This is a genomic window from Aureimonas sp. Leaf427, assembly GCF_001425485.1.
Classification (GTDB): Bacteria; Pseudomonadota; Alphaproteobacteria; order Rhizobiales; family Rhizobiaceae; genus Plantimonas.
The window spans coordinates 219,421-265,000 of sequence record NZ_LMQW01000048.1; the positions used below are offsets into that span (position 1 = coordinate 219,421).

At 68.3% G+C, this 45,580-nt stretch carries 48 protein-coding genes (2 of these 48 running past the window's edge); 22 read left to right on the plus strand and 26 right to left on the minus strand.

Features of this window, described 5'->3' with window-relative positions:
- The 4 genes from cobT to ASG62_RS20565 form a co-directional block, all read right to left on the minus strand.
- A protein-coding gene (gene cobT / locus ASG62_RS20550; RefSeq protein ID WP_056696393.1) for a cobaltochelatase subunit CobT crosses the window boundary here: on the minus strand, positions 1-836 show its 5' portion. It extends 1,078 nt beyond the left edge of the window; 836 of the gene's 1,914 nt are visible here — the first part of the coding sequence; the start codon lies at positions 834-836; the stop codon falls past the left edge of the window.
- Positions 837-839: 3 nt separating this feature from the next.
- Positions 840-1,319, minus strand: coding sequence for a hypothetical protein (locus ASG62_RS20555; protein ID WP_156382275.1), 480 nt, complete (start codon positions 1,317-1,319; stop codon positions 840-842).
- A gap of 23 nt (positions 1,320-1,342) precedes the next feature.
- Positions 1,343-2,329 carry a cobaltochelatase subunit CobS gene (cobS, locus tag ASG62_RS20560; RefSeq protein ID WP_056696388.1) on the minus strand — a complete coding sequence of 329 codons (987 nt, stop codon included), beginning with the start codon at positions 2,327-2,329 and terminating at the stop codon, positions 1,343-1,345.
- A 112-nt stretch (positions 2,330-2,441) separates the two neighbouring features.
- A complete protein-coding gene (locus ASG62_RS20565; protein WP_056696386.1) occupies positions 2,442-3,056 on the minus strand; it encodes a J domain-containing protein in 615 nt (204 codons plus the stop codon).
- Positions 3,057-3,184: 128 nt separating this feature from the next.
- On the opposite strand from ASG62_RS20565, the gene ASG62_RS20570 reads away from it, so the two are divergent.
- Positions 3,185-3,493: a BolA family protein gene (locus ASG62_RS20570; protein WP_056696384.1), complete on the plus strand. Its 309-nt coding sequence runs from the start codon at positions 3,185-3,187 to the stop codon at positions 3,491-3,493.
- Positions 3,490-4,212, plus strand: coding sequence for a YoaK family protein (locus ASG62_RS20575; RefSeq protein ID WP_082537333.1), 723 nt, complete (start codon positions 3,490-3,492; stop codon positions 4,210-4,212). Before ASG62_RS20570 ends, ASG62_RS20575 begins: the two co-directional genes overlap by 4 nt.
- A gap of 37 nt (positions 4,213-4,249) precedes the next feature.
- Here ASG62_RS20575 and aroB read toward each other — a convergent pair whose 3' ends face one another.
- Both aroB and ASG62_RS20585 read right to left on the minus strand, forming a co-directional pair.
- Complete coding sequence (aroB, locus tag ASG62_RS20580) at positions 4,250-5,368, minus strand: 3-dehydroquinate synthase (RefSeq protein WP_056696382.1); 1,119 nt, start codon at positions 5,366-5,368, stop codon at positions 4,250-4,252.
- 11 nt (positions 5,369-5,379) lie between these two features.
- A complete protein-coding gene (locus ASG62_RS20585; protein WP_056696379.1) occupies positions 5,380-5,955 on the minus strand; it encodes a shikimate kinase in 576 nt (191 codons plus the stop codon).
- Between the two features lie 205 nt (positions 5,956-6,160).
- On the opposite strand from ASG62_RS20585, the gene ASG62_RS27715 reads away from it, so the two are divergent.
- From ASG62_RS27715 to ASG62_RS20605, 4 genes are all read left to right on the plus strand, one after another.
- Positions 6,161-6,424, plus strand: coding sequence for a hypothetical protein (locus tag ASG62_RS27715; protein ID WP_056696376.1), 264 nt, complete (start codon positions 6,161-6,163; stop codon positions 6,422-6,424).
- Positions 6,421-7,413, plus strand: coding sequence for a site-specific tyrosine recombinase XerD (locus tag ASG62_RS20595; RefSeq protein ID WP_056696374.1), 993 nt, complete (start codon positions 6,421-6,423; stop codon positions 7,411-7,413). The genes ASG62_RS27715 and ASG62_RS20595 overlap by 4 nt, the downstream gene beginning before the upstream one ends.
- 230 nt (positions 7,414-7,643) lie before the next feature.
- Entirely contained in the window at positions 7,644-8,597 is a 954-nt protein-coding gene (locus ASG62_RS20600) for an acetyl-CoA carboxylase carboxyltransferase subunit alpha (protein ID WP_056696373.1), read from the plus strand.
- 341 nt (positions 8,598-8,938) lie between these two features.
- A complete protein-coding gene (locus ASG62_RS20605; protein WP_057180576.1) occupies positions 8,939-9,943 on the plus strand; it encodes a L,D-transpeptidase family protein in 1,005 nt (334 codons plus the stop codon).
- Positions 9,944-10,025: 82 nt separating this feature from the next.
- On the opposite strand, the gene ASG62_RS20610 is transcribed toward ASG62_RS20605, so the two are convergent.
- The 7 genes from ASG62_RS20610 to ASG62_RS20640 are packed head-to-tail and all read right to left on the minus strand — an operon-like array spanning position 10,026 to position 13,600.
- A complete protein-coding gene (locus tag ASG62_RS20610) occupies positions 10,026-10,586 on the minus strand; it encodes an AAA family ATPase (RefSeq protein ID WP_056696369.1) in 561 nt (186 codons plus the stop codon).
- Positions 10,576-10,875 (minus strand): DUF1289 domain-containing protein, encoded by a 300-nt coding sequence (locus ASG62_RS20615; protein ID WP_056696366.1) that lies wholly within the window; start codon positions 10,873-10,875, stop codon positions 10,576-10,578. The genes ASG62_RS20610 and ASG62_RS20615 overlap by 11 nt, the downstream gene beginning before the upstream one ends.
- 18 nt (positions 10,876-10,893) lie before the next feature.
- Entirely contained in the window at positions 10,894-11,181 is a 288-nt protein-coding gene (locus tag ASG62_RS20620; protein ID WP_082537332.1) for a DUF1289 domain-containing protein, read from the minus strand.
- A 59-nt stretch (positions 11,182-11,240) separates the two neighbouring features.
- On the minus strand, positions 11,241-11,654 hold the full coding sequence (locus ASG62_RS20625; RefSeq protein ID WP_056696364.1) for a DUF1178 family protein: 414 nt from the start codon (positions 11,652-11,654) through the stop codon (positions 11,241-11,243).
- Complete coding sequence (locus ASG62_RS20630; protein ID WP_056696362.1) at positions 11,651-12,526, minus strand: carbon-nitrogen hydrolase family protein; 876 nt, start codon at positions 12,524-12,526, stop codon at positions 11,651-11,653. Before ASG62_RS20630 ends, ASG62_RS20625 begins: the two co-directional genes overlap by 4 nt.
- 25 nt (positions 12,527-12,551) lie before the next feature.
- Positions 12,552-12,809 (minus strand): glutaredoxin 3, encoded by a 258-nt coding sequence (gene grxC / locus ASG62_RS20635; RefSeq protein WP_056696790.1) that lies wholly within the window; start codon positions 12,807-12,809, stop codon positions 12,552-12,554.
- Positions 12,810-12,853: 44 nt separating this feature from the next.
- A complete protein-coding gene (locus ASG62_RS20640; RefSeq protein ID WP_056696360.1) occupies positions 12,854-13,600 on the minus strand; it encodes a ComF family protein in 747 nt (248 codons plus the stop codon).
- A 262-nt stretch (positions 13,601-13,862) separates the two neighbouring features.
- Between ASG62_RS20640 and ASG62_RS20645 the strand changes: the two genes are divergently transcribed.
- Positions 13,863-14,765: a methyltransferase domain-containing protein gene (locus ASG62_RS20645; protein WP_156382276.1), complete on the plus strand. Its 903-nt coding sequence runs from the start codon at positions 13,863-13,865 to the stop codon at positions 14,763-14,765.
- 16 nt (positions 14,766-14,781) lie between these two features.
- On the opposite strand, the gene ASG62_RS20650 is transcribed toward ASG62_RS20645, so the two are convergent.
- The 6 genes from ASG62_RS20650 to ASG62_RS20675 form a co-directional block, all read right to left on the minus strand.
- The gene (locus ASG62_RS20650) at positions 14,782-15,003 is read right to left on the minus strand and encodes a Flp family type IVb pilin (RefSeq protein WP_056696356.1); all 222 of its coding nucleotides are present in this window, start codon (positions 15,001-15,003) and stop codon (positions 14,782-14,784) included.
- Positions 14,997-15,317, minus strand: coding sequence for a hypothetical protein (locus ASG62_RS20655; protein ID WP_156382277.1), 321 nt, complete (start codon positions 15,315-15,317; stop codon positions 14,997-14,999). The genes ASG62_RS20650 and ASG62_RS20655 overlap by 7 nt, the downstream gene beginning before the upstream one ends.
- A gap of 137 nt (positions 15,318-15,454) precedes the next feature.
- On the minus strand, positions 15,455-15,883 hold the full coding sequence (locus ASG62_RS20660; protein ID WP_413814225.1) for a (deoxy)nucleoside triphosphate pyrophosphohydrolase: 429 nt from the start codon (positions 15,881-15,883) through the stop codon (positions 15,455-15,457).
- Positions 15,884-16,005: 122 nt separating this feature from the next.
- Positions 16,006-16,791, minus strand: a complete 786-nt coding sequence (locus tag ASG62_RS20665; RefSeq protein ID WP_320409391.1) for a GNAT family N-acetyltransferase — start codon at positions 16,789-16,791, stop codon at positions 16,006-16,008.
- A 7-nt stretch (positions 16,792-16,798) separates the two neighbouring features.
- Positions 16,799-18,040: a bifunctional glutamate N-acetyltransferase/amino-acid acetyltransferase ArgJ gene (argJ, locus tag ASG62_RS20670; RefSeq protein ID WP_056696350.1), complete on the minus strand. Its 1,242-nt coding sequence runs from the start codon at positions 18,038-18,040 to the stop codon at positions 16,799-16,801.
- A 131-nt stretch (positions 18,041-18,171) separates the two neighbouring features.
- Positions 18,172-19,077, minus strand: a complete 906-nt coding sequence (locus ASG62_RS20675; protein WP_056696346.1) for a peptidylprolyl isomerase — start codon at positions 19,075-19,077, stop codon at positions 18,172-18,174.
- Positions 19,078-19,276: 199 nt separating this feature from the next.
- On the opposite strand from ASG62_RS20675, the gene ASG62_RS26750 reads away from it, so the two are divergent.
- The 4 genes from ASG62_RS26750 (at position 19,277) to ASG62_RS20690 (ending at position 23,831) form a co-directional block, all read left to right on the plus strand.
- Positions 19,277-19,465: a hypothetical protein gene (locus tag ASG62_RS26750; RefSeq protein ID WP_156382278.1), complete on the plus strand. Its 189-nt coding sequence runs from the start codon at positions 19,277-19,279 to the stop codon at positions 19,463-19,465.
- A gap of 12 nt (positions 19,466-19,477) precedes the next feature.
- On the plus strand, positions 19,478-22,183 hold the full coding sequence (gene secA / locus ASG62_RS20680) for a preprotein translocase subunit SecA (RefSeq protein WP_056696344.1): 2,706 nt from the start codon (positions 19,478-19,480) through the stop codon (positions 22,181-22,183).
- A gap of 144 nt (positions 22,184-22,327) precedes the next feature.
- Positions 22,328-22,732, plus strand: coding sequence for a hypothetical protein (locus ASG62_RS20685; RefSeq protein WP_056696341.1), 405 nt, complete (start codon positions 22,328-22,330; stop codon positions 22,730-22,732).
- Positions 22,733-22,799: 67 nt separating this feature from the next.
- Positions 22,800-23,831 carry a DUF1775 domain-containing protein gene (locus ASG62_RS20690; RefSeq protein WP_056696339.1) on the plus strand — a complete coding sequence of 344 codons (1,032 nt, stop codon included), beginning with the start codon at positions 22,800-22,802 and terminating at the stop codon, positions 23,829-23,831.
- Positions 23,832-24,050: 219 nt separating this feature from the next.
- Here the strand turns inward: ASG62_RS20690 and ASG62_RS20695 are convergent, their stop codons facing one another.
- The 5 genes from ASG62_RS20695 to ASG62_RS27950 all read right to left on the minus strand — a co-directional run bounded on the left by ASG62_RS20695 (position 24,051) and on the right by ASG62_RS27950 (position 26,955).
- Positions 24,051-24,533 carry a Dps family protein gene (locus ASG62_RS20695; RefSeq protein WP_056696337.1) on the minus strand — a complete coding sequence of 161 codons (483 nt, stop codon included), beginning with the start codon at positions 24,531-24,533 and terminating at the stop codon, positions 24,051-24,053.
- Positions 24,534-24,648: 115 nt separating this feature from the next.
- Positions 24,649-25,140, minus strand: a complete 492-nt coding sequence (locus tag ASG62_RS20700) for a hypothetical protein (RefSeq protein ID WP_156382279.1) — start codon at positions 25,138-25,140, stop codon at positions 24,649-24,651.
- A 173-nt stretch (positions 25,141-25,313) separates the two neighbouring features.
- The gene (ubiG, locus tag ASG62_RS20705) at positions 25,314-26,057 is read right to left on the minus strand and encodes a bifunctional 2-polyprenyl-6-hydroxyphenol methylase/3-demethylubiquinol 3-O-methyltransferase UbiG (RefSeq protein ID WP_056696333.1); all 744 of its coding nucleotides are present in this window, start codon (positions 26,055-26,057) and stop codon (positions 25,314-25,316) included.
- Between the two features lie 30 nt (positions 26,058-26,087).
- Complete coding sequence (locus tag ASG62_RS20710) at positions 26,088-26,384, minus strand: CopG family antitoxin (RefSeq protein WP_056696332.1); 297 nt, start codon at positions 26,382-26,384, stop codon at positions 26,088-26,090.
- Positions 26,371-26,955, minus strand: a complete 585-nt coding sequence (locus ASG62_RS27950; RefSeq protein ID WP_320409392.1) for a BrnT family toxin — start codon at positions 26,953-26,955, stop codon at positions 26,371-26,373. Before ASG62_RS27950 ends, ASG62_RS20710 begins: the two co-directional genes overlap by 14 nt.
- On the opposite strand from ASG62_RS27950, the gene ASG62_RS20720 reads away from it, so the two are divergent.
- From ASG62_RS20720 to clpB, 6 genes are all read left to right on the plus strand, one after another.
- A complete protein-coding gene (locus tag ASG62_RS20720; RefSeq protein ID WP_056696329.1) occupies positions 26,854-28,107 on the plus strand; it encodes an aspartate kinase in 1,254 nt (417 codons plus the stop codon). The genes ASG62_RS27950 and ASG62_RS20720 overlap by 102 nt on opposite strands.
- A 152-nt stretch (positions 28,108-28,259) precedes the next feature.
- On the plus strand, positions 28,260-30,527 hold the full coding sequence (ptsP, locus tag ASG62_RS20725) for a phosphoenolpyruvate--protein phosphotransferase (RefSeq protein WP_056696785.1): 2,268 nt from the start codon (positions 28,260-28,262) through the stop codon (positions 30,525-30,527).
- Between the two features lie 97 nt (positions 30,528-30,624).
- The gene (gene prfA, locus ASG62_RS20730) at positions 30,625-31,704 is read left to right on the plus strand and encodes a peptide chain release factor 1 (protein WP_056696326.1); all 1,080 of its coding nucleotides are present in this window, start codon (positions 30,625-30,627) and stop codon (positions 31,702-31,704) included.
- Entirely contained in the window at positions 31,697-32,563 is an 867-nt protein-coding gene (gene prmC / locus ASG62_RS20735) for a peptide chain release factor N(5)-glutamine methyltransferase (RefSeq protein ID WP_082537330.1), read from the plus strand. The genes prfA and prmC overlap by 8 nt, the downstream gene beginning before the upstream one ends.
- Before the next feature lie 511 nt (positions 32,564-33,074).
- Positions 33,075-34,343: a DUF4167 domain-containing protein gene (locus tag ASG62_RS27305; RefSeq protein WP_200944733.1), complete on the plus strand. Its 1,269-nt coding sequence runs from the start codon at positions 33,075-33,077 to the stop codon at positions 34,341-34,343.
- 247 nt (positions 34,344-34,590) lie between these two features.
- Positions 34,591-37,212 (plus strand): ATP-dependent chaperone ClpB, encoded by a 2,622-nt coding sequence (gene clpB, locus ASG62_RS20745; RefSeq protein ID WP_056696321.1) that lies wholly within the window; start codon positions 34,591-34,593, stop codon positions 37,210-37,212.
- 62 nt (positions 37,213-37,274) lie between these two features.
- Here clpB and ASG62_RS20750 read toward each other — a convergent pair whose 3' ends face one another.
- On the minus strand, positions 37,275-37,664 hold the full coding sequence (locus tag ASG62_RS20750) for a PRC-barrel domain-containing protein (protein WP_244487622.1): 390 nt from the start codon (positions 37,662-37,664) through the stop codon (positions 37,275-37,277).
- 145 nt (positions 37,665-37,809) lie between these two features.
- Here ASG62_RS20750 and ASG62_RS20755 point away from each other — a divergent pair, with 145 nt between their 5' ends.
- From ASG62_RS20755 to ASG62_RS20775, 5 genes are all read left to right on the plus strand, one after another.
- On the plus strand, positions 37,810-38,646 hold the full coding sequence (locus tag ASG62_RS20755) for an aldo/keto reductase (protein ID WP_056696319.1): 837 nt from the start codon (positions 37,810-37,812) through the stop codon (positions 38,644-38,646).
- 101 nt (positions 38,647-38,747) lie between these two features.
- Complete coding sequence (locus ASG62_RS20760; protein WP_082537328.1) at positions 38,748-39,944, plus strand: NAD(P)/FAD-dependent oxidoreductase; 1,197 nt, start codon at positions 38,748-38,750, stop codon at positions 39,942-39,944.
- A 246-nt stretch (positions 39,945-40,190) separates the two neighbouring features.
- Positions 40,191-41,627 (plus strand): L,D-transpeptidase family protein, encoded by a 1,437-nt coding sequence (locus ASG62_RS20765; protein WP_056696317.1) that lies wholly within the window; start codon positions 40,191-40,193, stop codon positions 41,625-41,627.
- Positions 41,628-41,727: 100 nt separating this feature from the next.
- Positions 41,728-42,930, plus strand: coding sequence for a L,D-transpeptidase family protein (locus tag ASG62_RS20770; protein WP_244487621.1), 1,203 nt, complete (start codon positions 41,728-41,730; stop codon positions 42,928-42,930).
- A complete protein-coding gene (locus ASG62_RS20775; RefSeq protein ID WP_056696315.1) occupies positions 42,927-44,135 on the plus strand; it encodes an extensin family protein in 1,209 nt (402 codons plus the stop codon). The genes ASG62_RS20770 and ASG62_RS20775 overlap by 4 nt, the downstream gene beginning before the upstream one ends.
- A 137-nt stretch (positions 44,136-44,272) precedes the next feature.
- On the opposite strand, the gene ASG62_RS20780 is transcribed toward ASG62_RS20775, so the two are convergent.
- Positions 44,273-45,580, minus strand: the 3' portion of a protein-coding gene (locus ASG62_RS20780; RefSeq protein WP_056696314.1) for a M23 family metallopeptidase. Its footprint extends 627 nt past the window's final position; the window shows 1,308 of its 1,935 coding nt (coding positions 628-1,935); the start codon falls outside the window, past its right edge; its stop codon occupies positions 44,273-44,275.

Consider the following 45,580-nt stretch of genomic DNA (forward strand, 5'->3'; position numbering starts at 1 on the left):
TCGGACTCCTCGGCCTCGGCCGTGTCCTCACTCTCGCCTTCGCTTTCAGACTCCTCGGCCTGCGCGTCCTCGGAGCCCGATTCCTTTTCGGAGCCCTCCGTCTCGCTGTCGCGGCTCTGGTTGTCGCCGGCCTCGTCCTCGTCGCTGGACTCGTCCTCCTCCGATTCCTGGCCGAGCTCCTCGGCCATGTCCATGGAAGCGAGAACGTCGCGTAGCGCGCGGGCGAAGGCGCGCTGGTCGTCGACCTTCTCGCTGAGGCGCTCCAGCTTCGGCCCGGCCTTCTCCTCGATCCAGTCGCGCCAGACGTCGACCAGCGCCTCCGCGCTTTTCGGGACCGCGCGTCCGGTCAGGCGCTCGCGCACGATCAGCGCGACGGCATCCTCCAGCGGCGCTTCGGCGCGGTCGGTGACGTCGGCGAGGTTGGATCGGAAATACTTGTCCTCGAGCATCGAGGCGAGATTGTCGCCGACGCCGGTCATGGCATTGGCGCCGATCGCCTCGACGCGCGCCTGCTCGACCGCGTCGAAGACCGCGCGCGCCCCGCGCCCTTCCGGGCAGAGCGTGGCGTGAACCTTCACGTCGTGCCGCGCGCGGCGGAGCGCCATGGCGTCCGAGAGCCCGCGCGTCACTGCGACATCCGACTTCGAGGCGCGCTTGGGCAGATCCGGCAGGCGGGCGCGCTGCCCGGTCAGCCCCGGCCGCTCGTTGCCATAGGTGACGTCGAGCTCCCGATCCCCGGCGATGGCGCGCATACAGCCGGCCACCGCCCGCCGGAACGGCTCGCGGTCGGGAGCGCCTTTGGCGCCGGGCTTGGAGTTGTCGCCGATGCGGGCCACGGGTTAAGGCTTCCTGATCTTGGGATTGAGACGTGCGATCTCGATCGTCTTGATGGGTTGCTTCGAAAGAAGCACGGAGGCTTCCTCGATTTTGTCGAGGAAAAGGGATTCGATCCCTTGATGCAATCCGCCGGATTTCACGACGAAATAGCCGTCGAAGATCACCGAGCCGCGAGATCGGACGAAACCCTCTTGTGCCACGATTTCGCTGTCCTTGCCGTCGACGAGGTAAGCCACGAACTTGCCGTCCGGGGACACGCCGGCCTCTATGGAGCCCGGTCCCGTGTCTTCGGCGATCTCGACGCGGATATCGAGGCCGACGACCCTGTCCATGGAATTGAAGAGGAAAGCCTCAAATCCGCGATAGGTCTGCGCGTCGAGAACGCCTTCCACCCGTAGAACCTGCATTTGTGGATTGCGAGCGGCAGCCGGTGGAACGAGGCTCAGCACCAAGATCGTTGTCAGGAGGTGCCGTCGGTTCATCGCATCGTCCTATTCGGCGCGTATCAGTCCAACACCACGTTCGCCGCGCTTTCCGGCAGTTCCTCGCCGAACGCCCGCTGATAGAACTCCGCCACCAGCGCGCGTTCCAGGTCGTCGCACTTGTTGAGGAAGGTCAGGCGGAAGGCGAAGCCGACATTGCCGAAGATCTCGGCATTCTCGGCCCAGGTGATGACCGTGCGCGGGCTCATGACGGTGGAGAGATCGCCGTTGACGAAGGCCGAGCGCGTCATGTCGGCGACGCGCACCATCTTGGAGACGGTCTGGCGACCCTCCTTCGTGTCGAAATGCTTGGCCTTGGCCGCGACGATGCCGACCTCGTTGTCATGGGGCAGGTAGTTCAGGACGGTGACGATGGACCAGCGGTCCATCTGCGCCTGGTTGATCTGCTGCGTGCCGTGATAGAGGCCCGTCGTGTCGCCGAGGCCGACCGTGTTGGCGGTGGCGAAGAGGCGGAAGGCGGGGTGCGGGCGGATGACGCGGGCCTGATCGAGCAGCGTCAGGCGGCCCGAGGCCTCCAGCACGCGCTGGATCACGAACATCACGTCGGGACGGCCGGCATCGTACTCGTCGAAGACCAGCGCGACGTTGTTCTGATAGGCCCAGGGCAGAATGCCGTCGCGGAACTCCGTGACCTGCATGCCCTGGCTGACCGTGATCGCGTCCTTGCCGACCAGATCGATGCGCGAGACGTGGCTATCGAGATTGACGCGCACGCACGGCCAGTTCAGCCGCGCCGCGACCTGCTCGATATGGGTCGACTTGCCGGTTCCGTGGAAGCCGGACACCATGACGCGCCGGTTCTTGGCGAAGCCCGCCAGGATCGCCAGCGTCGTCGGCTTGTCGAAGAGATAGTCCGGGTCGATCTCGGGAACGTGCGCGTCGGGCTCGCGATAGGCCGGGACGGTCAGGTTGCTTTCGAAACCGAAGGTCTCGCGGACCGAGATCGTGGCATTCGGGAGCTTGGCCACATCCTGCACCGCTGCACTCATCAAACCTCCAGGGGCGCGCGCGAGAATCGCATGTCGCCGTCAAGTCACGGAGAGGTCCGCCGGAGCCCGTCCCGCACCTTCGGAGCGGGATCGGCGGCGAGCCTGTCCTCGATTAACAAAAACCGGACTGCTTCAAGAGCTTGTAGGCCTGAATGACCTCGCGCAGCCGATCCTCGTGTCCGCGGTCCCCGCCGTTGGCGTCGGGGTGCAGTTGCTTCACGAGGCTTTTATAGCGCGTCCGGATCGCCTCACCACCTGCTTCTTCGGTGAGATCGAGCGTGATGAGGGCCTTGGCCTCCAGCGAGCGCACCTTTTTGACGCGGGGTGCGCCCTTGGGACGCGGCGTGCCGTCCTCGAAGAGGTTGAACGGATCGCGCGCCCGGGGCGCGGCGCGGCGCGCTGCTTGCTTCGGGGCTTCCGCGCCCGGCGTCGCGCCGTCCGCGCCCATCTTCCAGGTCGGACGGTGCCCCGTCAGCGAGTCCTTCAGATAGGTCTGGATGTCCTGGTCGTTCAGGCCGGAGAAGTAGTTGTACGACTTGTTGTACTGCCGGACGTGATCGACGCAGAAGTGCAGGTACTGCCCCTCGTGGTCGCGGCCGCGCGGGGCCTTGTAGATGCCCGGCTTGTCGCACCCATCCCAGGCGCAGTCCGGCACCTTCGCCTTTTCGGGCGCCTTCGTGCGGCCCCGCACGCGGATCGTATCGAAATATTTGGAGTCGAGCTTCATTGCGATCGATTATGGTGTCCAAGCCGGCGCCGAACAAGAATTGACAGACCGGAAAAAGCCCTCGCCCAAGCCGCGGCGCAGCTCACGCCTCCCAAGGCACGGAACAAGCCATGACATCGGAACCCGGAATGACCCTGTATTCCCGCCAGACCATCGAGGACAAGCTGCGCGAGGCCTTTTCGCCGGAAAGCCTCGCCGTGCTCGACGAAAGCCATCTCCATGCCGGCCATCACCACGGCACGAGCGAGCATCATGCCGGCTTCGACGGATCGGCGGGCACGCATTTTCGCGTGCGCATCGTCTCCGAGGCCTTTGCCGGCCAGAGCCGACTTTCCCGGCATCGCGCGGTGAACGCGCTGCTGGCCGAGGAGCTGGCGGCCGGGGTCCATGCGCTCGCGATCGAGGCGAGCGCTCCCGGCGAGCCCGCCCGCCGGTGATCGCCGCGACACGGGGCGGCCGGGCGGCGCTGCGCGCGCGGTGGCGACGCAGGCGGCGGCTGACCGGCTTCTCCTTCGTCGCCGGCCTCGCCGCGCTCGCCGGCATGACGGATGCGATCGGCTTCCTCTCGATCGGCCATTTCGTCTCCTTCATGAGCGGCAACACGACGCAGCTCGCCCTCGCGCTCGGCGGCGGGGATTTTCGCACGGCGCTGCTTCTGGCCGGCGTGCTCCTCGCCTATGTCGCGGGCAATGCCTTCGGCATCGTCATCATCTGGATGGCCGGGCGGCGTCAGTTCGTGCTGCTCGGGCTGATCGCCGCGCTGCTCGCCTTCGCCGCGCTCCTGCCGGGGCCCGAGCGCTCGGCGCTGGCCGTCCTCTCGGCCGTCCTCGCCATGGGCCTCGTCAACGCGGCGGTGGAGCGCGTGGAGGGACACCCGTTCGGCATCACCTACGTCACGGGCGCGCTGTCGCGCTTCGGGCGGGGGCTCGGGCGGTGGATGGTGGGCGATCGCTCCGGCGCCGGCTGGGCGCTGGAGCTCGTGCCCTTCGTCGGCATGCTCGGCGGGGCCGTTCTCGGCGCCCTGTTCGGCATCGCGCATGGGCGGAGCGCGATCCTCCTGGCGGCCGGCCTCTCGGCCCTCCTTGCCGCCGCCTCCCTCGCGATCCCGCGAAGCTGGCGCCGCCGCTATCACGCGCCGGTGGCGCGGGCGCGATGATCCCGTCCGAGCCTCGGCAAAGCTTAGGAGCCTTCGCTCAGCGGCCGAGTTCCTCGCCGAGGAAGGCGGCGACATCGGAGGGATCGACGTCGCGGGCGATGAAGGCCTCGCCGATGCCGCGCGTCAGGATGAAGGTCAGGCGTCCGCGGCTGACCTTCTTGTCCTGCGCGATCTTGTCCATCAGCTCCGGCACGGAGAAGCCGGCGCCGGGGATCTGCCCGATCCGCGTCGGCAGCCCGGCGCCGGCCAGATGCGCCTCGATGCGGCCCGCGTCCTGGCCGGAGGCGAGGCCCTGGCGCACGGAGAAGCGGTGCGCGAGCACCATGCCGATCGAGACCGCCTCGCCATGGACGAGCCGCTCCGCATCGTAGCGGCACGCCGATTCCAGCGCGTGGCCGAACGTGTGGCCGAGATTGAGAAGCGCGCGGCGTCCCTCCTCGCGTTCGTCGGCCACGACGACCTCGGCCTTGGCGCGGCAGCTGGCGGCGATCGCCTCGATGCGGGCGGGGCCGCCGGCGTAGATTTCGGGCCAGGCCGTCTCCAGCCAGGCGAAGAAGTCCGGCCGGTCGATCAGCCCGTATTTGACGACCTCCGCATAGCCGGCGGCGAATTCGCGCGGCGAGAGCGTGTCAAGCGCGGCCGTGTCGGCGAGGACGAGCTGCGGCTGGTTGAAGATGCCGAGAAGGTTCTTGCCCTGCGGGGAGTTGATGCCGGTCTTGCCGCCGACGGAACTGTCCACCTGCGAGAGCAGCGTCGTCGGCATCTGGACGAAGTGCATGCCGCGTCGGACGATCCCGGCGACGAAGCCGGCGAGATCGCCGATCACGCCGCCGCCGAGCGCCAGGACCGCGTCCCCCCGCTCCAGCTTCGCCGCGATCACGCCTTCCGCCGCCTCCTGCAGATGCGCCCAGGACTTCGTCGTCTCCCCGGCGGGCAGCACGATCTCGGCGAACTCGACGTTGCTCGCGGCCAGCGACAGGCGCAGGCGCGGCAGGTGGAGAGCGGCGACCGTCGCGTCCGTGACGATCGCGACGCGCGCGCCGGGCAGGCGCTCGGCGATCCTGGCACCCGCCGCCTCGATCAGCTTGGGGCCGATCAGAATGTCGTAGGCCCGCTCTCCCAGGGGAACGTGGACGGTGGTCGGTGCAGGAACCATGGGGCGATGTCTCAGGGCGCGGGGGCGAGGAACCGGTCGAGCGCTTCGGCGATCTCGTCGGCGATGACCTCGCGCTTCACGTTGCGCGAGGCGATCGTGATGTCGGCCGCGGCATAGACCGGATAGCGCTTGTCCATGAGGTCCTGCATGACGGCGCGCGGATCGGCGGCCTTCAGGAGCGGGCGGTTGCCGCGCCGGGCCACGCGCTCCATCAGGATGTCGAGATCGGCCTTCAGCCAGACGGTGACGGCGCTGGAGGAGAGGACCTGCCGCGTCTCGGCGTTCATGAAGGCGCCGCCGCCGGTGGCCAGAACCTGCGGCCCGTCCGCGGCGAGGCGCGTGACGACGCGGGCCTCCAGCGCGCGGAACTCGGGCTCGCCATAGGCGGTGAAGAGTTCGGGCACGGTCATGCGCGAGACCGTCTCGATCTCCGCATCCGTGTCCTTGAAGGGAAGGTCCAGAATTTGCGCGAGGCGCCGCCCGACCGTCGTCTTGCCCGCCCCCATGAGGCCGACCAGGACGATCGAACGCGAGCCGAGGCGCGCGCCGAGGCCGAAGGGGCTTCCGGGGCCGAGCTGACGATGCATGTTCAGAATGTCACATCTCCTGGAACGGTCGATGGGGTGCCAGCAAATCAGGTGTTGCGTCAAGGCGGAGCGCTTCTTCCGCTTTGCGCCTTGCGGGCCTTAAGGCATTCTTTCATTCAAAGCGGCGACGGTGTTCCCGCCGCGAATCGCGCGCGGCAGGCGCAGCGGCCGTTCGACCCTTGGCGAGAAGAGCGATCCTTTCAGCATGCCCACTCTCGTCCGCATCCTGTCGATTCTCGGCCTTGCCGCCGGTGCGGTCTTCGCCGCGATGGCCGCGCTCGTCGTGCTCGTGCAGCCGACGACCCGGCCCGTGACGGTCGAGGTCGCCATCCCGCCGCGCGTCAAGGTCGAGGCGCCGGCGCCCGCCGCGCCGCCGGCGGCCGAAACGACCGAGATCGGCCCCTTCGAGGCCCAGGCGGCACCCGCCGCCGTTGATCCGAACGTCACCGGCGGCACGCTGCGCCGATGAGCGGAGCCGCTGGGGAAAGCCGGGCAGGGGGGCGGGACGGCGCCGATATCGAGAGCTTTCTCGAGATGATGGCCATCGAGCGGGGCGCGGCGGACAACACGATCGCCGCCTATCGCCGCGACCTGGAGGATGCGGCCGGCTTCCTGGCGGGGCGCGGGAGGTCGCTCGGCAAGGCGGGCGCGGAGGATCTGCGCGCCTTCGTCTCGCATCTGGCGGTGCAGGGCTTCGCCGCTTCCAGCCAGGCGCGGCGCATGTCCTCGCTCCGGCAGTTCTTCCGCTATCTCTACGGCGAGGGGATGCGGCCGGACGATCCGACCGGAACGCTGGAAGCGCAGAAGCGGGCGCGCTCGCTGCCCAAGGTGATGAGCGAGGACGAGGCGGGGCGGCTGCTCGACACGGCGGCGGCGGAAGCTTCGCGCACCGATCTTTCGCCGACCGCGCTCGCGCGGGCCCGCCGCCTCCATGCGCTGGTCGAGATCCTCTACGCGACGGGGCTTCGCGTTTCCGAACTCGTCGGCCTTCCCCGGGGCGTGCTGCGGCAGCGCTCGCGCATGATCGTCGTGCGCGGCAAGGGCGACAAGGAGCGCATGGTGCCGCTCGGCGAGCGCGCCCGCGACGCGATGGAGGCCTTCGGCGCCGCGCTCCGGGCCGCCGAGGTCGAGACGGGAGCCGCCTCCCGCGCGGCCGACCAGCCCTGGCTCTTCCCGGCGCTCTCCGAGAGCGGCCACATGACCCGCCAGGCCTTCGCGCGCGATCTGAAGGCGCTGTCGATCCGGGCCGGCATTGCGCCCGCGCGCGTCTCGCCGCACGTCCTGCGCCATGCCTTCGCGAGCCATCTCCTGCAGAACGGCGCGGACCTGCGCGCCGTGCAGGAACTGCTCGGCCATGCCGACATCTCGACGACGCAGATCTACACCCATGTCCTGGAGGAGCGGCTCCTGCGCCTCGTCACGGACCACCATCCGCTCTCGGAGGCGGGTCGGGACTAGCGTCCTGCGACGGGCTCGTTTCGAGGGCCTCGCCAAATCGTGCGCCGCGCGCGTCGATCCGGGCCGCCGCTTTCTTGACAAGGCGGGGTCGCATCGCCAGTTTGCGCGCAAATTCGACCCGTTCCGTACCCCGTGGCGCATGCCTGTCATGCAAGCACGGGCCGGCTGTCGCCGGGACCTTCGGTGGACGGGTCCGAATGCTTCGAAAGGACCCGCGCGGTCGCGCATCCATGCACAACTACCTCGACTTCGAAAAGCCGGTCGCCGACCTCGAAAGCCAGATCCTCTCCCTGAAGAACATCGGCGTCGCGGAGAACGGCGTCGATGTCTCCGAGGAGATCCAGCGCCTGGAGAAGCGCTCGAAGGATGCGCTGGTCGAGCTCTACAAGAAGCTGACCCCCTGGCAGAAGACGCAGGTCGCCCGCCATGCCGACCGCCCGCATTGCCTCGACTATATCGAGCGCATCATCACCGACTTCACGCCGCTCGCCGGCGACCGGCTCTTCGCCGAGGACCACGCCATCATTTCCGGCTTCGGCCGCTTCGACGGCATGCCCATCGCCGTGATCGGCCAGGAGAAGGGCTCGGACACGCAGACGCGCCTGAAGCGCAATTTCGGCATGGCGCGGCCGGAAGGCTATCGCAAGGCCGTGCGGATCATGGAACTGGCCGAGCGATTCGGCCTGCCCGTCCTGACGCTGGTCGATACGGCCGGCGCCTATCCCGGCATCGGCGCGGAGGAGCGCGGACAGGCCGAGGCCATCGCCCGCTCCACCGAGATGTGCCTCAACCTCAAGGTTCCCATCGTCTCGCTCGTCATCGGCGAGGGCGGCTCGGGCGGTGCCATCGCCATCGCGGCGGCGAACCGCGTGCTCATGCTGGAACACGCGATCTATTCGGTGATCTCGCCGGAGGCCGGCGCCTCCATCCTCTGGCGCGACGCGACGCGCTCGCGCGACGTGGCGCAGGCGATGAAGATCACGGCGCAGGATCTGAAGGGCTTCGGCGTGATCGACGAGATCGTCCCCGAGCCCCTCGGCGGCGCCCATCGCAGCACCGACGAGGCGATCGACACCGCGGCCGAGCACCTGCGCGCCGCCTTCGCCGATCTCACCGGCAAGGACGGCGAGACGCTGCGGCGCCTCCGCCGCGAGAAGTTCCTCGCGATCGGCCGCAATCTCTGAACGAAGCCCTCATCGTCGACGCCGCGAAGCGGTTCCCGCCGCCCTCCGATTGAGCGGCGACCGTTGCGCGAACGACACGCTCGCGGCCTTTCGGCCACGGGCGCGATCCGGCAATGTGCGGCCCTCGGTGCCGGTCGCACCGGTCCTCGAGGATGCGATGAAGCGGGTGCTTAACCGTTTCTTCATCGATCGAATGCACAACGGGATGTGAAGGCTTCCTTAACCCCTGCCTCGCGCGTCGCGTCGGCAGGCGGAAGCCTCAGGTCGCTGGAGCCCTTGGGCCCTTGCGGCGGATGGATGCCACAGGCGCTTCCGAAGCGCCGGCGAACGAGAGGGCGGGGATGCTCGTCAGACGTTGGATGACCGCCGCGCTGCTCGCGGCCAGTCTCATGACCGTTTCCGCATGCCAGAAGGGCGCCGATCTCGGCGACCTCATGGGCGCCAACGCGCCCGTTCCCGCCGCCCTCGTGGCGGACATGAAGACCAAGGACATGAGCGTGAAGTCGCCCATGCTCGTCCGGCTCTTCAAGGAGGAGTCCGAACTCGAGGTCTGGAAGCAGACGTCCAACGGCGAGTACGCGCTTCTCAAGACCTATTCGATCTGCGCCTGGTCCGGGAAGCTCGGGCCCAAGAAGGCGGCCGGCGACCGGCAGGCGCCCGAGGGCTTCTACACGGTGACGCCGGGCCAGTTGAACCCGGACTCCCAGCACCATCTCGCCTTCAACATCGGCTATCCCAACAAGTACGATCAGGCGAACGGCGCGACCGGCGAGCATCTGATGGTGCACGGCTCCTGTAACTCGTCCGGCTGCTATGCCATGGACGACTGGCAGGTCGAGGAGCTCTACGCGCTCGCCCGCGACAGCTTCGCCGGCGGCCAGCGTTCCTTCCAGATCCAGGCCATGCCCTTCCGCATGACGCCGAGAAACATGGCGCGCCATCGCCAGTCCGATCACTACGCCTTCTGGAAGATGCTGAAGGAGGGCTCGGACCGGTTCGAGCTGACCAAGAAGCCCCCGGTCGTCGGCGCCTGCGAGAAGCGCTACGTCTTCGATCCGAAGCTGGCGGAGGGCCAGACCCTTTCGCCGGCCGGCGCCTGCCCGCCCGTGGCGGAATCGGCCGAAGTCGCCTCCAAGCGCCTCGCCGACGAGGCCGAGGAGGAGCGGATCGTGGCCGAGATGACGCCGACGGACTTCGCGCCGATCTCCACCTTCTCCTACAAGACCGGCGCCCCGATCACGGCCGACGCCTACGCCGCCGAGCAGCACCGCCGCCCCGGCTTCGACCGCCTGGGCAAGCCGATCGCGGCCAAGAAGCAGACCGTCTTCGACGGGTTCCTGAAGTAGCTTCGGCGCTCGGAACGCGGACGAGGGTCGGCGCAACGATGTGAGACATCGTCGCGCTGCAGCCCGATGGCCCCCGAAGCCGCTACGTTCGAGAAGGCCCCGTTTGTTCGCCCGGCGGGGCCTTTTCCGTTTCATGTTCGGCGAGAAGGGCGAGGATGTCCCGCAGGCCGTCTTCCTCGCTCCGCCCGGCGGTCTCGACGCGGGGGACCGGCGGCGTCCGGCGTTCGTCCTCGCGGGCCACGACATCCGCCCAGGTCGGCCGGCTCTTGCCGCCAGTGAGACGCGCTTCCACCCGCCGCCTGTGCTCTACCGGGTCGGAGCAGACGATCTCGATCTCCAGCGCATTCCGGCCGGCCGCAGCGGCGACCGCCCGCCAGGCGATGCGGGTGATCTCGATCGAATTGACGCAATCGGCGATGACGGTGTTGCCGGCGTCGAGATTGTCGCGCGCGATGGCGTAGGCGACCGTATAGCCGAGGGCACCGACCCCCGACCCAACGGCTGCGATCGTCTCCTCGATCGTGTCGATCCGGAGGTAGGTCGCGCCGAGTTCACCGGCGAGGCGGCGGGCGAGCGTCGTCTTGCCGGCGCCGGGGCGGCCGGAAAGGATTAGAAGGACCGCTTCGCCGCCTTCACGCCTCATCGGCCTCGCGCACCGGGCAGTCCACGCCCTCCATCTCGCATTTGCGGCGATAGGACATGATCCAGAAGCCGGGATTGCGGGTGGATTCGGCAAGGCGCCCGACGAGGCCCTCGATGAAGGCCTTCTTCGCGGCGCCTCCGCCATGGCGCGGGAAGGTGTCCTTCTCCATCTTCGTCATGGAGCAGCCGATGCAGCGGCCCTGCCGCTTGTACTTGCAGACGTCGACGCAGGGGCTCGGAACCCGCGCCCAGAGGTCGAGGTCGTCGTCGAAGCGGATGGCGTCGGACATGGGGGGCTCCGGCAGGGATCAGGCGGCGAGGTCGGCGCGGCTCTCTTCGAGCTTGTCGAGCGGGCAGTCGGCGCCCTTCCGCTCGCAGCGGCGGCGATACATGCGCGACCAGTAGCCGTAGCGATCCTTCGAGACGAGGCGCTCGGAGAGCATCTCGAAGAAGGGGCGGATCTCCGCCTTGCCCTTCAGCTTCTTGAAGCGCTTCTTTTCGGGCTTGGTCATCTGGCATCCGATGCAATGTCCCTTGTCCCGGAACTTGCAGACGTCGATGCACGGCGAGGGGGCCTTCTGCCAGATATTGGCCAAGTGGTCTTTCCTTCGAATGGATGACAGAGGCGCTGCAGCGGCGGCCGCCTGTGCTGGAATCAGTTCTTCTCTTCGGGTAGGGGCGGCAGCGGCAGGGCCGCGATGCCCTCCTCCATCAGCCCCTTCACCTCGACGGGCGAGGCCTCGCCGTAGATGCGGCGCTCGTCGGCCTCGCCGTAATGGATGCGGCGCGCCTCCTCGGCGAAATTGGGGCCGACATAGTCGGCGCTCGCCCGGACCTCGCGCCCCATGCGCTGCAGCGTCTCCGCGACCTTGGCCATCTCGGCCGGCGTCGGCGCCTCGCGCGTGCCGGCGACGGCCGGGCGCATCAGCGCCTTGCCGACCGAGGTCGAGCCGCAGACGGGACAGCTGACGAGGCCGCGCTGCGCCTGACCGTCGAAGTCCTCCCCGGAGCGGAACCAGCCGTCGAAGGCGTGCCCCGCCGCCTCGCAGCGCAGGGCGAAATGAATCACTCGGCAGCCTCGGTCCGAGCGGGCTCGGCCGTTGCGTCCACGACCGAGAAGTCGCGCGCGTTGCGAAGATTCGGGATCTTGCCCCGCGCGTCCGCGACGAGGCTCGTGTCGATCTCGGCGACCGCGATGCCGGGCTCGTCGCCGTCGACCTCGGCGAGGATGCGGCCCCAGGGGTCGATGATGATCGAATGGCCATAGGTCTCGCGGCCGTCTTCATGGCGCCCGCCCTGGGCGGCCGCGATGACGAAGGCGCCGTTTTCGATGGCGCGGGCGCGCAGGAGCACGTGCCAATGCGCCTCGCCGGTCTGGCGCGTGAAGGCGGCGGGCGCGGTCAGAACCTCGGCTCCCGCCATGGCCTCGGCGCGGAAGATCTGCGGAAAGCGCATGTCGTAGCAGACCGCGAAGCCGAGCCGTGCGGAGCCGCCGGGGAAATCGAGATCGGCCAGCGTGGCGGAGCCGCCGGGGCGATAGGTGTTGGATTCGCGCCAGCTCTCGCCATTGGCGAGGTCCACGTCGAACATGTGGATCTTGTCGTAGGTCGCCGCGCGGCTGCCGTCCGGGCGGAAGAGGAAGGCGCGGTTGGCGACCTTGCCGTCCTCGACGGCGACAGCCACCGAGCCGACATGGATGAAGACGCCATGGCGCTTTGCGAGCGCCGAGGCCGTCGCCACGACGACGTCGCCGGCCTCGTCCTTCAGCTTGGCGTTCAGCCCGGCGCGGTCGCGCTGGACCATGCCGGTCATCTCGGGCGACTGGAGATAGGTGGCGCCGGCCGCGACCGCCTCCTCCACGAGCCGGGTCAGCGCCTCGGCGCTGGCATCGGGATCGGTGCCGGAGCGCATCTGAAGGACGGCGGCCTTGAAGACGGTCATCGAGGGGTCTCCGGGAAGGGGGCCGTCAGGCGGCGAGCAGCGTGTCGAGATCGCCCCTGCGGTCGAGCTCGTGGAGATCGTCGCAGCCGCCGACATGGCGCCCGTCGATGAAGATCTGCGGGAAGGTCGAGCCGCCGTTCGAGCGGGCGGTCATCTCGCGGCGCAGCTCCGGCGAGTTGCTGGCGTCCTTCTCCTCGTAGGAGACGCCCTTGGCGTCGAGAAGCTGCTTGGCCCGCGCACAATAGCCGCAGAACTGGCGCGTGTAGATGACGATGTCGCTCATGGTCTTGTCCAAGGAGGGGCCGCTTTCTGGAGGATATGGACGCCTCACGCCCCCGCCGCAACCCTTGCGAAGGCGAGAACGTCGACGTCCCGGGCGCCCGCCCGCTTCAGGGCGCGCGTCGCGCTCGAGACGGTGGCGCCGGTCGTGTAGACGTCGTCGATGAGAAGCACCCGCCGGCCGTTGATCTCGCCCACCCGTTCCGGCGGCACGGCGAAGGCGCCGCGCACGTTCAGCCGGCGCTCGGCGGGGCCGAGGCCCACCTGGGCGCGCGTCTGCTTGACGCGCAGGAGCGCGCGCGGCGCGTAAGGCACCTTGGCGTTCCGCGCGATGAGGTGGCCGAGCTCGGCCGACTGGTTGAAGCGCCGCCGCCAGAGCCGGCGCGCATGCAGCGGCACGGGCACCACGACGTCGGCCTCCGCGATCAGCTCGGCGCCGGCGCGCGACATCCAGCCCGCCATCAGCGGCACGAGATCGGTGCGGTCGTTGTATTTCAGCGAGGCGACGAGGCGGGCCGCCAGATCGCGGTAGATCACGGCTGCGCGAAGCCGCGCGAAGGGCGGCGGATCGGCGATCGCCTCGGCGGAGAGAAAGCCTCGCCCGAGATCGTAGGAGAAGGGCAGGCCCAGCACCTCGCAATAGGGCCGCTCGATGAAGGAGAGGCCCGTCCAGCACTGGGCGCAGAGCGCGTCGGCCCGCTCCGTCGCGGCCTGGCAGCCGGGGCAGACCGGGGGAAAGAGAAACCGGCCGAGAGAACTTGCCGCGAACCGGCCCCCCACCTTCAACAATCCCATGCCGTCCTCTCCGCTCCTCCACCGCTCCGGCGATGCGTCGTTCCGTCCTTGACGATACGCCGCTCGCCGTCAGCTACAAGGGCGAAGCGTTTCGATCGCGGCGCGCGGCGGCGGATGCCGCCGTGTTTCGCGCGCCGCGGGGAGGGGCTGCTCTTCGCGGGCGACGAACCCCTCGACCGACCGGCCTCCAAAGGGTCATCTGGCCGACAGGCGCGCGACGCCGATTCGCGGGCTTTCGACAACAGGAATGGCGACGCCGCTCATGAGCGAGACCGATATCTTCGACCGACGCCTTCTCGACGCCCGCCGCCGGCGGCATGCCGGCGATCCGGACTCGCAAGGGGCCCGGTTCCTGCTGCGCGCCGTCGCCGCGGAACTTGCCGAGCGCCTTTCGCTGGTCGATCGACGCTTCGACCTCGCCGTCGATCTCGGCGGCCATACCGGGGAGATGGCGGAGGCGCTGGCGGCGGGGGGGCAGGTGGAGACGATCCTGCGCGTCGAGCGCGATCCGGCGCTGCTCGCCGGCGGCGGGGAGGGCGTGCTGCGCGTCGTCGGAGACGAGGAGGCGCTGCCGATCGGCGTCGATCTCGCCGATCTCATCGTCTCCACGCTCTCGCTGCACCTGACGAACGATACGCCCGGCGCGATCGTCCAGGCGAGGCGCGCCTTGAAGCCGGATGGGCTCTTTCTCGCCGCGGCGCTCGGCGGCGACACGCTGACGGAGCTGCGTGCCTCGCTTCTCGCCGCCGAGACCGAAATCTTCGGCGGCGCCTCGCCGCGCATCGCGCCCTTCATCGACATTCGCGACGCCGGCGGGCTTCTCCAGCGCGCCGGGCTCGCGCTGCCCGTGGTCGACCAGGACCGGATCATGGTGCGCTACGCTTCGGCCTTCGAGCTGATGCGCGACATCCGGCAGATGGGCATGGCGAACATGATGCGGCAGCGCCTCCGGCGCCCGGCGACGCGGCGGCTCTTCTTGCGGGCCGCCGAGATCTATGCCGCACGCTTCTCCGACCCGGACGGCCGGGTGCGCGCGACCTTCGACGTCGTCTATCTCTCCGGCTGGAAGCCGCATGAGAGCCAGCAGAAGCCGCTGAAGCCGGGCAGCGCCAAGGCGAGCCTCGCCGATGCCTTGAACGACCGCTCCGGCCGGAGCGGCGCCTGACCGGAAGCGGCTTTCGTCAGTTCGAGCCCAGTCGCACGAGCATCTGCCCGAGCGGCTCGGCGATCAGGCCGAGCGAGGCGACGATCGCGGTGCCGACGAGGCCCGCGATCACCGAATACTCGATCGCGACCGACCCGCTCCGCGCCTTGGCGAAGACGCGAAGGGAGCCGGCGAGCCGGATCGCGGCCCGGGCGATCGCGGGGCCGAAGGTCCTGATAATGCCGGCCACGCTCAGCACGCGCCCTTCTGCGAGCCGTCGGGAAAGAGCAGGCACGGGCCGCTGCTTTCCTGCTTCAACACGCTGCGGCGGACCGTGTAGCGCTCGGGACCGGGCTTGGCGCCGGACGGGGTGATCGAGCCCGTGACGATGTCGTCGGTGGCGCGCTGCTCGGCGATCTCGCGCGAATGGCGGTCGGCCGCCGGCACGATGATCAGCGACAAGGCGGCCGCGATCGACCCGAAGAGCAGGGTTGCGCGGAACAGTCCCGTCCGGGCTTCCGCGATGCCCTCGGCCATCTGCGAGCGGTTTCTGTTCGTATCGACATCTTTCACGTCGCGACCTCCAGACCGTCGTCGACCCCGGTAAGGGGCCTCTCTTGGCCGGAACGTGCAAGAAACCGGTGAACATTGACTTAAATGCCGGGTCCCGTCTTCAGACCTCGTTCAGAGCCCTGAAAGCCCCGTTCCGATCACCCGAGGAGATCGACGAGGAAGGGGATGAGCGGCGCGTCGGCGGGCGGCATCGGGTAGTCCCGGAGCGCGGCCGGCCGTACCCATTTCAGCCGCTGCCCCTCGCGCGGCGCGGCGATGCCCTCGAAGCGCCGGCACACGTAAAGGGGCATAAGTAGATGAAATTCCTCATAGGCATGGCTGGCGAAGGTCAGCGGAGCGAGGCAGGCGGCCTGCGTCGTGACGCCGATCTCCTCCTGAAGTTCGCGGATCAGCGTCTCTTCCGGCGTCTCGCCCGGCTCCACCTTTCCGCCCGGAAACTCCCAGAGCCCGGCCAGCGTCTTGCCCGCCGGACGCTCGGCCAGAAGGATGCGCCCATCCGAATCCACGAGCGCGCAGGCCGCCACCAGCAGCATCTTCTTCGTCGGCATGGTGAACGAACCCTTCATACCAACGTCCTGACATGCTCACGCATCCGGGCGTTGAAACCACTGCGAATGTCTCGGATGCAATCAAGGCTCGGGACATTCGCAAACGGAATACCAAGAGCCATCTTCGATGCCTCCTGGTATCAGGCCGGACCGGTCGAGGAGACGACCTCGACGCCGGGCGGCGCGCGGTAGACATAGCGATAGGCCTCGGAGAAGCCGAGGCTGCGATAGAGGGCGAGCCCGGCCTCGTTGCCGGTCTCCACCTGGAGCCAGGCGGTGCGCGCGCCCTTGTGATGCACATGCTTCAGCGCCGAGCCGACGAGCGCCCGGCCGAGGCCCTGCCGGCGATGGCCGCCGTCCACGGCGACGTCGAGCACGCCGGCAAGGTCCGCATCGTGCACGGCCAGCGCCACCGCGACGGGCCGCTCCTCCGCATCCTCCTGGATGAAGAGCGCCATCGGCGGCTCGATCGCCTCCAGAATGGCGGCAAGGCCCGCCCGCGTGTCGTCGGCGCGCCGGTGGACGCAGAGGCTCGCCTCGACATAGCGCGCGGTGTCGCGGATCGGGATGCGGTCCACCGCCGTGGCGAGGTCGATCGTGGAGAGATCGGCGGTGAAGACGACCGATTCGCCGAAGCGCGACCAGTTTCGCGCGTCGAGATGCTCGATCAGGGCGCGCGGGGCGAGCGGCGACTGGCGAAAGAGCAGGGGCCGGCCGAAGGCGGCGAAGCGCGCCGCCGCCCGCTCGATCCGTCCTTCGAGATCGGCATGGTCGGACGGGTCGAGCGGGTTGACCGAGTTCAGGCGCTTGGCGGAATAGCCCGTCGTCAGGCGCACGGCCCATGTGCCGTCGAAGGCGGTCGAGGTCGCCGGCCACGCGCGGAAACCGGCCGCCTCCAGCCGGCGCACGATCGCGAGCCGCCGCACGGCGGCGTCAGCTTCGATAGTCGCCATTGATCTCGACATAGGCTTTGGTGAGGTCGCAGCCGTAGACCGTCCAGCGGCCGGTCCCGAGGCCGAGCTCGACGCGGATCGGCACTTCCGGCCGCGTCATGACCTCGGAGGCGGCGGCTTCCGAATAGTCGGGATCGCGCTCGCCCGCGAAGGCGACGCGAACCTCGCCGAAATGGATCGCCAGCTTGTCGCGGTCCGCCCGCTCGCCGGCCTTGCCGACGGCCGCGACGACGCGGCCCCAATTGGCGTCCTCGCCCGCGACCGCGGTCTTGACCAGCGGCGAGTTGGCGATCGAGAGCGCGATGCGCTTGGCGGCGGCGTCGCTTGCGGCGCCCTCCACCGTCACCTGGATCTCGTGGCGTGCGCCCTCGCCGTCGCGGGCGACCTGCCGGGCGAGATCGATCAGCATGTCGCCGAGTGCCGCGCGGAAGGCGGCGAGGCGGGGATCGGCGGGGTCCTCGATCGCCGGCGCGCCGCGCTTCTCGGCCGCGCCCGTGGCGATCAGGATCAGCGTGTCGGAGGTGGACGTGTCGGAATCGACCGTCACCGAGTTGAAGCTCGGCTCGACGGCCTCGGAGAGCATCGCCTGAAGCGCCTTGGGCGCGATGGCGGCGTCGGTGGCCAGGAACGAGAGCATCGTCGCCATGTCGGGCGCGATCATGCCGGCGCCCTTGGCGATGCCGTTGAGGACGACGCCGACGCCGCCGATCTCGACGCTTCTCGTGGAGAGCTTGGGGTAGGTGTCGGTCGTCATGATCGCGTCGGCCGCCTCGCGCCAGCGCGTGCCGTCGGCGTCCTTCGCCATGCCTTCGAGAAGATGGGCGAACTTCGACGCATCGAGCGGCTCGCCGATGACGCCGGTCGAAGCCAGGAACACCTCGCTCGTGCGGCAGCCGACCGCCTCGGCGGCGGCGACCGCCGTCATCGCGGTGGTCTCGCGGCCCTTCATGCCGGTGAAGGCATTGGCATTGCCGGAATTGACGACGAGCGCGCGGATGCGGCCGCCCTTCAGGCTCTCGCGGCAGAAGTCGACGGGCGCGGAGGGGCAGAGCGAGCGGGTGAAGACGCCGGCCACCGAAGCGGGCTCGTCGAGCACCATCATCAGGACGTCGGTGCGCCCCTTGTACTTGATGCCCGCCGCGGCGGTCGCGATGCGCAGGCCCTCGACGGGACCGAGTTCGGCATAGGTCGCTGGAGCGAGCGGCGAGATGTCGTGCGACATGGGGCGAGACCTCTGGGCTGATGACGGCGCCCGGACCGGGCGGCCCTTGCGCCGTCCGGTCCGAAGCGAAACCGGTATCTCCGGTTTCGCCTCGAAATGCCAGACGCCTGCCCCGATGTCGTGGAACTGTCTTACTGCGCCGGGGTCGGAGCCGGGGCGGCGCCTTCGGGGGCGGGGGCGCCTTCGGACATGGCCTTCTCCATGGCCTCGACCTGGCCCTTCATGGCGGGGTCGACATACTCGACCTTCAGCTCGTCGCGCGCCTTCTGGACGATCTGCATGTACTTCTCGCGCATGACGACCTGGCGCACCTGCTCCTTCACCTGGTCGAAGGCCGGCTGGGGCTGCGGGCGCTTCTCGGTGACCTGGATGACGTGCCAGCCGAACTGCGTCTCGACCGGCTCCTTGGTGTAGGTGCCGACGGGCAGCGCATAGGCCGCCTTCTCAAAGGGCGGCACCATCTGGCCGGGTCCGAAGAAGCCGAGGTCGCCGCCTTCGGGACCGGAGGGGCCGGAGGACTTGGAGGCGGCGAGCGTCATGAAGTCGGCGCCGCCGTCGAGCTCCTTGATCACGGCCAGCGCCTCGTCCTTGGTCTTGACGAGGATGTGGCGCGCATGGACTTCCTCGACCGGCTTCAGCTTGGCGAGCTCGGCATCGTAGCGCGCCTTCAGCTCGGCATCGGTGATCGCCTCGACGCCGCTCTTCTGGAAATAGGCATTGTGGAGCGCGCGCTCGCGCAGGAAGGCGATGCGCGACTTCACGGCCGGATCGTCGCCGATCTTGGCCTTCTCGGCTTCCTGCGCGAGCGACTTGATGTCGATGAGCGCGGAGAGGACGGCGAGCTTGCGCTGCTCGGGCGGCATCTTGCCGAACTGCTCGCCGAGATCGGTCTCGGCCGTCTTCAGCTCGCCCTCGGTGATCGACTGCGTGCCGACCTTGGCGATGACGTCGCCATCCGCCGCGAAGGCCGAAGGCGCGGCGCCGGCCGTCAGGAGGAGGGACGCGGCGGCAAGAAGCGTGCGCTTGAGGGAGGTCATCGATGGTTCCTCGGGAAAAAACGGGGCTGCGATCGCGGCGGGTCCGGCCGGCGGTCTGAAGGACGAAAAGCAGAGGCTTGAAAGTCCCGGCTTTGCGGTCTTTTAAGGGCCGCTGGGCCGCGTTCCCGCGGCGTTGACATCGCTTGCACCCCCTCTTATCTCTCCGTCGTCGTTCAAGTCCAGCGGCCGAACCTCGCGAATGACGCAAGAAACATCGAGCCGGCGCGCCGAAATTCCCATGGTCGATCCGCTTCCAGCCGCCTCCGGCAAGGCCCTTTCGCCGCCGTGGACGGTTGGCGGAAGCGAGGCCGCGGGGCCGGCGGCGCGCACGGCGGCGGAGCGGACGGGCGGGCCATCGATGGCCGCCACCGCGCCGGACATTCTCTAGAAAGGCCTGTTCATGGTCAGTTTCGGCGGCCTTGCCCGCATGCTGCTCGGCTCTTCGAACGATCGCATCGTGCGGCGCTTCGATCCCTTCGTTCGACAGATCAACGATCTGGAGCCCGAACTGGAGCGGCTGTCGGACGCCGATCTCGCCGCGCGCACGGTGCGCTTCCGCGAGGAGATCGCCAACGGCAAGTCGGTGGACGATCTGCTCGTTCCCGCCTTCGCGACGGTCCGAGAGGCCGCGCGCCGCGCGCTGGGCATGCGGCATTTCGACGTGCAGCTGATCGGCGGCATGGTCCTGAACAAGCGCTCCATCGCCGAGATGCGCACCGGCGAGGGCAAGACCCTCATGGCGACGCTGCCGGTCTATCTGAACGCGCTGCCCGGCAAGGGCGCCCATGTCGTGACCGTCAACGACTACCTCGCCTCGCGCGACGCCGAGTGGATGGGCCGCGTCTACCGTTTCCTCGGCCTTTCCACCGGCATCATCACGCACGGGCTGTCGGATGCCGAGCGCCGGGCGGCCTATGCCTGCGACATCACCTACGCCACGAACAACGAGCTGGGCTTCGACTACCTGCGCGACAACATGAAGTATGACCGGGACCAGATGGTCCAGCGCGGCCATCACTTCGCGATCGTCGACGAAGTCGATTCGATCCTCATCGACGAGGCGCGCACGCCGCTGATCATCTCCGGCCCGCTCGACGACCGGTCCGACCTCTACAAGACGATCGACGCCTTCATCCCGCAGCTCTCGGCCGAGGACTTCGAGGTCGACGAGAAGCAGAAGCAGGTCTCCTTCACCGAGGACGGCACCGAGAAGCTGGAGCGCCTCCTGGAATCGGCCGGCCATCTCGTCGGCGCCTCGCTCTACGACATCGAGAATGTCGCGATCGTCCACCACGTCAACAACGCGCTGAAGGCCCACAAGCTCTTCCAGCGCGACAAGGACTACATCGTCCGCAACGACGAGGTGGTGATCATCGACGAGTTCACCGGCCGCATGATGCCGGGCCGCCGCTTCTCGGAAGGCCTGCATCAGGCGCTGGAAGCCAAGGAACACGTCACCGTCCAGCCCGAGAACCAGACGCTCGCCTCGATCACCTTCCAGAACTACTTCCGCATGTACGGCAAGCTCGCCGGCATGACGGGCACGGCCTCGACGGAAGCCGCCGAGTTCGGCGACATCTACGGCCTCGACGTGCTGGAGATCCCGACGAACCTTCCGGTCCAGCGCATCGACGAGGACGACGAGGTCTATCGCACGGCCGAGGAGAAGTACCGCGCGATCGCCAAGGAGATCCAGGACGCGGCGGCGCGCAAGCAGCCGATCCTCGTCGGCACGACCTCGATCGAGAAGTCCGAAATGCTGGCCGAGCGGCTGGCCAAGGACGGGTTGAAGGGCTTCCAGGTCCTCAACGCCCGGCATCACGAGCAGGAGGCCTTCATCGTCTCCCAGGCCGGCGTTCCCGGCGCCGTGACGATCGCGACCAACATGGCCGGCCGCGGCACCGACATCCAGCTCGGCGGCAATGTCGAGATGCGCATCGAGCACGAGCTGAAGGACATGCCGGAAGGTCCCGAGCGGACGGCGGCGGAGGTCGCGATCCGCGAGGACATCAAGCGCCTGAAGCAGATCGCGCTCGAAGCCGGCGGTCTCTACGTGCTCGCCACCGAGCGCCACGAGTCGCGCCGCATCGATAACCAGCTGCGCGGCCGCTCCGGCCGCCAGGGCGATCCCGGCCGCTCGAAGTTCTACCTGTCGCTGCAGGACGACCTGATGCGCATCTTCGGATCCGAGCGCATGGACACGATGCTGACCCGGCTCGGCCTCAAGGAGGACGAGGCGATCGTCCATCCCTGGATCAACAAGGCCCTGGAGAAGGCGCAGAAGAAGGTCGAGGCGCGCAACTTCGACATCCGCAAGAATCTCCTGAAATACGACGACGTCATGAACGACCAGCGCCGCGTCATCTTCGAGCAGCGGCTCGAACTGATGGACGCGGACGGGCTGACCGAGACCGTGACCGACATGCGCCACGAGGTGGTCGAAGGCCTCGTCGCCCGGCACATCCCCGAGAAGGCCTATCCCGAACAGTGGAACACGGCCGAGCTGAAGGCGGAGGTTCTGGAGTTCCTGAACCTCGATCTGCCGATCGCGGAATGGGCCAACGAGGAGGGCATCGACGACAGCGATCTGCGCGAGCGCATCCGCACCGCCGCCGACGACTACTACGCCGCCAAGCGCGAGCGCTTCGGCGAGGAGATCACGACCTATATCGAGCGTTCCGTCGTCCTCCAGACGATCGACGCGCTCTGGCGCGAGCACCTCGTCAACCTCGATCACCTGCGCTCCGTGGTCGGCTTCCGCGGCTATGCGCAGCGCGATCCGCTGAACGAGTACAAGTCGGAGGGCTTCGAGCTCTTCCAGTCCATGCTCGCGCAGCTGCGCCAGCGCACGACCGGCCAGCTGATGCGCGTCGAGATCCAGCGCCAGGACGAGCAGCAGCCGCAGATGGCAGCCGAGGAACTCGGCCTTCTGCCGCAGATGGCGGCGCACCATATCGACGCCTCGACCGGCGAGGACGAGATGGCGCAGGGCTTCGACCCGAACGATCCGTCGAGCTGGGGCGAGGTCGGCCGCAACGAGCCTTGCCCCTGCGGCTCCGGCAAGAAGTTCAAGCATTGCCACGGCGCCTACGTCGTCGAGGCCTGATGCAAAACGGTGGCCCCGGACCCTGTCGAGGGTTCGGTGCCACCGTCCTTTGGCGGCGCCTTTCTTGCCCGCCGAACCGAAAAGCTGTCCGCCCTTCTGCGCGGCCCCTATCCAAGCCTTCTGACAGGCTCTAGGGACGGGGCCATGAGCACGGCCCGACCCGACCGGTTCGCGATGACGACGCTGCGCGGCGATCTGCCCGCGGCCGCGCTGCTCGCCGTCCTTCTGCTCATCCTCCAGCTCTTCGTCGCCGGCCTCGACGCCGGTGCGGCGCTGGGTGCGACACCCGACCGCCATCTCTGCTCGGCGGCCTCCGGCGCCGGTGCGGCGCATGGGGGACAGGAGGATCACGGCCGGCAATGTCCCTGCCTGGCCGCCGGCTGTTGCTCGACCCCGCTCGGCGGACCGCCGCCCGAGGGCGCCGCGCTTCTCGTCGCGCCTCGGCCGCTCGTCCTCGCCGCCGGAGGGGAGGGCTCCTTCGCAGAGCCCGAACGACGGCCGCTCGCGCTCTTCGCGCGCGCCGGACAGGGGCCGCCCGACGCTGCCTGATCGCATCGCCGCCCTTCCGCCGCCGGCCGCGCGCCGCAGCGGCTCCTTCGTTGATCAGGACGTTCCCATGAAATCCGCAATCGCGCTCGGCCTCGGCTTGGCTCTTCTCCCGGCGCTGGCCTGCGCCCACACATCCATGGCCGAGAGCCGCGCCGTCTCCGGCAAGGCCTTCAAGGCCGTTCTCGCCGTGCCGCATGGCTGCGATGGCGCGGCCACGGTGGAGGTGCATGTGCGCCTGCCCGAGGGCTTCGTCGGCGCCAAGCCCATGCCGAAACCCGGCTGGACGCTCGCCATCATCGAGGCGCCCTATGCCGCCGCCTACGAACTGCATGGCGAGTCCGTCTCGAACGGTCCGGTCGAGATCCGCTGGCTCGGCGGCCGGCTGGAAGATGCTTGGTACGACGAGTTCGTCGTGCGCGGCACCTTCGCCGATTTTCCCGCCGAGCGCCGCGTCGCTTTCCCTGTGACGCAGATCTGCGAAGGCGGGGCGAGCGTCGCCTGGGACGAGGTCGCGCCCGCCGGCGTCGACGCCCATTCGCTGGAGCATCCCGCCCCGATCGTGACCGTCTCGTCCGAAGCGGTCGAGCACGAGCATTCCGGCCACGACACGGGCACGACGGGGGGCGTTGCCAAGACCGAGGCCGGCACGGATGGGCATGGGGAACTCGGCTCGGCCGTGGCCGGCCCGATCGAGGTCTCGGCGGGCTTTGCCCGGGCGATGCTGCCGAACCAGAAGGTCGGCGGCGCCTATCTGACGATCGCCAACACCGGCACATCCCCCGACCGCCTTCTTTCCGCGGCCTCCGAGGCGGCCGGCTCGGTCGATATCCACGAGATGGAGATGAAGGGGGACGTGATGACCATGCGCCCGTTCGACGGCCCGCTCGATATTCCCGCGGGCGGCACGGTGGAGCTGAAGCCGGGCTCGACGCATCTCATGTTCACGGATGTCGCGACGCCTTTCAAGCAAGGCGACACGGTCAAGCTGACGCTGATCTTCGAACGGGCGGGCGCGGTGGAGCTGACGCTGCCGGTTGCCGCTGTCGGCGCGAAGGGAGCGGACCATTCCGGCCACGCGATGCCCGGCATGAAGCCCTGATCGGTCGATGTCGGCTAGGTCTCGTACCTGCGGTCCTGGCCAAGGACCGCTGGTATCGCGCGCCGACCGGCGCGGCGGCGGCTGATGCCGCCGTCCTGACCTGGCTTTCGACATGTCGAAGGTCGGGCCCACCGGTATGATCGCTTCGACAGCGACCAAAGAAAAAGGCCCCGCCGGATCGACCGGCGGGGCCTTTTGTTTCGAAGGGACTCGCTGCGCTTAGGCGGCGGTGGACTTCAGGTGGGCGCGCAGCATCCAGGCGAACTTGTCGTGCGCTTCGATGCGGGCGGTCGCCAGATCGTTGGTGGCGTAGTCGCCGTGCTCGTCGGCGACCTGGGCGAGGGCCGAGAGCGTCGCGGAGATCGTCTCCTGATCCTTCAAGAGGACCTCGATCATCGTCTTGGCGTCCGTGCGGCCGTCATGCTCCTCGACCTTGGAGCGATCGAGGAAGACCGAGTAGCGGCCCTCGGCATGGACGTCGAACTGCTTGATGCGCTCGGCGAGAAGGTCCTGCCCCTCGAAGTGATCCTCGTAGATCTTCTGGAACAGCTCGTGCAGCGGCCCGAAGGACATGCCCGTCACGTTCCAATGGAAGTTCTGCGCCTTCATCGTCTCGATCGAGGTCTCGGCGACGGCCTGCGTCAGGCCGTTGACGATCTCTTCCTTGGCGGTCGGGTCGATCTTCGCTGCTACCAATGCCATCGTCGGTCTCCTGGGCTGCGGCGGACCACAGCCGCCTCTCTCTTTGGAATGGTTCCAATCTATGCGAAGCAGACGTCGAGCGCAAGCTAGTTTTGAATCATTCTAAAGAGCGAGATTAAAGAGCGGGGCGATCCGTCGGCGTTGCGTCGAGAAGCTCGACCATACCCCTCGACAGGAAGCGCATCCAGCGGCGCCCGGGTGCCGAGACGCGCCATGCGACGAGCGCGCCGGCGGCCTTCTCCTCGCCCTTGCGCCAGGCGGAAACGAGCCGCATCAGCCAGATCTCGTCCTCGCTCGCGCCCTTCGCGCCCGGACGGTAGAAGCTCATCTCGCGCAGCCCGTGCACGCCGAGCCCGCCGAAGAAGGCGAAGCCGTAGCGCTCGACCGAGGCGCCTTCGCCGCCGGCAAGAAGGAAGCACGCCTTATCGAGATCGGGCTTGGGGGCGAGACGGCTTTTGAGGAAGATCCAGCGCAGCCGGTCGAGATCGCCGCGCTCCGCCTCGGTGAGGCCCGGCGCGCTGCCGATGCGGTGGAAGGTCGGACAATGGGGAAAGGCGAGCACGCGGGGCTCGTCGGTCGACAATACGGACGCGAAAAGAGCTGCCATGTCGTATCCTGTCACAGGCCGGACGGCGCGAAAGGGTCCGCAGCACGCCCGTCCCGAAAGTTGACTGCATTCGGCAGGATTGCAGTAGCAGAAACGAAGGCGCGTTCAAACGCCTCCGTGCGACGATTTCATGTCGCGCTCCGCGCCGACGCGTGATGGGGTTAAGACCAGCGTCAGGTGCGGCGGGCGAGCATCATGTAGTTGACGTCCATGTCCTTCGAGCGGCGCCAGGCATCGGCCAGCGGATGATAGACGATGCCGGTCTCGTCGATAAAGGAAAGCCCCTGCGATTCGACGGGATCGCGGATCTCGTCGGGACGCACGAGCTTGGCATATTGATGCGTGCCCTTCGGCAGCCAGCCCAGCACGTATTCAGCGCCGACGATGGCCAAGCCGAGCGCCTTCAGCGTCCGGTTGATCGTCGCGACGAAGAGCAGCCCGCCGGGCTTCACCATGCGCGCTGAGGAGGAGAGGAAGAGCGGAACGTCCGAGACGTGTTCCACCACTTCCAGCGCGAGCACGACGTCGAAGGTCTCGCCATCAGCCGCGATGTCCTCGGCCGTCGTCGCGCGGTAGTCGATGGCAAGGCCGCTCTCCAAGGCGTGGAGCCGCGCCACTTCGATGTTCGTCGCGGAGGCGTCGGCGCCCACGACATCGGCCCCGAGCCGCGCCAGCGGCTCCGAGATCAGCCCGCCGCCGCAGCCGATATCGAGAAAGGACAGGCCCTCGAAAGGCTTCAGCCCCGTCGCGTCGGCACCGAAGTTCATCGCCACCTGCTCGCGGATATAGGCGAGCCGCACGGGATTGAACTTGTGCAGCGGCTTGAACTTGCCGACCGGATTCCACCACTCGGCCGCAAGCCTGGAGAAGCGCTCGACTTCGCCCTCGTCGATCGTCGTCGCCCGCGCTTCGCTCATGGAATTCTCCGTCGCATCCGTCCTGTCGCTTTAGGTCTGTTCCCGGCGGGGGAAGTCAAGCTGACGGGGCGCTATGTCCTCCTCCATGAGAAGCCGGATGTAGCGGGTGAAGGGCAGGCCTCTTTCCTTGGCCCTAGATTTCACGGCCTCCAGAAGCGCTTCGGGCACGCGCATGTTGATCTGCGTGTCCTTCCGGGCGAATTCGAACGAGGCCGGCCGAAAATCGGAGAAGTCGTATTCGGACAGATCGGCCGTATCGACGAAGCGCTCGGCCTCCTCGTCGGACCCGAAGGTCGGAAAGGCCTTGAGAGGCTTATCGCTGCTCATAGCGTGCAATCTCCTTGCGATGCATGAACCTGGCCGAGATCGGACGGATCAGGTCTCCGCGAAGGGTGAAGACGACGAAGACGTGACGGCCCTCATGTGTCGTCCCCACCGCGTTGAAACGCTCCTCCGAGCTCGCCGTCGGGTCGGGCCGCATCCGGGGACCGTTGCGGAAGACCTCTTCGATCTCTTCCCTCGTCAGTCCGTGCTTTGCGCATTTGGGCCAATTTCCATCATCCCATTGGAACCCCCGGAGCTCCACGACGACCTCTACGGCTAGACGTTTGTATATACGAAATCGAGGTGGGCGCCGCAAGCTGGAGGCCGGCTCTTCGCATTCTTGCGAAACCCGATCATTTCGGCTAACCCGACCCCGCTGGGAGGCCGTCGAACGGGCGAGATCTTCACAGCCTGAAATTCGATGAGTTTTTGCGGTCCGACAAGCCGCCTTTCCAGGCTTCGTATTCCCACCATGGCGCGTCTCGTTCTCAAATTCGGCGGCACTTCGGTCGCTGACATCGATCGCATCCGCAACGTCGCGCGGCATGTGAAACGCGAGGTCGATGCCGGCCATCAGGTCGCGGTCGTCGTCTCCGCCATGTCCGGCAAGACCAACGAACTCGTGGAATGGTGCCGTCAGGCCTCGCCCATGCACGACGCGCGCGAATACGATGCCGTCGTGGCATCCGGCGAGCAGGTGACGGCCGGCCTTCTGGCGATCACGCTCCAGGCCATGGGCGTCAACGCGCGCTCCTGGATGGGCTGGCAGATCCCGATCAAGACCGACGGCGCCCATGGCGCGGCGCGCATCCAGGAAATCGACGGCTCAGAACTGGTGCGCCGCTTCGCCGAGGGCCAGGTCGCCGTGATCGCCGGGTTCCAGGGCATCGCGCCCGACAACCGCATCGCGACGCTCGGGCGTGGCGGGTCGGACACGTCGGCCGTCGCGATCGCGGCCGCCATCAAGGCCGATCGCTGCGACATCTACACCGACGTCGACGGCGTCTATACGACCGACCCGCGCATCGAGCCCAAGGCCCGGCGCATGTCGCGCATTTCCTTCGAGGAAATGCTGGAAATGGCCTCGCTCGGCGCCAAGGTTCTCCAGGTGCGCTCGGTCGAGCTCGCCATGGTCCACAAGGTACGGCTCTTCGTGCGCTCCTCTTTCGAGGACCCCGATGCGCCCGGCATGGGCGATTTCCTGAATCCGCCCGGAACGCTCATTTGCGACGAGGATGACATCGTGGAACAGCAGGTCGTGACCGGCATCGCCTATGCCAAGGACGAGGCGCAGATCTCGCTTCGGCGCGTCGAGGACCAGCCCGGCGTCGCCGCGGCGATCTTCGGGCCGCTGGCCGATGCCGGCGTCAACGTCGACATGATCGTCCAGAACATCTCCGAGGACGGCACGCGCACCGACATGACCTTCACGGTCCCGGCTGGCGACCTCGCCAAGGCGACGGCGATCCTAGAAAAGGCCAAGTCCGAGATGCGCTACGACGTGGTGCAGTCCGAGCCCGGCCTCACCAAGGTTTCCGTCATCGGCGTCGGCATGCGCTCGCACACCGGCGTCGCGGCCACTGCCTTCAAGGCGCTCGCCAAGCGCGGCATCAACATCCGCGCCATCACGACCTCGGAAATCAAGATCTCCATCCTGATCGACGGCGAGTTCTCGGAACTTGCCGTGCGCAGCTTGCATTCGGTGTACGGTCTGGACAAAGCTTGATCCGTCAGCCGAGCTGAGGGACCCGAAAGAGGTCCCCGTGCTTGGCAAGGGGTCTGCGGCGGGCGATCTGACAGTCTGAGGCGGGCGGGGCATCGGCTCCGCCTTGAGGGGGACGCCTTGCGCATGGGGGCGGCAACGGGACGACGGCTTTGATCAGGAGCGATTCTTCCGGCCCCCGCGTCCTGATGCGGCGAATCCGCGAGCTGATGGCGGAGCCGCTGCAGCCCCAGGCCCGGCTCGATCAGATCGTGCGCTCGATCGCCCAGAACATGGTCGCCGAGGTCTGCTCGATCTACGTCCTGCGCGCCGACGCGGTGCTGGAGCTCTACGCGACCGAAGGCCTGAATCCCGGCTCCGTCCATCTGGCGCAGCTGCGGCTCGGCGAAGGCCTCGTCGGCACGATCGCGGCGACCGCGCGCTCGCTGAACCTTGCCGAAGCGCAGAAGCATCCCGCCTTCACCTATCTGCCGGAGACGGGCGAAGAGCCGTTCAACGCCTTCCTCGGCGTGCCCATCCTGCGCGCCGGCCGCACGCTCGGCGTGCTCGACGTGCAGAACCGCGCCAAGCGGGTCTATCGCGAGGAGGAGGTCGAGGCTCTCGAGACCGTCGCCATGGTGGTGGCGGAAATGATCGCCGCCGGCAGCCTGGAAGGCCTGTCCAAGCCCGGCGTCGTGCTCGACCTGTCGCGCCCCGTCTCGTTCGCCGGCATCGGTCTGGCCGAAGGCATCGGCCTCGGCCACGTCATCCTCCACGAGCCGCGCGTCGTCGTGACCAACCTCTTCAACGAGGATGCCGATTCGGAGATCACGCGCCTGGAGAAGGCGCTGGGCTTCCTGCGCATTTCCATCGAGGACATGCTGTCGCGCCGCGACATCGCGGCCGAGGGCGAGCACCGGGCCGTGCTCGAGGCCTACCGCATGTTCGCGCATGACCGCGGCTGGGTGCGGCGCCTGGAAGAGGCGATCCGCAACGGGCTGACGGCGGAGGCGGCGGTCGAGAAGGTGCAGAGCGACATGCGCGCGCGCATGATGCACACGACCGATCCCTACATCCGCGAGCGGATGCACGATTTCGACGATCTCGCCAACCGCCTGCTGCGCCAGCTCATGGGCCGGCCCGAGATCGGAATGGACGAGAACGATCCGCGCGATGCGATCATCGTCGCGCGCTCCATGGGCGCCGCCGAGCTTCTCGACTATCGCCGCGAGCAGATCAGGGGCCTGATCCTGGAAGAGGGCACGGCGACGAGCCATGTCGTCATCGTGGCGCGCGCGCTCGGGCTGCCCGTCGTCGGGCAGGCCAAGGGCGTCGTCTCCATGTCCGAGGCGGGCGACGCCATCATCGTCGACGGCGACGACGGCAGCGTCCATCTGCGCCCGCCCTCCGATGTCGAGAAGGTCTTCGTCGAAAAGGTCCAGTTCCGCGCCCGCCGGCAGGAGCGCTACCGCGCGCTGCGCGACGTGCCGGCCGAGACGCGCGACGGCGTGCCCGTCGATCTCATGATGAATGCGGGCCTTCTCGTCGACCTGCCGCAGCTCGGCGAGTCCGGCGCGGCCGGCATCGGCCTGTTCCGCACCGAGCTGCAGTTCATGATCGCCTCCTCCATGCCGAAGGGGAGCGAGCAGGAGCGGCTCTATGCCTCGGTGCTGGATGCGGCCGGCGACAAGTCCGTGACCTTCCGCACGCTCGACATCGGCGGCGACAAGATCCTGCCCTACATCCACCAGTCGCCGGAGGAGAACCCGGCGCTCGGCTATCGCGCCATTCGTCTGGCGCTCGACCGGCCCGGTCTCATGCGCACGCAGCTGCGCGCGCTTTTGAAGGCGGCGGCGGGCCGCGAGCTGCGCGTGATGTTCCCGATGATCACCGAGCTTGCCGAGATGCGGCAGGCGCGCGATCTCGTCAGCCGCGAGTTCAAGCACCTGACGAAGTTCGGCCATGTCATGCCGCGCCGGCTGAAGCTCGGCGCCATGATCGAGGTGCCCTCGCTGCTTTTCCAGCTGGACGAGCTGATGAGCCTCGTCGATTTCGTCTCCATCGGCTCGAACGATCTCTTCCAGTTCTTCTCGGCGGTCGATCGCGGCAATGCGCGGATGGCGAACCGCTTCGACGATCTCTCGCCGCCCTTCCTTCTGGCGCTGAAGTCCATCCTCGACGCCGGCAACCGCAATTCCGTGCCGGTGACGTTGTGCGGCGAGATGGCGAGCAAGCCGCTGTCCGCCATGGCGCTGATCGGGCTCGGCTTCCGGTCGATCTCGATGACGCCCTCGGCGCTCGGGCCGGTCAAGGCCATGCTTCTGGCCACCGAAGCCGAAAAGCTGCATCGCGCGATGATGGAGCTGATCGAGGACCGGCAGCGCACGCGGACCATGCGCGAGCTTCTGACCGAGTTCGCCGAGTCGCATTCCATTCCCCTTTAGCGAGGATCGGGCTCCCGCGCCGTGCGGCGTCCGGACGACGGGCGTTGCCGGTGGTTCCGTCGCGCAAGCGCCTCTGCCTCCCCATCTCTAGGACGCCATGCCGAGCCTGCCTTCCGACACGATGAACGAGATCGTCCGCCGCCATGCCTATCTCGAGGCCGAGATGGCCAAGGGCGGGGACCGCGAGACCTTCTCGAAGATCGCGAGCGAATATGCCGGGCTGGAGGCCATCGTCTCGGCGATCTCCCGGCTGCGCGAGAGCGAGGCCGAGCTGGCCGAGACGCTGTCCCTTGCCGAAGACCCCGCCGCCGACCGCGAGATGCGCGAGCTGGCCGAGGGCGAGGTCGAGACCATCCGGGCGCGCATCGAGACGCTCGGCGCGGAGATCCGGCTTCTCCTTCTTCCTAAGGACATGGCGGACGAGAAGAGCGCCATTCTCGAAATCCGCGCGGGCACCGGCGGCTCGGAGGCCGGCCTCTTCGCCGGCGATCTCTTCCGCATGTACCAGCGCTATGCCGAGACGAAGGGCTGGAAGGTCGAGCTTCTGTCGGCCAGCGAAGGCGAGGTCGGCGGCTACAAGGAGGTCGTCGCCTCCGTCAACGGGCGCGGGGTCTTCTCGCGGCTGAAGTTCGAGTCCGGCGTCCACCGGGTTCAGCGCGTGCCCGAGACGGAATCGGGCGGGCGCATCCACACGTCCGCCGCCACCGTCGCCGTCCTGCCCGAGGCCGAGGAGATCGACATCGACATTCGCGCCGAGGATATCCGCATCGACACGATGCGCGCCTCCGGCTCCGGCGGGCAGCATGTCAACACGACCGATTCCGCCGTCCGCATCACGCATCTTCCGACCGGAATCATGGTCGTCTCGGCCGAGAAGTCGCAGCATCAGAACCGGGCGCGCGCCATGCAGGTCCTGCGCGCGCGGCTCTTCGACATGGAGCGGGCGGCGGCCGATGCCGAGCGCTCCGAGGCGCGGCGCAGCCAGGTCGGCTCCGGCGACCGCTCCGAGCGCATCCGCACCTACAATTTTCCGCAGGGGCGCGTGACCGATCACCGGATCAACCTCACGCTCTACAAGCTCGACCGCATCATCGAGGGCGATCTCGACGAACTCGTCGAGGCCCTGATCGCCGACCATCAGGCGGGCCTTCTCGCCGCCGTCGCCGGCGATGACTGATCGCGCGCAGACACTTGCCGCATTGATCGTGGAGGCCCGCCGCCGGCTGGCCGGCATCGCGGGCGGCGATCTCGACGCGCGGCTCCTGGTCGCCGACGCCGCCGGGCTCGACGCGGCCGGGCTGATCCTGCGGGGCGGGGATGCCGTCTTGCCGCAGGTGGCCGCTCTCGTGGAGACGCGTCTACGACGTCGCCTCGCGGGCGAGCCGACGCACCGCATTCTCGGCAGGCGGGCCTTCTATGCGCATGACTTCGCGCTGTCGCCGGACACGCTGGAGCCCCGGCCGGATACGGAGGTGCTGGTCGATCTCTGCCGCCCCGCCGTCGAGCGCCACATCGCCGCCCGGGGCTCCTGCTTTTTCGCCGATCTCGGAACCGGCAGCGGCGCGATTGCGGTTTCCCTGCTCGCGCTCTACCCCGGGGCCGAGGCCATCGGCGTCGATCTCTCTCCCGGGGCGCTGGAGACGGCGGCGAAGAATGCCGAGGCGGCCGGCGTCGGCGCACGGTTCCGGCCACTTCTGTCCGATTACGGTCGCGCGATCGAAGGGCCGCTCGACCTCATCGTTTCCAACCCGCCTTACATCCCGACGAACGAGATACCGGGTCTTTCCGCCGAGGTGCGAAAATTCGATCCGATCCTCGCGCTCGACGGCGGGGCCGACGGCCTGACGGCCTATCGGAGAATCGCAGAGGATGCCGCGCGGCTTCTTCGTGCGGACGGCGACGTTCTCGTCGAAATGGGTCAGGGCCAGGCAAGCGACGTAACGGAGTGTTTCGAGAAGCAGAGCTTCGAACTCGTCGCGTCGGCGCGTGATCTTGCCGGTATCGAGCGGGCTCTGGCCTTTCGTCGAATCGTTTGAAGTTCATTTCGGCCGCGATAAAGACGAGACATTCGGGGGACGGCTCCAGAAAGGGCTTGTTCCCGGCCGTTCGAGCCTCTAGATTTGGCTTGTCACGGAATGATCGAGGGGGAACATCCCTCCGGGCCCGGCCGCCAGGGACGCTGCCGGAAGGTGGGATGCTCGAATTGGCTCGCCGGCCGACCGTGACTCCAGCAATCGGGATCGCCTAGCTGAACCGAAAACGCTGAAGCGACAGCGAATTTTTGATGGCGGCCGCGCGATGAGCGGGCCGGACCGTGCGGAGCGATGCTTCGTCCTCCGCCATGAGGGAACCACCCGGCTGGCAGTCGGACATCCAGGAACAGCCTCCGGCTGGTGGCCGGACATCGAAGACAGCCCCGGCTGGCGGCTGGACATCCAGAGCGAGCCCCGGCGCAGAGCCGGAAAACCCGAGGACACCCCCCGGCGGTTGCCGGAACTCCAGAGACAGCCCCCGGCTGACAGCCGGAAATCCAAAGACAGGAAGACCATGAGGCCAGGGCAGCAGCAGAACAAGCAACGCATCCGGGGGCGTGGCCGCAAGGGCCCCAATCCGATGTCGCGGAGCTACGAGTCCAATGGTCCAGACGTCAAGATCAGAGGCACGGCGCAACACGTCGCGGAGAAGTATCTGACGCTGGCGCGCGATGCGTCCGCATCCGGCGACCGCGTGATGGCCGAGAACTACCTCCAGCACGCCGAACATTACGGCCGCATCGTCGCGGCCGCCCAGGGCTCCTTCCAGGTCCAGCGCGACGAGCGCGAAATCGAGTATGACGAGGACGGCGAGGAAATCTTCGACGAGACGGCGCAGAACGGTGCGGGCCAGCCCGACGCCGCCCAGCCGCAGATGCGCGACAACCGCGACGGCGGCCAGCGCGAGAACGGCCAGCGCGACACCTACCAGCGCGAGAACCGCGACGGCCAGAACGGCCAGAACCGCGACGGCCAGTACGGCCAGAACCGGGAAAATCGCGAGAACCGCGGCAATCGCGATTATCAGAACCGCGAGAACCGTGGCGAGCGCGACGGCAATCGCGACTATCAGAACCGGGACGCCAATCCCGCGCGCGACAACCAGCCGAACGTGAACCGCGATCAGCAGGGCCGTGACCAGCAGAGCCGCGACGGCCAGCCCCGTGAAAACCGCGAGAACCGCGAGAACCGCGGCAATCGCGACTTCAACAACCGCGAGAATCGCGGCGAGCGCAATCGCGAGTTCCGGCAGAACCGGAACGAGGGCGAGCAGCAGGGCGAGCGCGCCGCGCAGGCGCAGGCGCCGGTCCCCTCCGGTCTCGGGCCCCAGCCCTTCGTCGGTCTGCCGCCGTCCGCGTCAAGCTTCGAAGCCCAGCCCCAGCCCCAGCCGCAGGCTCCCGAGGTCCAGGCCGAGTTCCAGCCGGCTCCCGTCCCGGTGAATGTCGAGGCGCCCGCCGAGACCTATGGCGACGCGCCCGCCCGCTCCGAGGGCGAACCGCGCCGCCGCGGCCGTCCGCGTCGCGCCCGGCTCGGCGAAAGCGAGGCCGTTTCCGCGGAGGCGCCCGCAGCCGAAGCCGGATCGGCACCCGCGCCGGCTCCCGCACCTGTCGAGGCGCCGTCCGCCGAGATCTCCGCGCCGGCCGCTGCCGAGGGCGATGCGCCGGAGGGCGAGGTCAAGGCCAAGCGCCGTCCCGGCCGTCCGCGCAAAAAGAAGACGGACGACGACGCTCCCGAGGATGGCGGCGATCACCTGCCGGCCTTCCTCATGGCTTCGAACGGCTGATCGTCACGAACCGAAACAAGACAGAAGGCGCCGGAGCGATCCGGCGCTTTTTTCGTTCGGGGGCTCCGGCGGCTGACGCTTTGCGGCGGTCCGAAAAAGCCCGGTCGAGACGCGGCTTCCGCCCCTTTTCAGTGATCTTTCCAGCTCCCATATTCCCAGGCAGAGCGGCTCGCCGAACAGCGGGAGCCGGACTCCGAACTGGACGATTCCTGCCGCAAAGCGGGGGAATCGGCGAAGGGAGACACGCATGAACATCGAATCCTATACCGAGCGCGCCCGTGGTTTCATTCAGGCCGCACAGACCGCAGCTTTGACGCGGGACCACCAGCAGGTCCTTCCCGAACACCTCCTGAAGGTTCTCGTCGACGATGCCGAAGGGCTGGCGGCCGGCCTCATCGAGAAGGCGGGCGGCCGGGCGGCCGACGTGCGCTTCGCCGTGGACGCCGCGCTGAACGCCGTGCCGAAGGTGTCCGGCGGCAATTCGCAGATGTATATCTCGCAGCCGCTGGCCAAGGTTCTGGCGACGGCCGAGGAGATCGCCAAGAAGGCGGGGGACAGTTTCGTCACCATCGAGCGACTGCTCCTGGCGCTGTGCGTCGAGAAGACCGCCAAGACCGCGCAGATTCTGGAAAAGGCCGGCGTCACCGCGAACGGCCTCAACGCCGCGATCAACGACCTGCGCAAGGGGCGCACGGCCGACTCCGCCTCCGCCGAGCAGGGCTACGACGCGCTGAAGAAATACGCCCGCGACCTCACGGCCGACGCGCGCGACGGCAAGCTCGACCCGGTGATCGGCCGCGACGACGAGATCCGCCGCACGATCCAGGTTCTGTCGCGCCGGACCAAGAACAATCCCGTGCTGATCGGCGAGCCCGGCGTCGGCAAGACCGCCATCGCGGAAGGGCTGGCGCTGCGCATCATCAATGGCGACGTGCCGGAATCCTTGCGCGACAAGCGGCTGATGGCGCTCGACATGGGCGCACTCATCGCCGGCGCGAAGTATCGCGGCGAGTTCGAGGAGCGGCTGAAGGCGATCCTGTCGGAGGTCACGTCCGCGGCCGGCCAGGTCATTCTCTTCATCGACGAGATGCACACGCTGGTCGGGGCGGGCAAGGCCGATGGAGCGATGGACGCTTCCAACCTCCTGAAGCCGGCGCTCGCGCGCGGCGAGCTGCATTGTGTCGGCGCGACCACGCTCGACGAGTATCGCAAGCATGTGGAGAAGGACCCCGCGCTCGCCCGGCGGTTCCAGCCGGTCTTCGTCTCCGAGCCCTCGGTCGAGGACACGATCTCGATCCTGCGCGGCCTGAAGGAGAAGTACGAGCAGCACCATCAGGTGCGCATCTCCGATTCCGCTCTCGTCGCGGCGGCGACGCTCTCGAACCGCTACATCACTGACCGCTTCCTGCCGGACAAGGCGATCGACCTCATCGACGAGGGCGCGGCGCGCCTGCGCATGGCGGTGGATTCCAAGCCCGAAGCGCTGGACGAGGTCGATCGGCGCATTCTCCAGCTGAAGATCGAGCGCGAGGCCCTGAAGCGCGAGAACGACGACGCCTCGCGCTCGCGCCTGACGCGGCTGGAGGGAGAGCTGGCCAATCTGGAGGAGGAATCCGACCGGATCACCCAGGCTTGGCAGGCCGAGAAGTCCAAGCTCGGCCGCGCCGCGGATCTGAAGAAGCGGCTGGACGAAGCCCGCAACGAGCTGGCCGCCGCGCAGCGCAAGGGCGAGTTCCAGCGCGCGGGCGAGCTGGCCTATGGCGAAATCCCGGGGCTCGAGCGCGAGCTGAAGGAGGCGGAGGCCAAGGAGGAGGGCGGCGGATCGTCCATGGTCGAGGAGACCGTGACGCCCGATCACATCGCCCAGGTCGTCTCCCGCTGGACCGGCATTCCGATGGACCGGATGCTGGAGGGCGAGCGCGACAAGCTCCTGCGCATGGAGGATGCGATCGGCCAGCGTGTGGTCGGGCAGGGCGAGGCGGTGCAGGCCGTGTCGCGCGCCGTCCGCCGCGCGCGGGCCGGGTTGCAGGACCCGAACCGGCCGATCGGCTCCTTCATCTTTCTCGGCCCCACCGGCGTCGGCAAGACTGAGCTGACCAAGGCCCTGGCGCGCTTCCTCTTCGACGAGGAGACCGCCATGGTGCGGCTCGACATGTCGGAGTTCATGGAGAAGCACTCCGTCTCCCGCCTCATCGGCGCGCCTCCCGGCTATGTCGGCTACGAGGAGGGCGGGTCGCTGACGGAGGCCGTGCGTCGCCGGCCCTATCAGGTCGTGCTCTTCGACGAGATCGAGAAGGCCCATCCCGACGTCTTCAACGTCCTGTTGCAGGTGCTCGACGACGGGCGCCTGACCGACGGGCAGGGCCGGACGGTCGACTTCCGCAACACGCTGATCGTCATGACCTCGAACATCGGCGCCGACTATCTGACGACCCTGACGGACGAGCAGGATGTCGATGTCGTGCGTCCGCAGGTCATGGATGCGCTGCGCGCCTCGTTCCGGCCGGAGTTCCTGAACCGCGTGGACGAGACGATCCTCTTCCACCGGCTGAGGCGCTCGGAAATGGGGGCCATCGTGGACATCCAGATGAAGCGCCTGGAAGCGCTGCTGACGGATCGCAAGATCGAACTGGAGCTCGACGAGAGCGCCAAGCTCTGGCTGGCCGCGAAGGGTTACGATCCCGCCTATGGCGCACGCCCGCTGAAGCGCGTGATCCAGCGGGAGGTGCAGGACCCGCTGGCCGAGAAGATCCTTCTCGGCGAGGTGCGCGACGAATCCCGCGTGAAGATCACGGCGGGCGGCGATCACCTGATCTTCCATGTCGTCGGCTCGAAGACCGACGCGGTCGGAGACCGGGTCGCGGCCTGATCGCACGAAAAAGATGGGGCGGCTCCCAAGAGCCGCCCCTTTTTCATCTCGGGAAACGCCGTTCAGAGAACCGGACGCATGCCGTAATAGTCGTCGATGCCGCGGCCGTAGTCCGGGTCGTCCCAGGCCGGGCGCGCCGAGCGATTGTAGTTCGGAGCGCCCTTCAACTGCTCGATGGGAATGCCGACGACATAGCCGCCTTGGCGCTCATCGTATTTCAGCGTCTCCCAGGGCAGCGGATAGTGCTCCTCGCCGATGCCGAGAAAGCCGCCGAAGGAGAGGATCGCGTATTTCACGCGGCCGTCGCGCTTGCCGAGCACGACATCCTCGATCGAACCGAGCTTCTCGCCCTGGATGTCGTAGACGCTGGTGCCGCTGACGCGGCTGGCTTCGATATTGTCGCCGGAAACTTCGACGCTCGCCATTTCGTGCTGTCCGAGGGTGGAGGACATGGGCTTGGTCTCCTTGCAGAAGCAGATTTGCGGGTTCAGTTTGCAGGAACAACGGTGGCCCGCCCCAGCCGTTCCGCTTGCGGCCCTCAAGGCGCATGAGCGGACGGATGGACGAGGCCTGCGAGGACGTCGGGGAGAACGAGGCATGAAGACGGTGACGCTGCCGGACGGAACGGAGGTCTCGGCGCTCGGGCAGGGCACCTGGATGATGGCCGAGCGCCGGGAGCTGCGGCGCGGCGAGATCGACGCCCTTCGCGCCGGCCTCGACGTCGGCATGACCCTCATCGACACCGCCGAGATCTATGCCGACGGCGCCTCCGAGACGCTGGTCGGCGAAGCGCTGGCGGGGCGCCGGGATCGGGCCTATCTCGTCTCCAAGGTGGCGCCGTCCCATGCCGACCGGGCCGGCACGATCCGCGCCTGCGAGGCCTCGCTGAAGCGCCTCGGCACCGATCGGATCGACCTCTACCTTCTCCACTGGCGCGGCGGCCATCCGTTGGAGGCCACGCTCGAGGGCTTCGAGGCGCTCGTCGAAAGCGGGAAGATCCGCCACTGGGGCGTTTCCAATTTCGACACGGCGGACATGGAGGAGCTTCTCGATCTGCCGGGCGGGGAGCGCTGCGCGACCAACCAGATCCTCTACAATCCCGAGGAGCGCGGCACGGAGTTCGACCTTCTGCCCTTCCTGTCCGAACGGGGCATTCCGGCCATGGCCTATTCGCCGATCGGGCAGGGCGGCGCGCTTCTGCGCCATCCCGCGCTCGAGCGCATCGCGCGCCGGCACAAGGCGACGCCGGCGCAGATCGCGCTGGCCTTCGCGCTGGAGGGCGACGAGATGATCGCGATTCCGAAGGCCGGCTCGCCCGCCCATGCGCTGGAGAACGCGGCGGCCGATGCGATCGCCCTGACGCGGGAGGACTGCCGGGAAATCGACGCGGCCTTTCCCCCGCCGCAGCGCAAGCAAAGGCTTGCGGTCATCTGAACGCTGGCCCATGGAACGTGCCGACCGGCACGGGGCCTGAAGCGCCTGCCTCGTTACGTCAAAACGCGCGGACGGGCGCCGGATCGGGATCGCTCAAGACCGTGCAGACCTTCGACACCATCGTTCTGGGAGCCGGCGCGGCCGGCATGATGGCGGCTGCCGAAGCGGGCCGGCGCGGGCGCAGCGTGCTCGTCGTCGATCATGCCAAGGCGGCCGGCGAAAAGATCCGCATCTCCGGCGGCGGCCGCTGCAACTTCACCAACACCGGCACGAACCCCAAGCGGTTCCTCTCGCAGAACCCGGCCTTCTGCATTTCCGCGCTGAAGCGCTACACGGCCGAGGATTTCGTCGGCCTCGTCGAGCGCCATGGCATCGCCTATCACGAGAAGACGCTCGGCCAGCTCTTCTGCGACGGCTCCTCGCGGCAGATCGTGGACATGCTGCTCGCCGAAATGCGGCAGGGCGGAGCCGAGCTTGCGCTCGGCACGGCCATCGGGGGCATCGAGCGCAACGAAGACGGTTTCGTCGTCGCGCTCTCCGGCCAGCGGGAGGGGCGCGTCCTCGGCCGCTCGCTGATCGTCGCGACCGGCGGCAAGTCGATCCCGAAAATGGGCGCGACGGGTATCGGCTACGAGATCGCCCGCCAGTTCGGGCTGCGGCTGACCGAGACGCGGCCGGCCCTGGTGCCGCTCACGCTGGACCCGGCGAGCCTCGAAGCGCTGACGCCCCTGTCCGGCGTCGCCGTCGATGCGGAAGTGGCGCATGGCAAGACGCGCTTTCCCGAGGCTCTGCTCTTCACCCATCGCGGTCTGTCCGGCCCCGCCATGCTGCAGATCTCCTCCTATTGGCGCGAGGGCGACGAGATCGCGGTTCGCCTGCGCCCCGATATCGATGCGATGGCCGTCCTGAAATCGGCGCGCGCCGCGAACGGCCGGCAGGCCGTGCAGACCGCGCTCTCCGCGATCCTGCCCAAGCGCCTCGCGCAGACCGTCGCCGAACGCGCGGCCGGCGCGGCACCGGCGCGCACTCTGGCGGAGCACTCGGACAAGCAGCTGGCGAGGGTCGCCGCCGCCGTCTCCGACTGGCGCTTCCGCCCGGCGGGCTCGGAGGGCTACCGCACGGCCGAGGTCACGCTCGGCGGCGTCGACACGCGCGACCTCGACGGGCGCACGATGCAGGCCAAGACCGTGCCCGGCCTCTTCTTCGTCGGCGAGGTCGTGGACGTGACGGGATGGCTCGGCGGCTACAATTTTCAATGGGCCTGGTCGTCCGGCTGGTGCGCCGGACAAGCGGCCTAAACCCCGCCTGCGCAGGCTTCCGCGAGACTTGCGGCGGGGCGCCGCGAGACCGCCGCCGGCGGCGCCGGCCATCTTCATGTCGCGTTCATTCATCAATGGCTAACCATGCCGGGGCTAACCATGCGGGAAGCCGTGTCGAACGATGCCGGCTTTGCGATGCGAAGGAGGGACCCGCCGTAAGGCGCCCCTTCGGATGCTCGGCGCTCCGAGGTTCTGCCGAAGAGCCCTCGCTTGGAAGGACGTGAGATGAAGTCTGCGATGCTCGCTTTCCTGGCGCTGTCGGCCGCCGGCGCACCGGCTTTCGCCGCGGCCGATGCTCCGGCGTCGGCGCGTGCCGAAAAGGTCGGCGTTGCCTCCTCACCGGAGGCGGGCGTTCGCCTCGCCCAGTTCTACGATCCCGAGGTCGATCCCTTCTACGACAATGGGCGCGGCACGCAGACCTTCGTCGACGAGTTCGGCCGCACGGTCACGGTGGACGGGCAGGGGCGCATCATTTCCGTGGAGCGGCCGCGCCGTCGCCCCTCGCAGTCGCGCGACCCTGTCGTTCTCAACGATCCGCGCCGCTCGGGGGACGAGATCATCCTCGAAGGCCCCGTCGGCGGCGGGCGCCTGCCGCGCTCGGCCGATCCTTACGAGGACTATCCGATCGAGGCTTCGCCGCTGCCCGATCCGCTCTACGACGACGCCTATCCGCAGTCCGGCCGCAGCGCCGGCCTGCCCGGCGAGACTTCGCCCGGCGGCCTTCCCGCCGATCGCGGCTCGGCGCCGATTTTCCCCGGCGAGACGACGGCGCCGGAATCGCGCCCCGCGCCGAGCGTCGTCGGCCCGAAGGGCAAGAACGCCTCCGTGCAGATCGCGGCCCTGCAGGTCCTGCTCGATCGCGCCGGCATCTCGCCCGGCGTGATCGACGGTCGCATGGGCTCCAACGTGGACAAGGCGGTCGCGGCCTACGAGGAGAAGTTCGGCCTGCGCATCGACGCGACCGACTCCCAGGCGCTGGCCGAGCAGCTGGACGAGACGGGCGGGCCGGCCGTCGTCTCCTACACGATCACCGACAAGGATCTCGTCGGGCCCTATCTCGCCTCGATCCCCGAGGATTATGCCGAGAAGGCAAAGCTTCCCGCCATGTCCTACACGCGCGTGACCGAGATGCTCGGCGAGCGATTCCACATGGACGAGGACTATCTGAAGACGATCAATCCCGGCGCCGACTTCAATAGGCCCGGCACGATCATCAAGGTCATGGCCGTCGGCGAGAACGTGAAGGAGCCGGTGGCCCGCATCATCGCCGACAAGGGCCGCGAGCAGGTTCGCGCCTATGACGCGGCCGGCCGGCTGGTCGCCGCCTATCCCTCGACGATCGGCTCCTCCGACACGCCCTCGCCGAGCGGCACGGTGGAGGTGAGCCGCATCGCCTTCGATCCGAACTACACCTACAATCCGAAGATCAATTTCACCCAAGGCCAGAACAAGTCGATCCTCACCATTCCCCCCGGCCCGAACGGCCCGGTCGGAACGATCTGGATCGCCCTGTCCAAGCCGACCTACGGCATTCACGGAACGCCCGAGCCCTCGAAGATCGGCAAGACCAACAGCCACGGCTGCGTGCGTCTCGCCAATTTCGATGCGCAGGAGCTGGCGAAACTGGTGAAGCCGGGCGTCACGGTCGAATTCATCGAATAGTTCGAAGGCCGGCGAAATTGCGGGAGCCGCTGCGTCTTTCGCACGTTCTCCTGTCCGGTCGAGGCCGGGCATTGGCCCGGATGCGTGTGGGGATGTTTCGATGACGCTACGGTTGATGACGGCGATGGTTCTGATCCTCGCCTCGGGCGCGGCTTCAGCCGCCGGGACGGCCCCCGATCTTCCGGCCGCCGATCTCTCGGCCCCCGACCTCTCCGCCAAAGCCATCAACGCCGCCGTCCTGTCCGATTGGCAGACGCGGGAAAAAGCCGCGAGCGAGGCGAAGACGGAGGCCAAGGCCGAGGACGAGGCGGCGCCCGCAGCCCCCACGGACGGCGCGGCGGTCGAGGCGACCGACATTCCCGAAACGCCCGACCCGCAGGCCGCGACCAAGGAGGCCATCGCCGACGAGAAGGAGGCCGCCGAGGTCGATGTGGAGGAGGCCGACAAGCTTCCCGACCCGTTTCTCATCCGCGCGCAGATTCTCCTCGACCGCGCCCATGTCTCGCCGGGCGTGATCGACGGTCTGGCCGGCGGCAACACGGACAAGGCCGTGCGTGCCTATGAGGAGATGCACGACCTGAAAGGGGACGGAAAGCTCGACGAGGCGGTCTGGAAGAGCCTCTCCGCCGACACCGCGCCCGTCGTCACGACCTACACGCTGACGGAGGAGGATATCGGCGCGCGCTACGTGCCCGATCTCCCCACCGACTACGCCGATCTCGCCAAGCTGGAATGGCTCGGCTTTCGCGGCCCCGCCGAGGCGCTGGCCGAGCGCTTCCACATGGACGAGGATCTCCTGCGCATCCTCAATCCCGACGCCGATTTCGAGGCCGTCGGCACGAAGATCCTCGTCGCCGATCCGGGCGCCGGCCCGGGCCCCGAGCCCCTCGTCGACAGGATCGTGGTCGACAGGTCGAAGGGCGAACTCTTCGCCTACGACGAATCCGGCAAGATGCTTCTCGCCCTGCCCGCCACGATCGGATCGGAGGACACGCCTTCGCCGAGCGGCACGATGAAGGTCAACGGCGCCGCGCCCGATCCCGTCTACGAGTACGATCCGAAGAAGAACTTCAAGCAGGGCGACAATGCCAAGAAGCTGACCCTGCCGGCCGGGCCGAACGGGCCTGTCGGCTCCATGTGGATCGATCTCTCCAAGCCGACCTACGGCATTCACGGCACGCCCGAGCCGTCCAAGATCGACAAGACGGCCAGTCACGGCTGCGTGCGGCTGACCAATTGGGATGCCGATACGCTGGCAAGGCTGATCCAGCCGGCGAAGACGGTCGTGGAGTTCAAGGGGTGAGGCCCGTTGCCGCCTGCGCCCTGGCGCTGCTTCTGATCCTACCCGCGCCGGCCATGGCGCGGGACACGCTGCCCTGGAAGGACGCCAATCCCGTCGGCCGGGCCGGCGAGCGGACGAAGGCCAAGCCGGCCAAGCGTCGCACGGAAGCGGCGAAAGCCGCAGCCCCCGTCGCGGCGGCCACAGCAGCGGCGGCAGGTGCGGCGAGCACTGCCGCGGCGGGCGACGCTTCGGAGGTGCCTGTTCCGGAAGCCCGCCCGGCGGCGCCGTCCGATCCGGCTCCCGCCGCCGAGCCCCTTGCGCCGCCGGTTCCCGCCGAGGCCGCGAAGCCGGAGGCCCGCCCGGCCGATGCGCCCGCCGAGCTTGCCGAAACGCCGGCGCAAGCACCGGACAAGGCGCCGGACGCTCCGGCGACATCGGCGGCCGAAAAGCCGCTGAACGAAATCCCCGTGCCCGACGAACGTCCGGCACCGACCCCGGCCGAAGCCGCGCCCGCACCTGCAGCCGCGGCCCCTCCGCCGCCGCCGGTCGCGCCCGTGCCGGCGCCCGAGACGAGCCCGCCGCCCCCGGCGCCGAAAGCGGAAGAGGCGCCGAACTCGACCGAGAAGCTGAAGTCGCGCGAACTCGACGTCACGCCCGCAGCGACGGTGGAAGCCGCCGCCGCCGTCGAGGATTCGATCGCCTGCGAAGCCGAGTTGAAGTCCCGTGGCGCCGAGTTCACGGTGGACGAGACGATCAGCGAGGGCGAATGCGGCGTTCTTCGCCCGGTTTCGCTGAAGCGCCTCTCCTCCGGCGTCGCCGTGTCGCCGAAGACGCAGATGCTCTGCCGCACCGCGCTGGCGCTGGACGACTGGATGACGCGAAGCGTCGTGCCTGCCGCCAAGGCCGATCTGCCCGGCGAGAGCCTGACCGAGTTTCGCCACGCCTCGACCTATGTCTGCCGTCCGCGCGCCAGCGAAAGCGGCATTTCCGAACATGCGAGAGGCAGCGCGATCGATATCGGCGGCTTCGTCTTCAAGAGCGGCCGCGAGATCGGCATCGCCGCCAAGGAGCCGAACACGCCGGACGAGACGTTTCTGCAAACCGTGCGGACCGGCGCCTGCGGCCCGTTCAAGACCGTTCTCGGCCCCGGCACGGATGCCGACCACGCCACGCACTTCCATCTCGACATCGCGGCACGAAAGAACGGCGCGACCTACTGCAAGTGATACCGGCGGCCCTGGCAAAGGACCGCTGGTATCTCGCGCCGACCGGCGCGGCGGCGGCTGATGCCGCCGTGACGCCCTTACCTTCGACGCGTCGAAGGTAAGGGCCGCTGATATAAGGCGTCGCGAAGCGGCTTGTCTTAGCGCGAGGCGACATGCGCCGCATCCGCGCGCTCGCGCAGAAGCTCGTCGATCCGGTTGCGCTCGCGCTTGAAGACCTCGAGCTCGTCGCCTTCGAGCGTGTTGCCGGAGGGCAGGCGAATGCGCATCGGATCGACCTTCTGTCCGTTGACGCTCACCTCGTAATGGAGGTGGTTGCCGGTGGAGAGGCCGGTCGAGCCGACATAGCCGATCACCTGGCCCTGCCGCACGGTCGCCCCCTTGGCGACCCCCTTGGCGAGCCCGCTCTGGTGCGAATAGGAGGTCTCGTAGCCATTGGCGTGCCGGATGATCGTCTGCCGACCGTAGCCGTTGGTCCATCCGGCCTGCTCGACCGTGCCGGAGCCTGCCGCCAGAATCGGCGTGCCGCTCGGCGCGGCCCAGTCGACGCCCCAATGCGGACGGGAATAGCCGAGCACGGGATGCCGGCGCGTGCCGAAGGGCGAGGTGAACCGGCCGTTCGGCACGGGGCTGCGCAGGAGAAACTGCCGGGAGCTGCGGCCTTCCTCGTCGTAATAGTCGGGCCGGTCGTCCTTCGGTCCGCGAAAGCGGTAGTAGCGCTTGCTCATATTGCCGAAGCGCGCCTCGACATAGAGGATGTCGGAGGCGTCGGTCGCCGCGTTCTGTCCCTCTTCCAGCGAATAGAAGACGGTGAGCCGGTCGCTCGGCGAAAGCTGGGACTGGAAGTCCACCTCCGAGGCCAGCATGTGGATGAGCTGCCCGCAGAGCTTCTCGTTCAGCCCGTAGGCGAGCGCCGCCTGATAGATGCCGTCATAGGCGGTCGGCATGTCGGCGCGGCGCGGCGTTTCCGTCGCGCTCTCGTCGAAGGCGTCGCGAACGGCGGCGCTCTTGGTCGGCTCGGCGGCCGGCTCGAACGTGCCCTTGTCCGTCTGCGCCACCGTCACGATGTGCTGCACGCCGCGATAGACCGAAAGGCGCACGACCCGCGAAGTCTCCCCCGTCATCGCCGCGCCGACGCGCACGACATTGCCGGCATCGAGAACCTTCGTGCCGAGAAGATCGGTCAGGCGCCCGGCCGCGCGCAGGGCTTCGATGCTCTCGTAGCCGCTGTCGGCGAGAGCCTCGACGATCGGGCGCGTCTCGCGGAAGGGGATGATCTCCTCCTGATAGCGCGCGCCGCCTTCGTCCGGCATCGAGATCGAGACGTTCTCCTCGATCACGCGGAAGGCCGAGCCGGGCTCGTAGGATGCTGCGTCCGACGTGTCGGAAAAGCGCGAGGGATCGACGGGCTCCAACGAGGCCAGTTGCACCGGCTCGTCGGACAGGGT

Coding starts and splice junctions, on each gene's coding strand:
- ASG62_RS20555 (WP_156382275.1), bottom strand. CDS start 1,319: ATGAACCGACGGCACCTCCTGACAACGATCTTGGTGCTGAGCCTCGTT.
- cobS (WP_056696388.1), bottom strand. CDS start 2,329: ATGAGTGCAGCGGTGCAGGATGTGGCCAAGCTCCCGAATGCCACGATC.
- ASG62_RS20565 (WP_056696386.1), bottom strand. CDS start 3,056: ATGAAGCTCGACTCCAAATATTTCGATACGATCCGCGTGCGGGGCCGC.
- ASG62_RS20570 (WP_056696384.1), top strand. CDS start 3,185: ATGACCCTGTATTCCCGCCAGACCATCGAGGACAAGCTGCGCGAGGCC.
- aroB (WP_056696382.1), bottom strand. CDS start 5,368: ATGGTTCCTGCACCGACCACCGTCCACGTTCCCCTGGGAGAGCGGGCC.
- ASG62_RS20585 (WP_056696379.1), bottom strand. CDS start 5,955: ATGCATCGTCAGCTCGGCCCCGGAAGCCCCTTCGGCCTCGGCGCGCGC.
- ASG62_RS27715 (WP_056696376.1), top strand. CDS start 6,161: ATGCCCACTCTCGTCCGCATCCTGTCGATTCTCGGCCTTGCCGCCGGT.
- ASG62_RS20595 (WP_056696374.1), top strand. CDS start 6,421: ATGAGCGGAGCCGCTGGGGAAAGCCGGGCAGGGGGGCGGGACGGCGCC.
- ASG62_RS20600 (WP_056696373.1), top strand. CDS start 7,644: ATGCACAACTACCTCGACTTCGAAAAGCCGGTCGCCGACCTCGAAAGC.
- ASG62_RS20605 (WP_057180576.1), top strand. CDS start 8,939: ATGCTCGTCAGACGTTGGATGACCGCCGCGCTGCTCGCGGCCAGTCTC.
- ASG62_RS20610 (WP_056696369.1), bottom strand. CDS start 10,586: ATGAGGCGTGAAGGCGGCGAAGCGGTCCTTCTAATCCTTTCCGGCCGC.
- ASG62_RS20615 (WP_056696366.1), bottom strand. CDS start 10,875: ATGTCCGACGCCATCCGCTTCGACGACGACCTCGACCTCTGGGCGCGG.
- ASG62_RS20630 (WP_056696362.1), bottom strand. CDS start 12,526: ATGACCGTCTTCAAGGCCGCCGTCCTTCAGATGCGCTCCGGCACCGAT.
- grxC (WP_056696790.1), bottom strand. CDS start 12,809: ATGAGCGACATCGTCATCTACACGCGCCAGTTCTGCGGCTATTGTGCG.
- ASG62_RS20640 (WP_056696360.1), bottom strand. CDS start 13,600: ATGGGATTGTTGAAGGTGGGGGGCCGGTTCGCGGCAAGTTCTCTCGGC.
- ASG62_RS20645 (WP_156382276.1), top strand. CDS start 13,863: ATGAGCGAGACCGATATCTTCGACCGACGCCTTCTCGACGCCCGCCGC.
- ASG62_RS20660 (WP_413814225.1), bottom strand. CDS start 15,883: ATGAAGGGTTCGTTCACCATGCCGACGAAGAAGATGCTGCTGGTGGCG.
- argJ (WP_056696350.1), bottom strand. CDS start 18,040: ATGTCGCACGACATCTCGCCGCTCGCTCCAGCGACCTATGCCGAACTC.
- ASG62_RS20675 (WP_056696346.1), bottom strand. CDS start 19,077: ATGACCTCCCTCAAGCGCACGCTTCTTGCCGCCGCGTCCCTCCTCCTG.
- ASG62_RS26750 (WP_156382278.1), top strand. CDS start 19,277: ATGACGCAAGAAACATCGAGCCGGCGCGCCGAAATTCCCATGGTCGAT.
- secA (WP_056696344.1), top strand. CDS start 19,478: ATGGTCAGTTTCGGCGGCCTTGCCCGCATGCTGCTCGGCTCTTCGAAC.
- ASG62_RS20685 (WP_056696341.1), top strand. CDS start 22,328: ATGAGCACGGCCCGACCCGACCGGTTCGCGATGACGACGCTGCGCGGC.
- ASG62_RS20690 (WP_056696339.1), top strand. CDS start 22,800: ATGAAATCCGCAATCGCGCTCGGCCTCGGCTTGGCTCTTCTCCCGGCG.
- ASG62_RS20695 (WP_056696337.1), bottom strand. CDS start 24,533: ATGGCATTGGTAGCAGCGAAGATCGACCCGACCGCCAAGGAAGAGATC.
- ASG62_RS20700 (WP_156382279.1), bottom strand. CDS start 25,140: ATGGCAGCTCTTTTCGCGTCCGTATTGTCGACCGACGAGCCCCGCGTG.
- ubiG (WP_056696333.1), bottom strand. CDS start 26,057: ATGAGCGAAGCGCGGGCGACGACGATCGACGAGGGCGAAGTCGAGCGC.
- ASG62_RS20710 (WP_056696332.1), bottom strand. CDS start 26,384: ATGAGCAGCGATAAGCCTCTCAAGGCCTTTCCGACCTTCGGGTCCGAC.
- ASG62_RS20720 (WP_056696329.1), top strand. CDS start 26,854: ATGGCGCGTCTCGTTCTCAAATTCGGCGGCACTTCGGTCGCTGACATC.
- ASG62_RS27950 (WP_320409392.1), bottom strand. CDS start 26,955: ATGGCCGGCATCGACCTCGCGTTTCACATGCCGCGCGACGTTGCGGAT.
- prfA (WP_056696326.1), top strand. CDS start 30,625: ATGCCGAGCCTGCCTTCCGACACGATGAACGAGATCGTCCGCCGCCAT.
- prmC (WP_082537330.1), top strand. CDS start 31,697: ATGACTGATCGCGCGCAGACACTTGCCGCATTGATCGTGGAGGCCCGC.
- ASG62_RS27305 (WP_200944733.1), top strand. CDS start 33,075: ATGAGGCCAGGGCAGCAGCAGAACAAGCAACGCATCCGGGGGCGTGGC.
- clpB (WP_056696321.1), top strand. CDS start 34,591: ATGAACATCGAATCCTATACCGAGCGCGCCCGTGGTTTCATTCAGGCC.
- ASG62_RS20750 (WP_244487622.1), bottom strand. CDS start 37,664: ATGTCCTCCACCCTCGGACAGCACGAAATGGCGAGCGTCGAAGTTTCC.
- ASG62_RS20755 (WP_056696319.1), top strand. CDS start 37,810: ATGAAGACGGTGACGCTGCCGGACGGAACGGAGGTCTCGGCGCTCGGG.
- ASG62_RS20765 (WP_056696317.1), top strand. CDS start 40,191: ATGAAGTCTGCGATGCTCGCTTTCCTGGCGCTGTCGGCCGCCGGCGCA.
- ASG62_RS20770 (WP_244487621.1), top strand. CDS start 41,728: ATGACGCTACGGTTGATGACGGCGATGGTTCTGATCCTCGCCTCGGGC.